Consider the following 57,671-nt stretch of genomic DNA (forward strand, 5'->3'; position numbering starts at 1 on the left):
TACGGTTTACCCGCAGGTTATGGAGCAGGTTGCCAACAATACAATTGATTATGTGTGGAAAGACATCGCAAACGTTGAGGCCATGGGTAAGACTAGAATGGGTGCCATGCAAATATTCTTAAACGACTATGAGCACGGTAAAAAATCCGGCCGTTATGTAAATTCTGCACTACCCATGTTGCCTTTTAAAGATCATGCGTTTGAGCTGGCCTTATGTTCGCATTATTTATTTTTATACAGTGAGCATGTCGATCGAGCGCAGCACCTTCTATCGATGAAGGAGCTTTGTCGTATAGCCACCGAGGTTCGGGTTTATCCATTACTTTCATTAGGCGATAATCAAGTTTCACCACATTTAAAACCAGTAATGACTGCTTTAAAAGAATCTGGTTTTGAGGTTTCTCTTAGTGCCGTGCCGTATGAGTTTCAAAAAGGCGCTAGCGAAATGCTGGTAGTTAAACATGTCTAACAAAGAAACCTTTACCATGACTAAAGCGGTCACTTAACTCGACCGTTAAGCCTCATGGACTATTTTTCAGAACTCGGACATCTTGGCCTTTTCATTGCTGCATTTTTAGCCGCCACAGTTTTACCGTTAAGCTCAGAAATTGTTTTAAATGCTTTATTACTGAGCGGTTTATCACCCACTACGCTAGTTATCACTGCGACAATAGGCAATGTGCTCGGATCACTGACAAACTATGCCCTAGGCTACTGGGCTAGCTTGCTTGTAATAAAAAAATGGTTACGAATGTCGGAAGCTGATTTTGTTCGAGCAGAACAGCGTTTTACTAAATACGGTTTGTTTTCCTTATGTTTTGCATGGGTTCCAATCATTGGCGACCCGTTAACCGTTATTGCCGGTGTTTTAAGGGTTCACTTACTCTGGTTTCTTATATTGGTTACGGCAGGTAAACTCCTGCGTTATATCGCCGTTAGTTATATGTTATTACAAGTAAATTGAGCTGATACAATGCTTAACAATCGATTCAATCAAGCGTTATAAAGGCAAAATAAAGGTACCTTAAGTGATCTACTACATAACAAAAATTGTTATCACAACAGTTCTTATTGTAGCTGTCTCAGAGCTAGCAAAGCGAAGCTCTTTAATGGGCGCTTTACTGGCATCTATGCCTCTCATTTCGGTACTAGCAATGATTTGGCTATACATTGACACAAAAGATGTGGATAAGGTCAGCGCATTATCAAGCAGTGTTTTTTGGCTTATTTTGCCATCTTTTGTTTTATTTATAACCCTCCCCTTTTTGTTAAGGTATGGCTTACATTTTTACACCAGCCTCAGCCTTTCTATTGCGCTTACAATTGGCAGTTATTGGCTTATGATGGTGGCTCTAAACCATTATGGCGTTAAGTTATAAATGACCATAAGGGTTGTTAGCTAGGCTCGGCGTGCGAACTCCTCACCATTTAGCTCGCCATTAGACTCACGATATGAATCAGGAGATAACTGTGACTGATGTAACAGAGAAAAAACTATCCATTTTTGAACGTTATTTAAGTCTCTGGGTCGCTCTTTGCATTGGCGGTGGCATATTCTTAGGTAAAGCTGCGCCAGGCGTTGCAACGGTACTTAATGACTTTTCTATTTACCAAGTCTCCATCCCCATTGCTGTGTGCTTGTTTTTTATGATGTACCCCATCATGGTTAAAATAGATTTTGCTCAGGTGCTTAAGTCTGCAAAAACACCAAAACCCGTTTTATTAACCCTATTTATAAACTGGGCTATTAAACCGTTCACGATGTTTGCCATTTCCTATTTCTTTTTAGGCTACTTATTTAGAGATTTTTTACCGGGTACAGAAGTCCTCGTAAATGGTGAGGAGGTGGAGTTATGGCGAAGTTATATCGCTGGGACGATTTTACTGGGGATTGCACCATGTACTGCCATGGTTTTAATGTGGAGCCACTTAGCCAAAGGAAACGGCGGCTTAACATTAGTGATGGTCGCTATCAATTCACTCATGATGCTTTTCCTTTATGGGCCATTAGGCACGGTACTACTGAATGTAAACGCAATGCCAGTCCCTTGGGAAACGATGCTTTTTTCTGTTTCTATCTATGTCGCCTTGCCATTGATCAGTGGTTATTTTTCAAGGCAATTAATCATCAAACATAAGGGCATGGATTGGTTTAATGAAAAGTTTTTACATTGGCTGACACCGGTGAGCATCTTAGCGTTGTTAATGACCCTTGTTTTGCTGTTTTCATTCAAAGGCGAGGTTATTGTTTCAAACCCTTTAACTATTTTATGGATAGCCATCCCCTTATTAGTACAGACGGTATTCATATTTACGTTAGGTTATTTTGTCTTGTCTCGATTGTTTAAACTCTCTTATCAAGATGCGGCACCGGTATCACTGATTGGTGCCTCTAACCACTTTGAAGTGGCGATTGCTACCGCAGTTATACTGTTTGGTCTTTCATCTGGAGCAGCCTTAGCCACTGTTGTGGGTGTTTTAATTGAAGTGCCTTTAATGTTAATGTTAGTTGCCTTATGCAAAAGAACGTCTTATTTATTTCAACGTTAAACGGTAATAACCGAATAACAAGTTGATAAGTAACACCTGTTATAATCGCCTATTAATAAAACTTGCCTCAAACTAATCATTGAACTCATCTTCGTTAACGACTCCTTTTAAATCGCCTGTTTTCAGGATGATGTGGATCGCTATGACCATCTCAAATGTTGGTACCTGGATGACAGAAATTGGCACCACCTGGCTGATGGCTTCCATGCCAACATCCGACTTTTATATCGCTTTAATCCAAACGGCCATCACCCTACCATTTTTATTTTTAGCCTACCCATCCGGCACGTTGGCTGACCTAATTGACCACCGTCGAATGTTGCTGGCCCTACATATCGCGCTGTTTCTAACAGCAAGCGGCCTTGCGATCAGTACTTATTTTGATGCCGTTACGCCCTTAAGTTTGTTGCTATTTACTTTTGCCTTAGGTGCTGGCAATGCGATGATGAGGCCCGCTTGGGCAGCCAGCGTGCCCGATTTTGCGCCCAGAGCACAGTTGCCAAACGCGATTACTTTAAACACCTTAAGTACCAATGTTACCCGCGCCATTGGTCCGGCCATTGGTGGCTTTATTATTTTTCAATCTGGCCCAACTGGGGTTTTTATCTTTAACGCAGTTTCGTTTACCGGCTTAATTGTGGCCTTAGCTATTTGGAAACCCAAAAAACCAGATAATCAGTCTGCCTTGCCCGTTGAACGATTTATGGGTGCTTTTAAAGCTGGTTTACGCTACACACGAAATGTCCGTTCATTACGTATCGTATTATTCCGTAGTGCGATGTTTTTCTTTTTCGCCAGTGTTTCTTGGGCTTTATTACCCATTATTGTTATTCGTGAAATGAACATGGGCGCTCAAAGTTTCGGTATTTCAATGACTGTCGTGGGCTTGGGAACAATTTTGGGTGCGTTCTTATTACCGCGGTTTCATCGTTTACTCACACGTAACCAAATTATTTCATTATCCACCGTCATTTTATCTTTACCCTTGGTACTGCTCGCTTATAAACCTAATTTGTATACCTTAGGCTTAACCTTAGTTGCTTTGGGTTGCGCGTGGATTTCTAGTTTTTCATCTTTTATTTTATCTGCTCAAATGGTCGTACCTAACTGGGTACGTGCACGCACCATTTCTCTTGTCATGCTTACCTTTGGCGGCAGCATGGGGTTTGGCAGCTTGGTATGGGGGAGCTTATCTGACCATTATGGCTCTAGCATTTCAATATTCATCGCCTCCACTGGGCTACTACTCACTTTATTGTTAAGCCGCCGTTTTGCCATCGCAAATGATAGTTTAGACCCCTCTCCCACAACTCAATGGCCCATCGCTATTGATGAAGACTCAGTTCCCGGTGATAGAGGCCCCGTTTTGGTGTCTATTCAATACTGTATTCCTCAGGACAAAACAGATGAGTTTCTCTCTCTAATGAAAAAATTACGGGTTATTCGCAAAAGGAATGGCGCGTATTTCTGGCAAATATTTCATGATGCGAATGACCACCAGCTTTTTTCTGAAGTGTATATGTCTGAGTCCTGGTTTGAGGTCTTGCGTCAACGAGACCGAATGACCTATTCGGAAATGTCTATTCGTGATCAAGTTATGGCCATGCACGTTGGTGAAAAAGCACCGGCCACTTCCATTCAAATTGCAGGAAAAGCATAACCTCAATGAGTAGCTTAATACCCATGGTTTTAATCCTCGCCACCGGCGTGGCTTGGCATAAATTTGAACCCGGCGGTGTTACAACACAACAACTAAGAAGCACCCTAAGTGCCTTGGTGGTTAACCTGTTAGCACCTACCCTGATTTTATATATCATTCTTACAACGCCATTAAAAGAAGAGCTTTATCAGGTACCCATGACCGGCATTATCACCATCAGCCTGTGCTTGGGTCTAAGCCTAATCCTATTTTCTGGACTGCTTCGTGCAGGGTATATTTCCCGCCCTCAAGCCGGTGCTTTAGTTTTAGCGGCTAGTTTTGGCAATGGCATGGGGATTTCCTTGCCTGCCGTTGAGGCCTTATTTGGTGCTGAAATGGCCAGCATTCCATTAATTTATGACCTGCTCGCCACCGTCCCTTTTGTTTGGATAATTGCCGTGCTGGTTGCAGCGCACTTTGGAACGCGCATTGCCGGTGGTCATTTAGGTCGTGAATTACTGCTGATGCCGCCCGTTTGGGCAATCGTTATAGCGTTAACCCTTCGGTATTTTCAATGGATCCCGCACGAAAGCATTATTCAGGCATTTAAAATGATGGGGCTGGCAACTGTGCCTATGTTACTTTTAATGGTGGGCGTAAACTTTAAAATAAGCAGCTTTAAATATGTTCTTTTGACAATACCAGCTATGTTCATTAAGCTGATTGTTAGCCCAGCCATCGCGTTTAGTAGTGGGGTTCCTGTTGGCTTAAGCGGTGAGGTGTTAATTATCACCAGCATTACAGCCGCTGCCCCCCCCGTTATCGTTGGTATTGCTTTAGCTGATCGATTTAAACTAGATTCTGCACTTTTTTGTACCGCATTAACCTTAGGCACAGCGGCTTACCTTTTAATAGCCCCTAGCCTTTCAGATTATTTAACACAATTAATATGAACACAGTTACAAAAACCCAATGGGGTGGTGTTTGCTTAAGCTTCCTAACCGGTATAGCGTCGGCCATTACTGTTACCAAAGCTAGCCCTGCTTTATTAGAGATAAAAAAAGAGTTACCGTTGAGTGTTATCCAAATTGGTTGGATTATGTCTTCGGCTGCCTTAGCCAGTGTCCTACTGGGCATATTTGTTGGCGCCTTATCGCATCGCTACGGCCCCAAAAAAGTGTTACAAATCGCATTAAGCCTGATTATTATTACCGCCGGCTTTAGCATCATTATCAATTCTGCTAACGAATTAATATTAAGCCGTATCATTGAAGGCATCGCAGTTATCTTTGTGTCTGTTGCTGCACCAACTTTAATTTCACATTTATCGAAACCTTCCGATATGGGCTTAACAATGGGTGTTTGGGCACTTTGGATGCCCGCGGGAAGTGTGCTAACCTTTTTATTAGCCCCTGTGATTTTAGAGTTTTTTAACTGGCGTTGGCTGTGGGGCGCGGCGTTTTTTCTTGCCCTACCCTTACTTATACTATCAATAAAACTTGTTGACCCAACACGTACCGCCTCTGACACCGTTCATAAGAAACTCTCTCGGTCCGTTGTCTATAAGGCTATTATTATGGGGCTCATTTTTACCTGTTTCACTGGCACCTTCTTTAGCATGCTCACCTATCTTCCCACATACCTCATTGAAACCTATCAAGTTAGCTTGAGCAACGCACTTTTTACTACGACTATTTTGCCCGCTTTTATTATCCCTGGAAATTTAGTCAGCGGCTTTCTCATTCATCGGGGTATCCCTTGGTTTAAAATGCTGACGTTCCCCGCCGTCGCGCTCACTATCGTAATCACTCTACTGCTACATACAAGCTATCCAGACCAATTGGGTTTAATACTATTGGCTTTACTGGGGTTTTTCTTAGGCATGATACCCACTGCTATTTTTGCCCAAAGCCCTCGTTTAGCCGATAAGCCGATTGATACAGGCCGTGTTATAGGCATTGTTATTACTGGCCAAGGCCCAGGGATATTATTTGGCCCTCCACTGGCCGGGTTTTTAATCGGCAATCATCACCATTGGCAAAACCTGTATCCTTTTTACATACTGTTAACGATCAGTATTATTCTCTTCACTCAGCGCTTAAAGACACATCAGCCTGCGCATTAATTACTCTTCATGAAGTGCGTTAATCGGGTTTAAGTTTGCCGCTTGCCCAGCTGGGACAACACCGGCTATTAGGCCAATTACTGCTGACATCACTAATGCCAGCCCTAAGAAAAGTAAATTAAACGTTATCGGTAAGCCCGGTAAAAAAAGCTGTAACAAGCCGGTTAGCATAAACAGCAATACTAAGCCTAACAGGCCGCCTATTAACGCTAACACGGCAGCCTCACCCAAGAATAATATTAATATCGTTTTTTTATCCGCACCAAGCGCTCGGAGCAACCCCACTTCGGCTGTTCTTTCTCTTACCGTTGTTGTCATAATCGCCAAAATACCAACTGCACCAACGAGCAATGAAATAGCGCCTAGCCCACCCACCGATAATTTTAAAATAGAGAGTATTTTGCCCATTGACTCCAACATATCATTTTGTGTGGTTAGCGTGACATCTTCTCGCCCGTGACGCTTAATCATAAGATCCTTAATACGCGTTTCAATGCGCTTTAATGTTACATTTGCTGAAAACACTACATTAATTTCCATCAACGACTCTCTGTTAAACATCTGCAAACCATTTTGCGCTGGAATATAGATCGTATCGTCCATATCGACCCCAAGCATCTGGCCTTTTTTTTCAATAGTGCCAATGACCCGAAACCGCTGACCACCCACACGAATATGCTGGCCGAGTGGGTTTGAGTCACCAAACAATTCTTTTTTCATGGTGTAACCCAATACCGCTGTCGAGCGCGCATCTTCCAAATTACCGGAGAAAAAATTCCCTTGAGCCACTTTAAAGTCCCAGGCATCACTCATATCCGGCCCGACACCCAAAATAACCCCACTGCGCTGCAGATTATTAAACTCTACAACGCCCGAGCCTTGAACCACAGGCACCACCTTTTCAACACCCGTTAACTGCTTTAGCGCTTGTGCATCTCGCAATGTTAACGGTCGCACTGAAGACAGCAGGCCACCAGCGCCATGCGTTTCTTTTAAACCAGGGTTAATGGCAATAATTCGAGCGCCAAACTGTGAAAAACTGTCTAATACATACTGTTGAACCCCTTCGCCGATAGCCGTTAACAAGGTCACCGAGACAATGCCAACGGCCATTCCTAAAGCCGTTAATAAACTTCTCGACCGATAGCTCAATACCGAGCTAAAGATCCAGCGTCCACTATCGACCCAATTCAAGACACTTCCTTTTGCTGCTTACCTTGCAGCGCTTCAACGGGCGAAAGCATTGATGCTCGCTGAGCTGGCAACCATGCAAATATAAGCGCCAGTAATATCGCCAATAATATAGAACCCACTTGCGCCCACCAAGGTGAGTGAAATTGGAGCTCTATAAAATATATATTCGCCAGTAAAACAATCAGCTGACTCAACGCTAAACCCGACATAGAGGCCACTGCTGCTATCAGCCCAGCCTCAGATAAAAACAACACCCGTACTGTTGATGAGGTTGCCCCCAATGCTTTGAGTAAGCCAATTTCCTTAACCCGCTGAGAAACCGTTATCATCATCATATTCATAATCAAAATACCGGCGACTAACATGCTGATAGAGGCAATGCCTGCCACCGCTATTGTTAATATATCCAATATTTCTTGAACCGAGGTCAACATAGCATCTTGAGAAATCACCGTAACGTCTTCTTCACCTTCATGTCGCTCTTTTAACAGCTCTATAATGGCTTGCTTTATATTATCGAGCTGTTGATAAACCCGCACCTCTGCAAATAAACGAAACAGCCCTTCTACATTAAACACAGACTGTGCATTTGCGACCGGAATAATAATCACATCATCCATATCAAAACCAAAACTAGTACCGCCTTGGTTTAATACCCCTATTACTCGAAATCGACTGTCTGCCAGCCGTATCCGTTCGCCAAGCGCAGGCTTATTTTGAAATAGCTCTTGTCGTAATTTATTGCCGATAACGCACACTGCTTCGCCTTTATCGAGGTCTAAAGTCGGTAGTATTTGACCTTGAGATACCTTTAGTTGGCGAATAAGGAAAAAATCTCGGCTCGTGCCAATCGTTAATACTTCACGAATTTTACCGTCATACGAGGCTTCAATATTACCGACCACTATGGGCGCCACTGCTTTTACACCTGATAGCCGAGAGACTGATATGGCATCTTTCAATGTCAACGGTCTTGGTGATTCACCTGTCAGAGGCGGCATACCACCGGTGGTTTCTTTTTTCCCGGGTAAAACAATTAACGTATTACGGCCGAGTACATTAAACTCTTTAAGGACAAATGATTTGGCCCCTTCGCCCAATGCTGTTAACAGGTTAACTGCAACAACACCAATGGCGATGGCAAGCCATAACGTTATCGTACGAAACCGGTGTCGACTTAAGACATGCGTTATAAACCCCACAATGTCTGTCCAAAACATCGCTAAACTATACGCCCATCTAACATATTCAACTGCCTTTTCGCTCGTGCACCCAGTGTGGCGTCATGAGTTACTACCATTAAAGTAATGCCTTCTGCGTTTAGTGATTCGAGCAACTGCGTCACACCCTCTCCAGATGTTGAGTCCAAATTACCCGTCGGCTCATCTGCTAATAAAATGCTCGGCTTCATCACTATTGCTCGGCCTATCGCAACACGTTGTCGTTGCCCTCCTGATAATTGATTCGGGCTATGATGCGCTCGATCCATTAGGTGCAATTTATCAAGAATATCATCCACCGCCTGCTTACGTTGCTGCGCTGGGATGCCCGATAACATCATCGGCAACTCAATATTTTCTCGTGCCGATAGTCGGGGTACTAAATGATAAGACTGAAAAACAAAACCAATTTTTTGACTTCTTAACGTTGTCCGCTCGGCTTCCTCTAAGGTCGATACATTAATACCATCGAGCATATAATCACCCGAATTAGCCCTATCAAGCAGGCCCAAAATATTCATTAAGGTTGATTTACCTGAGCCTGACGGCCCCATCACAGCTATATACTCGCCTTGTTCAATCTTTAAAGAAACATCGTCCAGAGCATGAACAACTTGATCACCGATTTGAAACTTTTTTTCTAAATGATCTAATTCAATCATCGTCTATGGTCACTAAGGCTCCATCCACAGCGCCTTCTACATCAAGCGATATCAGCACTTGCTCAGTATCCGTTAAGCCCGCCTTAATTTCTGTATAACGCCAGTTACTCAAGCCCGGGGTAAACTCCGTTAAGACCAACTGTTTATTAGATGCCTGATATACCAATACTTTATTGCCATCAATAATCGTTTCTGTCGGTAACCTAAGGGTGTTTTTCTGCTGCTCAATAACCACATCTACATCGGCACTATAGCCGATAAGCATTTTTTGATAATGTTCTTTATCTACTAAATTAACATCTATATCTACCGTACGCGCTTGTTTTTCAAGCTCTTTTACATACGGCGCAATTCGCGAAACCTTTCCCTCAAACCGTTCCCCACGAAACGCATCTAATGTCAGGTGCACAAGCATACCCGGTTGAATTGAGGAGGCATCCACTTCATCGACAGGGGCTTGGACATACAAACAACCTTCGCCAATTAAATCAATGGCCGGCGGCGTTGCCACACCTGATGGAGATGGCGTAATGTACTCGCCCACTTCACCGTTAATTTCAGCAATCACACCCGAAAAGGGCGCTATTAATTCGGTTTTCTCTATCATCGCCTGTTGTAATTTCATACCGGCAATAGCACTGTCCTTACTAGCTTGAGCCTTCTTACAACTTGCCGCTGAGATAGTCTCTTTCGTCTCGGCAGCATCCAAACGTTCCACAGACACCAATTTTTTAGCCGCTAACCCTGTTAATCGCTTATGTTCACGTTTATTAAGGCTCGCCATACGGCAGCTTTCAATTACCGTGAGTTTGGCCGCCTCCACTCTGGCAATCGCCTCTTCAAAACGAGCTTGATGATCTTTATTCCATAGTCGAATAAGCACTTGATCTTTCTTAACGTGGTCACCCTCGTTAACAAACAACTCTGCAATTTGCCCACCGGTGGGTAATGATAAATGTGATCGGTTACAAGCTTTAATGGTACCTGCCCGAGTATTAGAAACCGTTAAATCTACTGGCCCTTTACTAACGGACACTAAGCGTACCGGCACTGGCTCTTCAGCACTGAAATAAAACCATGCCGATATCAGCAACAGCAATAAAATTAAACCCGTTATAACCTTAAGGATTGTCATACAACCCCTCGTAGATAACCATTAAACTTATGTTAACAGCGACGAAACGTAAGTCGCACCAGAGCACTAAGCAAGCCCCGGAAATTGCTCAGGCAGTGCTTTAAGAAAAGAGGACCGGGCGGCACAACGTGCATACCAATCATGCAAGTTTTGGAATGACTCATCGATTGCTAAGCCATGTGTGATGGCCAAACAAAAGCGCGGTATTAAGGCGCATTCTGCCACTGAGAAATGCCCAGCAAAAAACTCACTCTGACCCAATTGCTCCGATAAGATGAGCTGCTCATCAAACCAGGCTAACCGAGTCGATTCCTTAACCTCGGCACTGGCTTCGTGTGTTGGGCTATCTCGTTTTTGCTTGATATAGGGAAATAGAACTTTTCCTAATTTGCTATCACTGTAGTGATGTAGCTGTCTGGCCTTCGCACGTGCTTTAGGCGAGCTAGGCATCAGCTGTATTTCTGGACACTGGTCAAGCAGGTATTCAATAATCTGTGCTGACTCAGTTATCACCAAATCACCGTCTACCAAAACGGGCACTGTCGCATTTGGGTTTAAAGACACGACATCAGGGTGTTTTTTATCCAATTGAACAACAATTTCTCTAATGGTCAGCTTGGTTTCAAAAGCAACTAACCGTACCTTCCAACAAAAGGGGCAATCTGGCCGTTGATAAAGTGTTATTGACGATTCTGTTGTTACCATTAGATGTTTCTCAATCTCAGGTCATGCAAATGATCTTTCAACGAATCAATCCGATCATTTCCCCAAAAGATTTGATCGTCAACTGTAAACGATGGCACACCAATAACCCCTTTTGATTGTGCTTCTTGCCAATTCTCATCCATTTTAACAAGATAAGACTCATCACTACTGGCTGCTTCAACACATTCATGTGATAAACCTATTACTTCTGCCACTTCAAACAAAGTATCTATTTCACCGATATTACTGCCTTCTGCCCACTCTTGCCTCATCACTTCAATGATATAAGGCTTCAACAGGCCTTCTTTTTCCGCTGCAAACGAGACTGCGCCTGCCAATGTTGGGTCCGTTTCAATCGGTGGTGGAGAAAATGGAATACCCATTTTCTTGCAACTACGTGCTACGTCTTGGCGTACTAAATGTATTTTCTTCTTTACTCGCTCAGGCGATGATCGACCGGCCCATCCGCCAAAAGGTTTCCATAAAAACTTTACGCGGTATTGATCAACGACAGAAAACATACTTTTAGACGCTAAATAACAATATGGACTTCTAAAATTAAAATAGACATTAACCTTGGTCACTGCCTGCGCATTACTTGCTGTGTTATCGTTCATCCCCTCACCCCTCCATACTTACATTTTTTTTATTAGTATAGACCACTATTGTGCTATTAACATCCCTAAAAATACTGCTCAGGCATGCAGTATTGCAGATATAACGACATTAACCGTTTGTTTTATAGTGCATCGCTATCGCATACATACACTAGCCTAAATGCTAATGCTCGTCTTTATAGTTCAAACGATTCATGCAGCGTTGGTATTCTCACATCTGTTGCTTGAATTTTTGCAGCAAAGCTTTTCATGCTTTTCTCTTCACCATGAACAAGGTACGTCGTTTTAGGGTTCCCTGTTTTTGCATGCCATGCGATTAATTCAGTTTGGTCAGCATGCGCAGAAAAACCACCAATCGTATGAATACTGGCTTGAACAGGCATCTCTTCACCAAATATTTTTACTGTTTTTGCACCATCAATAATACGTCTTGCTAACGTTCCCTGAGCTGCAAAACCAACAAATACAATACTACTGCGCCGATTCCATAGATTATGTTTCAAATGATGCCGCACACGTCCGCCCGTACACATACCCGATCCTGCCATAATAACAGCACCACCACCCACCTGATTGATTGCCATTGACTCGGTCGTTTCACGCGTAAAATGTAGCCCTGGAAACCCAAAAGGGTCTTTGCCTTCATTAAACAGGTTTAGAGCTTCTGTGTTATAGCATTCAGGATGCCGCGCAAAAATTTGCGTTGCAGAAATTGCCATGGGTGAATCAAGAAACACATTAATAAAATGTTTTATCTTTTTACTAAGAATACCTTCTCGTAAAAAATAGAGCACTTCTTGCGCTCTTTCCATCGCAAACGTCGGAATGATGACATTTCCGCCACGGCCTATCGTTTCATTAATCACCCCATAAAGCTCTTTAATAGAGGGTTGTAATTGCTTATGCACCCTATCACCATAGGTTGTTTCCATAATAACCGTGTCTACTTTTGGCGGCCTGTCTGGTGCGTTCAAAATGGCCCGTCCACCGTAACCAAGATCACCTGAAAAGAGCACTCGTCGAACCTCGCCCTTCTCTTCAAGCTGCAGAAGAATAGACGCTGACCCCAGAATATGCCCTGCCTCAAAAAAGGTTGCTTGTATCCCCGCTGCTAGCTGTTCAGATTGCCCGTAAATGGCTTGTCTGCCAAAAAACTCTAAACTATTGAGCGCATCTAAAATACTATATAGCGGCTCAATGTCCTTATCACTATTTTGCTGTCGTTTTGCTTTACGCTGTTGGTAGCGCGCCTCTTCTTCTTGTAGGCCAGCAGAATCCAGCATAACCAACCGAGCCAACTCCAATGAGGCTGCCGTGGTGATAACAACCCCTTTAAAACCGCGTTTCACCAACAGCGGGATTCGCCCGCAATGGTCTAAATGAGCATGCGTCAGTAATAAAAAATCAATCGAAGCAGGGTCAAAGCCAAACGGTTCAGCATTTTCTTCAATAATTTCTCGACTGCCTTGATACAGCCCACAATCAATGAGAATGCGCTGACCGGCACATTCAATAAGATGACAGGAGCCGGTTACTCCCTTTGCAGCACCGTGGAATGTAATATTCAACTTGTCTCCTTTAACTTCAAATTTTTCTGAGCACGCCGATAAAAATAAAGTCCTATGCACTTCATCATATCATCTAAAAATACATCGCGTTACGTACCAACTTTCTAAACGATTGGCGAGCTCAGACAGGCTTGAATGCTTATATCATGCGCCATCATCGAGCAACCCCATTGCCTTGTTTTATCACAAACTTGGGTGCGTAAATATCAGCAAATCGCACCTACTTTAATTGATATAACGTTAACTTGATCCGCATCAGATCTGACTTCATTTCATCATATCAACCCATATTGAAGTGCTATAGTGCCTTGAACATTTGCACATCACTATAGCCTTGGAACAAACCGTAACTTTCGACCTCGACCTTATTCAGCGTTATAACAAAGCTGGGCCACGCTACACCTCGTATCCAACAGCTGTTGAATTTAATGAAAATTTCACAGCTGAAAGTTATCAGCAGCAAGTTGACCTATCCAATCAACGAGGTGGGCCGCTATCTCTATATTTTCACCTGCCTTTTTGTGACACGGTCTGCTTTTATTGTGCCTGCAATAAAATCATTACCAAAAATCGTCAGCATGCTGTTCCCTACTTGAAGAATTTACACAAAGAAATCGCCCTACAAGCAGCCTTATTTGATTCTAAACGCATCGTCGAACAACTACATTGGGGTGGTGGCACGCCCACTTTTATTAATCATCAACAAATGCGCGAACTGATGGCTGTTACACGCCAACATTTCACATTAGCAGATGATGATAACGGCGAGTTTTCCATTGAAATAGACCCTCGTGAAGCCGATGAAAAAACCATCGCTTTATTACGAGAGATTGGCTTCAATCGAATCAGTTTAGGGGTTCAAGATTTCAACCCCGTTGTTCAAAAGGCCGTTAATCGCATTCAAAGTGAAACCGAAACATTGGCGGTTGTTGATGCCGCCCGTGCAAATAATTTTCGTTCTATTAGCCTCGACCTGATTTATGGTTTACCCCATCAAACGCCTCGTAGCTTTTCACAAACGCTCGATAAAGTCATCCATAGCGCGAACCCTGACCGGCTGTCTATTTTTAATTATGCACATATGCCTGAGCGCTTTAAAGCTCAACGCCAAATGAACAAGGACGAGTTACCCACGCCCGAAGTAAAACTAGAAATACTGCACCAATCTATTGATCAATTGACCGGCGCTGGGTATGTATACATTGGCATGGATCATTTCGCAAAGCCTGACGATGAGCTGGCTGTTGCCCAACACAATGGCAAACTCTACCGAAATTTTCAAGGCTACTCCACACGTTCAGATTGTGACCTGATTGGCCTTGGCGTTACTTCTATTGGGCGTATTGCAGATTCCTACTCCCAAAACCAACGCACATTAGACGACTATGCAAACAGCTTGAAGCATAATGAACTAGCTATTTATCAGGGCATTAATCTGAATGCCGACGATAAAATTCGCCGTGCTGTGATCACTCAGCTTATTTGCCATTTCACGCTAGATATTAGGACTATTGAAGAAGAACTTAATATTAATTTTGCCACTTACTTTGCTGACGCCTACCCACAGCTCGATCAATTTTCGCGTGATGGGTTGATACGCTACGATACTAATGAAATTAAGGTCTTAGCCTCTGGGCAGTTGTTGATTAGAAATATTTGCATGGCATTAGATTTTTATAGCCAACAAAAAGCTAAACATCTTTTTTCGAGCGTGATTTAGCCCCCTTAAATCCCCTACTAACAAGTCTTATTAAACACTAATTTTTGGCTGATTACCCAGTGGCCTGAAACGAATAATAAGTAATGGCAAGAGCGTCATATTCGCCAGTAAGGCTGCAATCATTGAAAACCCCGTTAAAAGACCAAAATATATAGTGGGTATAAAATTAGAAAATACTAAAATTGAAAAGCCTATCGTAATCGTCAACGATGTGTAATACATTGCTCGACCAATCGAACTATGGCTTCGCTGAGCCGCTAACCAATAATCTTGATGTTGGCTATATTCATCTATAAAACGGTGTACATAGTGAATCGTGTCATCGACGGCTATGCCTATACAAATAGCGGCGATGGTGATTGTCATCATATCCAGTGGAATTGCTAACCAGCCCATTAGCGCAAGCACCATTCCCGCGGCCATTATATTGGGGATGATGGCGATGGCTGCTAAGCGTATGTTTTGAAAAAGTATTGCCAGCATTATCAAAATAGCAACAAACACAACGCCTAAGGTTAAAATTTGTGAGCGAAATAAGCTTTGAAGCATATTATTATAGAGAACGACCATGCCGGTAACTTTAATTTGCTCCTCATCTATCCCAAGGTCACGGTTTAGACCCTGTTTAATTTCTGCCAATAACTCTCCGCGTTGTAGTGATGGGTCTGATTCAAAAATTCTGATGCTAAAACGTAATTGATTGCCATCGGCAGACATGTAAGGCTCAATTAACGATTCCTTAATAACAGGGGGCAACTTTTTATAAAGAATCGCCAGCTCAAAATCATTATTTAGAATCTCCTCATTGAGCGTTTTTAGCAAACTTACTGCTGTTGCTATGGAGATTACCTTCCCTGTTTCATCAAAGGCATCAAGGTAATTATGTATCTCCTCAATCTTCCCTAGCATCTGACTGTTAAACCAATAACTTGAGCCGGTTATTCCAACAGCAGCATCACCATACTCATCATCAAAGAACTCATCGTCCTCCTCATATATTTCTTCTTCAGCCTCTTCTTCGTAAAAATAAGCCGGTGCATCAATAACCACATCCATGGGGGTTGTACCGCCTAGCTTTTGGTCTATCAGCTCCATACCCTGATAAATTTCTGTCGACTCTTTATAGTAATCTATAAAACGGTTTTCAACGGTCAGTTGAGCAAGCCCCCAAACACTTAACACCGCCAAGAGAACAAAAGACAACATAATTCCACGACCATATTGCTTATTCTTATCTGCCAAAAACTGTGTCAGCTTCTCGGTAATATCATGTTCTTGCGTCGGCTTTTCCTTATTTAATAACACCACTGCCGCAGGAAATAATGTAAACGTCATCAACTGCGCGATGCCAATACCTATTACCATCATCCAACCAAAATCAATCACTGGGCGAATACCGCTAACCAGTAGCGAACCGAAGGCCACCATCGTGGTGATCGATGTATACAAGCAGGGAATAAATTTACTTTTTACCGTCTCAAGCACTAATTCTCGCTGATCATAATTTGCCAGTGTTCGATGTAATTCTCTATACCGGACAATTAAATGAACCAATAACGATAACGTTAAAATAAGAAGCAATGAAACAAAGTTTGATGAAACAACCGTCACCGGCCAATTTAAAAGACCCAAGATACCAATCACACTCATTGCTGATGCTGAACAGGTCATCATGGCCAGAATAACCCAGTGTAAGCGTCTAAAAATAACACTTAAAATAATGATGAGAATCACAAAAACAGCAATACCAAACGTTAATAAATCATGCCGAATAAAGTCTATTGAGTCGCTGGCAATCATCGGCACGCCCCCTAAAAACAAGTGCGCGGACTTTCGGTGTTGATCCATGATATTACGTACTGTCTCAATATCTTTACTTTGTTGGACCTGTAACAATGCGTTATAAGCATCAAACTCATCTGAAATTTTTTGCAGTAAGTTAGCCTCTTTTACAGAAAGCTTATTTTCTAACTGCTTGGTACGCAAAGCATCACGACTTTTTAGCAAACTCTCCCACTTTTCATCAAATTTAAACGTTATTTGCAGGGCAGTCGTTTCGCCATCAGGGCTGATTAATAGATTACGGTAAAGCGGACTAGAAATTATCTCTTGCTTAGCTAGCTCACGATCAACCTTAGGGCTTTCTAACGTAATAACCTCCTCGCTTAACTCATACAACGTCATCGGAGGGCTATTAATTAAAGGCACATCTAATAAAGTAGTTACTGACTCAACTCGATCAATCTTTTTTAATTTTGACCGTAACTGATTTATGTCTTGTAGCACCTCATCTGAAAACATATCCAACTGAGGTGTATAGGTAAGAATTAAACTATCATCTGAGCCATAGCGCGCCTTTATTGACCGATAAAGCTCTAATGATTCATCATTTTCTAGGACTAACGAATCAGCAGAGGCATCTAGTCTAAATTTAGTAGCATGAGTCCCCAGAAAAATGACTAAAAGCACCATCACGACCATTGTAAAAATAGGTCGACCTAAAACGGTCCGGTTATAAATGGCTAATAATGTTGTCGACATATTATTTATAGATTCATTAATGAATTGTCTATAAGCATACGGGTAAACAGCATATTACTAAATTTAATTTGTGATTTTTTTCACTTAAAGATTTTTTAAAAGGCCAGCAACACCTTCTTTTTATCACCCACCCGCTATAGGCTTTATACGGTTACCGAATAAAGTAAATCTAGCGCATTGAAAAACCTTATTTAAATAAAAAAGCCTCAACTCCCTAAACGGGAATTGAGGCTTTTTATATGGTGGGCCTACAAGGACTTGAACCTTGGACAAATGGATTATGAGTCCACTGCTCTAACCAACTGAGCTATAGGCCCATTGTTCTATTCTGACGTATCTATAAAGCTACGTAAATGCTCTGTTCGTGAAGGGTGACGTAATTTACGTAATGCTTTTGCTTCAATTTGGCGTATTCTCTCACGAGTCACATCAAATTGCTTGCCCACTTCTTCCAATGTGTGATCAGTATTCATATTAATACCAAATCGCATTCTAATCACTTTTGCTTCGCGAGCGGTTAAGCCAGCAAGTACGTCTTGTGTTGACTCTCTCAAGCTTTCAATTGTTGCTGAGTCTACTGGTGACACTGCGTTAGCATCTTCAATAAAGTCACCTAGGCTTGAATCCTCATCATCACCGATCGGTGTACCCATAGAGATAGGCTCTTTTGCAATTTTAAGTACTTTGCGGACCTTGTCTTCTGGCATTTCCATTTCTATCGCCAACTCTTCTGGTAATGCTTCTCGACCTTTTTCTTGCAAAATTTGACGTGAAATACGATTCAATTTATTAATCGTTTCTATCATATGCACTGGTATACGAATCGTTCTTGCTTGGTCGGCTATGGAACGCGTAATGGCCTGACGAATCCACCATGTTGCATAGGTAGAGAACTTATAACCACGACGATATTCAAACTTATCAACCGCTTTCATTAAGCCGATATTGCCTTCTTGAATAAGGTCTAGGAATTGCAGCCCTCGGTTTGTGTATTTTTTAGCAATGGAGATCACCAATCGTAAATTGGCTTCAACCATTTCTTTTTTAGCACGGCGCATTTTGGCTTCGCCAATCGATAAGCGACGGTTAATGTCTTTGATTTCTGTCGTGACTAAAGAGCTTTCGCTTTCTACATTAGCCAGCCTAACTTGTGCTTTTTTAATTTCATGGAAATTTTCTTTAATAACAGCAACAAATGGCTCGTCTGTTTTTAAGTGCTCTTCTAACCATGTTATGTCACTTTCATTTTTAACAAAGCCTGCGATAAATAACTTACGCGGCATTTTTGCTTGTTTAACGCAGATGTCAATAATGGTTTTTTCTTGAGCTCTAACCAACTCAACACATTGTTTCATTTCATTTGAAAGCAATGTAAAGAAACGCGGTGTAAATTTAAGTGCCATAAACAATAAGGCCAACTCATCAAACTCTTTTTGAGTTTTTTCTGAGGCATAACCTTCTTTTTTAATCACCTTAGTACATTCTTTGTACTTAGCCGCAATTTCGTTAATACGAACTTCGACATCTTCAATGGTTAATGCTGGGATTTCAGGTGCACTTTCATCTTTCGCCGCCGCAGGCTGCGTGTAATCATAGTCGTCTTCTAAATCAACAAAATCTGGAATATAGTCTGCTAAGCGAAGTTCATCACTCTTAATTTTTTCGAACACATCAAAAAAGCGATCCACAACAGCTGGGTAACGAACAATCGCCGCCAACATTTCGTTTTGCCCTTCTTCAATACGCTTAGCTATATCAAGCTCACCTTGGCGAGTTAATAAGCCAACCGTGCCCATTTCACGCATGTACATACGGACAGGGTCTGTCGTTCGGCCTAACTCTTTATCAACGGTTGCTAAAGCAACAGCCGCTACTTCAGCCGCAGCAGATTCATCAACCGTTTGAGCAACGGTGCCATCGGATACAGTATCTGACTCTGGCGCCTCTTCGCTGACACTAATGCCCATATCTGAAATCATTGTAATGATTTCTTCAATACGCTCTGGCTCCACGTCTTGTGGTAGGTGATCGTTCACCTCCGCATACGTCAAGTAACCTTGCTCATGCCCTTTACTAATCAATGCTTTGATTTTAGAGGTTTGTTCTTTCTGTTGTTCTTTATCCATTATGTTCCCGTGAACTAAGTACAAATTTTCGCCAACTGAACCGAGTATTCTAGCAGATATTCTTAATTTATCTACGAATGTTCTTTTATTTCATTAATTCTCTAAGCTCATCTCTTTCTTCTTCACTTAAATCTTCTGCTTTTGCCAATAATATTTCATAACGACTCTTTTTTGCCTGCTCTTTCAAGCGCTCAATCGCGCCTAAAAACTCCTGCTCAGTCGACTCCCCTTCGATTAATCGCTCTTCGGCAAACAATGCTCTAATAATTTTTTCATGTTCGTGCCCACGAAACCGTTCTAGCAGCATTGCTGGCGATACCTCTATATGACCATTTAACACCGAAATAATTTCATTTAATACCGGCATTCCTGGCACATTTAATTGTAACCAAGCGTCTTGTGTATTAATTTTTTGCACCAACGCAGGCTCATGAAGAATCAGCATTATTAAATGCCTCATAGCCGAAAGGGGGGCGGCCCCAGTTTTTTTAACAACTTGTCGCGCACCGAATCGAGGTTTGAAGGAAGCGGCCGCACCTTGCTTTTCCATTTTAGTTAGCTGCGCTAATTGTTTCTTCATTAATTCTGCAAAAGCACCCGCAGGTAATGTATCTAGCAATGGTTTCGCTTGCTCCATAAAACCAGCCCGCCCTTCAATTGTCGTCAACGGGTGCTGTTTACCTAAGTAATCAAAAAAATAACTGGACAACGGCGTCGCCTGCTCTACCAACTGCTCAAAGTGTGAGGCCCCTTTTTCACGAATTAAACTATCAGGATCTTCACCCTCAGCTAACAGTAATACTTTTATTTGCCGTCCAGTGCGCAAAGCTGGCAAAGCATTCGTCACAGCACGCCATGCTGCTTTTTGTCCCGCTGTGTCACCATCCATACATATCACCAAGGTGGACACAGAGCGAAATAATAAATCAACGTGCTCGCGAGTGATTGCGGTACCCAAGGCAGCAACAGCATTTGTAACGCCCTGCTGATAAAGCGAAATAACGTCTAAGTAGCCTTCAACCACAATAATTTGCTGTATTTTAGTAGACGATTTTAGCGCTTCATATAAACCATATACTTCACGGCCTTTATGGTAGAGCGGCGTTTCTGGAGAATTTAAATACTTTGGCTCGCCGCCATCTAGGACTCGACCACCAAACCCGATAGTTTGCCCACGTTTATTACGGATAGGGAAAATAATTCGCTCTCTAAAGCGGTCATACGTTTTATTATTTTCATTCGTCACCACAAGCCCTAATTCACCTAACTGATGGAGCGAATCGTTATCTTGGCCCAACGACGACAGCAAATTACTCCAACCTGGTGGTGCAAAACCTAATTGGAAGGTTTTAGCCACTTCGCCTGTCAGCCCTCTATTTTTCAAGTACTCCGCCGCAATATGACTGGCCCCATGCTGTCGCAGTTGCTGCTGGTAAAAGTCACTCACCTTCTCATTCATACGCAGCAGTGGCGATAAATCCCGTTTCGGTTTCTCCGTTTCAAACCCTTGCTCGCGTACAACCTCCACGCCAGCGCGGCTTGCTAATTCTTCGATTGCTTCTACAAAACTAAAGTGGCTGTAATCCATTAAAAAGCCAATCACCGAACCACTCTGGCCACAACCAAAACAATGATAAAACTGCTTGTCTTGGCTGACAGTAAAACTGGGGGTTTTCTCGTTATGAAATGGGCAGCAAGCAGAGTAGTTCGCACCTTTTTTTTTCAACGGTAGCAAGCTATCAATCACCTCGACAATATCGGTTCTTGCCAATAAGTCATCAATAAAATGCTGGGGGATTCGACCTGCCATGATTATGGTATTTTATTTACCCTATGATTCTTGCTTGAAGCATAGACGACATTAACAAGCGTTAATACTTTTCTATACGAGCCGGAAGTGCTCAGTGAAATTGATGCGCTTCTCCATGCCTACCAATTTGTCATACAGTGATCATGCGGACCACTAAATAAAAACAAATTAAGAAAGCTTGGCTTTTATTTTACCGCTTGCCGCACCAACGTCTGCACGACCTTGTAATTTAGGACGAAGAATACCCATCACTTTACCCATATCTTTCATGCCTTGCGCACCAGATTCGGTAATCGCCTGATCGATCAGTTGATCGACCTCTGATTCAGTTAATTGTTGGGGCAAGTACTGCTGGATAATACTTGTTTCTTTTTGCTCTATCAGTGATAGGTCGTCACGACCTGCTTTGTCAAACGCCTCTATTGAATCACGACGCTGTTTGACCATCTTATCGAGCAATTGAAGGACTTGCGTATCATCTAATTCGATACGCTCATCGACTTCTTTTTGCTTAATAGCAGCGAGTATTAAACGAATAACACTCAGCTTTTCTTTTTCTTTAGCCTTCATTGCTAACTTCATATCCTCACGGATACGGTGCAATAAAGGCGTGGCTTGTTCGCTCATTATGTTAACGACGCGAGTAGCAAATATTAGCTACGACCACGACGAAGGTTGTTCAATGCGCGACGTGTGCGAGACAACCCTTTCAAATGACGTTTAACCGCTGCAGCTGCTTTACGCTTGCGCTCAGCAGTTGGCTTTTCATAAAACTCACGTTTACGTGATTCAGCCAAAACGCCGGCTCTTTCACATGTACGCTTAAAACGACGTAGAGCAAAGTCAAATGGTTCGTTATCTTTAACGCGAACTGAAGGCATGTATTTCTCTCTTCTTAAAAGTTAAATGGTGTAAAAGGATGGCGGATTATACACGCAGCAAAGCCATATGCCAACACCCATACTCTCCTAATAACAACACCTTTAACGAAAATCTATTGTTAATGATTAACGTGAGCTTCATATCGTTTAGGCAGAAAGCGCCTTGTTTGCGTATAATAGCCTGCTTTAAAACCTTGCTAAACCATCGCCATCAATGACTACCCAGCCACCACTTGTTCTTGGTATTGAAACATCCTGTGACGAAACAGGCGTTGCCTTGTATGGCAAACGCGGCTTACTCGCTGATGCGCTGTATAGCCAAATTGACATGCATGCGGAGTACGGAGGCGTTGTGCCTGAACTGGCTTCACGAGACCACGTCCGTAAACTAATTCCACTTATTAAACAATGCTTTGCTAATGCCAGCGTAACTAGTCGTGAGTTGTCCGGCGTTGCCTACACATCTGGGCCGGGACTTGTTGGCGCTCTGTTTGCTGGAGCTAGCGTTGCTCGAAGCTTGGCTTATGCATGGGACATCCCCTCTATCGGCATTCACCATATGGAGGGTCATTTATTAGCCCCCATGCTTGAAACAACACCACCTAGCTTTCCTTTTGTTGCCTTATTGGTCTCAGGTGGGCACACACAATTAATTAAGGTCAATCAAATAGGCGACTATCAACTGCTCGGCGAATCCTTAGATGATGCTGCCGGCGAAGCCTTTGATAAAACAGCAAAATTACTCAATTTAGGCTACCCAGGGGGACCTGCCTTGGCCGCTTGCGCCAAAAATGGCAATCCGGAAAGGTTTAATTTTCCACGCCCTATGACCAATCGGCCAGGGCTTGATTTTAGCTTTAGCGGGCTCAAAACTTTTGCCTTAACAACCAGCCAGCAACATGCTTTAGACGAGCAAACCTGTGCTGATATCGCCAGAGCCTTCGAAGATGCCGTGGCTGACACATTGGCGATGAAATGCAAACGCGCTTTAACTCAAACCGGGCTCTCTACCTTAGTGGTTGCTGGTGGCGTCAGCGCCAACCAACGTTTACGTAAAACACTGGACCAAATGGCCAAAGAAATCAGCGCCAAGGTATTTTATCCCCGCCATGAATTTTGTACTGACAATGGCGCCATGATCGCTTACGCTGGTTATCAACGTCTATTAGCTGGGGAATTCGACGAGCTCAGCATTAAAGCTCGACCTCGCTGGCTCTTATCTGCACTTAATACGCCTCAACCTAAGTAAACAAAGACCTTATGGATATTATTTTTCTACGAAACTTACGAATTGAAGCCATCATTGGCATTTTTGACTGGGAACGCAAAGTAAAACAGCCCGTTTTCTTTGATATCGAAATGGCCGCGGACATAAAAAAAGCTGCTGCTAGTGATCATATTGACGACACTTTAGACTATAAATCTCTATCGAAAGCAGTGATTGATTTTGTCGAAAAAAGTGAGTTTCAGTTAGTTGAAACATTAGCCGAAAAAGTTGCCGAACTGATTATTCATGATTTCAATGTCCCTTGGCTAAAGCTAACCTTGAACAAGAAAGGAGCATTACGCCATGCCGATGACGTTGGCATTATTATTGAGCGTGGATCAAAACCCCAATGACCACTGTTTACCTAAGCATTGGCAGCAACATTGAGCGCGAAAAACATATCCGTGCCGGTATAAATGCCTTAAAAAAACAATTCGGCAACCTCACCTTATCCAGCGTTTATGAGTCCGACGCGGTTGGTTTTGATGGTCAACCCTTTCTAAATTTAATTGCTGCTTTTGAAACAGATCTGTCCGCAATACAAGTAGATACCATTCTTGATACGATTGAAAAAGACAATGGTCGCACCCTTGATCAGAAAAAATTTAACCCGCGAACACTGGATTTAGATTTAATCCTGTATGGCAACTTCATCAGCAAAGACCCTCTTCTCGATATTCCGCGTGGCGAAATAACTCAGTATGCATTCGTCTTAGAGCCACTGGCTGAAATTGCTGGCAACCTACAACATCCTGTTTTACAGACCTCTTACCAGCAGCTCTGGCAACATTTCGACAAATCTAACATCGTACAAAAACGCATTGATTTTAGTTGGGATTAGACGAGGCTTTTACCGCCATCAACCGCAATCACCTGACCGGTAATATAAGCCGCATTTTGGGCTAAAAATAACACTGTTTCGGCAATATCGCTGGGTGCACCTTGTCGCTGCAAAGGAATTTTTTCAACAATGCTGTCAGTCAATTCAGTTGCCTGACTTTCTGGCCATAAAATTGCCCCTGGCGATACGCCATTCACCCGCACATCTGGCGCCAACTCCTTAGCTAACGATTCTGTTAACGCATATAACCCCGCTTTTGCGGTGCTATAAATCGGGTAATCTACCAATGAACGTTTAGCATAAATATCAACAATATTAACAATACAACCTTTGGTTTTTTTTAATGCCTTGAACGCCACTTTACTGACAAAAAATGGGGCTTTTAAATTACTCCCCATCAAATCATTCCACTCACTCTCATTAGCATCGCCAACTGGCGTTGGGTAAAATGTAGACGCATTATTAATCAACACGTCCAAACGCCCATGTCTAGTAATCACCTGATCGACCATCTGCTCAATTTTCTGCACCGACTGTAAATCCGCTTTTATAGCCCACGCAGAGTGCTCTCTTTTATTATTTAATAGCTGAACAAGCTCATCCGCTTCGCTGCGTGAATGACGATAGTGAACCACAACACCGTACCCTGCCGCATGAAACGTTTTCGTCATTTGCGCGCCAATTCGCCTTGCCGCACCAGTAATTAACACTATTTTCTGCAATTTGGACACACCACCCTCGAATTAAACTAGACTTTCAATAAGAACATACTACTGAATAACATATGCAAAACCGATTCTTTTTGTTGCTATTTTTGGCCCTTCTATTAAGTGCTTGCGCTCAAGTCCCTGACCAAAAAGGCTACCATTACGAATACTTTAATCTTAACGCCATGGCCAAGACTGATATCGACATGGTCGCTGACACCCACGTAAAACAAACTATCAAACACCTGAGGCTACTAGCAATAAAGCTCTACAAACGTAACCCACGAGAATGGAAGAAAACCAATTTAAAATCAAGAGAAGCCGCTGTAGCACGTATTTTTAAACAACCCTTTCCAACCGTAAATGGCAAAAGTAGCGTGGACAGTATTCGACTCGCTTTTAACGAACAATATCAAGGTGACCGTGTACTTGCTTATGTATCGGGCTTAGCTAGCATGCTTACTTTGTCATATAACGGTAAAAGCCAGTTTTATTTATTCGATAGCTTAGATGCTCAAAAAGTGTATAACGGCGCACGCAATATTGAAGTCGCTTCGTGGTTACTGCAAACCAAAAGAAAACAAAATGGAGAACTTTTTTTACTCAGTTCTGGTAAAGGCCTCTCCGCAACAAACCGAAGTTATGATCGGTTATTTGGCAAGCTCATTGGTCAACAGGATCTGCTCGCGCTGGTTATTGCGACTAAAAACCATCGCACTATAAAAAATGTTTTTCAGTCGGCTGCCCGGTTTGTCTTTTTGCCCGTTTAAGCCTCTAAATATGCATGCTCAGTATTATAAAATACACACAACAACATCATTGGCAGACTTTATGCCCAACGACTTTAGTCTGCTCTTGCATGCTTTAATTGTTGAATGACTTCAAGCCGCCGTTTATGAATGGCATCACCAATTTTCTTACCCACTAAACCCCGTTTAACAAACTCTTTAGGGTCAACTTCATTCGCTGCAAAGTAAGCCTGTTTAATCCAATCAGCCTGTGGATAGTCCTTGTTTTCAAAACCCTTTCGACCTCTGGCGTCTGCCTCACAAGCCAATAAAAATGAGGTTAATTTTTGCGGTTGGCGAAAAGCCCCTAATGCCTCCAACACTTTCAATAAGGTCGCTGCTTTTAACTCAAATGCCCGATGACAATGCGTATGATATTTCATCACTTTTTCTGCCAGATCAACAAATTCATTGGGAATTCGCAAACGTGTTGCCACCGTCTTTAAAGCCGTTAACCCCATCTCCTCATGACCATGATGAGACGGCCAGTTATCCGCTTTCGTCAGCCCTTTCCCAAGGTCATGCACCAATGCCGCAAAACGCACGACAGCACTGTCCGATAACTTAGCGGCTTGACGTAGCACCATCATTGTATGAATACCGGTGTCAATTTCAGGATGGTGCTTTGCTGGCTGAGGGACACCGAATAATACGTCCAACTCCGGCAAAATAACCGCTAAGGCGTCACATTGCCTTAATACTTCAAAAAATATATCTGGTGATTGCTCACCCAATGAGCGACTAATTTCTTGCCAAACACGCTCCGCTGTTAACAAGGCAAGCTCACCACTACTAACCATTTCTTGCATCAGTTTCATGGTCTCTGGCGCCACGCTAAAACCCAGATGCGCATAACGTGCAGCAAATCGTGCCACGCGCAAGATGCGTAACGGGTCTTCTGTAAAGTGTGGAGACACGTGACGCAATATTCGAGCTTCTAAATCAACTTTGCCACCATATGGGTCAATCAATTCGTCGGCACGTTGTGCCATCGCATTGATCGTCAAATCACGCCGTAGCAAATCTTCCTCTAATGTCACTTCCGGTGACGCATGCACTTCAAACCCTTTGTAACCACCGCCAATTTTGCGTTCTGTTCTTGCTAAGGCATATTCCGCTTTTGTATCTGGGTGAAGAAAAACAGGAAAATCCTTACCTACTTGCTCAAAGCCTTGTTGTAGCATTTCATCTACCGATGAGCCAACAACAACATAATCCCTATCCTTTGACGGATAGTTAAGCAGCTTATCCCTGACGGCACCGCCTACCAGATATATCTCCATTACCATAGTCTAATATATGTTATGATTTTAAGCTTTTTTTCAACCCAAGGTTTTATTGTGTTAGAGATTTTCATGTACTGTTTGCTGTTTGGATCCTTCACAGGACTGATTTCAGGCCTCTTAGGTATCGGCGGCGGTATTGCTATTGTGCCATTTTTAGCTTGGCTATTACCCCTCCATGGTATGCCAGTAGAAACCAGCATGCAAACTGCGATTGCTACTTCTTTAGCCACTATTATTATCACCTCCCTTTCCGCCATTTATGCGCAAAACAAGCGTGGCGCCATTGACTGGAAAGTTGTTAAATATTTCACCCCAGGTATTGCTATTGGCGCTTATTTTGGTGCCCACTTAGTGCATTACCTGACGACTGAGCTACTCTCTATGGTGTTTGGTGGGTTTTTATTACTGAATGGCCTTCGTATGGCACTAAAGTTAACACCGAATCCTGAGCGCAAACTGCCTTCGCCACTACCCTTGAGTCTCGCCGGTAGTGTTTTAGGCATACTTTCCACGCTGATTGGTATTGGTGGCGGTACTTTTACTGTTCCGTACATGTTATTGCACAACGTACCGATGAAAAAAGCTATTGCGTTTGGAAGCACCTTTGGCCTACCTATTGCCATTTTTGGTGCCATTAGTTTTATTATTCTCGGCCTAAAAAACACTATCCCCATGGAAGGCAATATTGGCTATATTAATATACCTGCCTTTCTGGGCATTAGTGTAGCCAGCTTATTCGCCGCACCGATTGGTGTGCATCTAGCACACACAATCCCTACCGGTGCAATGAAGAAAACGTTTGCCGTCATCATGCTTTTTGTTGGCTTAAAAATGTTTATCAGCGCAATTTTTTAATTATTTAACAGCTGCCTTATAGAGCAACATACCCACCAACATGGATACCACGACCAGCAACGGTTCTTGAAAACCAAACCCTAAACTTGCAACCGCAGGACCTGGGCAATAACCAATAACGCCCCAACCAATACCAAATAACGCCGCGCCTATAATTAACGGACGATCTATTTGTAATAAGGTTGGTAATTGAAAGTCGTCAGCCAAAAGAGGTTTACCTCTTGAAAAAATAAAACGGTAAGCAAGCGTTGTTGTTAAAACAGCGCCCCCTAAAACAAACATTAAACTGGGGTCCCATTGACCGGTGATATCTAAAAAATTGATCACTTTATTGGGGTTTACCATTTGCGATAACGCCAAACCGACGCCAAAAATAACACCGGCAACTAACGCACTGAGTATTTTAAGCATTATTAACCCCCCGTAATTTGTTTGAAAACATACACTGTTACAATGCCACTTAACAAAAACGTCGCTGTTGCCACTAATGAGCGCAGAGAAAAACGTGAAATACCACAAATTCCATGCCCACTAGTACAACCACTACCCATTGCTGTGCCTATTCCAACCACCAATCCCCCGGCAATCAATAATATTGTAGACATCGATTCCCTAGCCGCTATTGTGATTGGGAAAAAGTGCATATAAACCGCACCTCCTAAAACAAGACCAACAACAAAGGCTAAGCGCCAAGCCTTTTCTTCAAACGAAGGCGCATTAAAGACACCGGCGACAATGCCACTGATGCCTGCAATACGACCATTTAAGTACATTAAAATACTCGCACTGATACCAATTAATACACCGCCTGCTAACGATAAATAGGGGGTAAAGTTCTCCATAGTGTCACTCTCTTATGTCATGAATAAATTTATATTATTAAATATTATAAGCATATTATCAAAAACATATTAACCCCCTAGACCCTGCTGAGAAGATAAATCTTGTGTAAAATACACGCCATGAAAAACAAAACCGACCAATGGCATACCTTACATGCCGAAACAGCCAGCATTGAGTGGAAAGACTTAGAGCGTTTTTTTGCTCGCGGTAATTTATTACGTGTTTCCAGTGAGCTTGATCTTGTGGATGCCGCTGTGGAAATGGCTAATGACAATAAACCAGTTATTGAACAATGGATCGCTGAGAACCGTTTATCAGCCGTTTCAAATGAAGAAGCATTATTGTGGTCCAAAGGCGAAAGTAATCTTTGGTCAGTGATTGTATTACCTTGGATACTAGTCCAGCAGCGCCAATGAATCTGCCCGCTAATAAACTACCGTTATTGTGCAACTTTAAAACGGTTAATAATTTATTAGGCTCACTAAGTAGTCAAGAAGCAATGTTGGTAAGCAGGCTAAACTTGCTGTTTAAGCACGCCCAAGCGGTTTAGAATAACTCTACGCTACCATTTTAGCCTTATCAAACACAACTTACGCTTTAACGTTTACCTCAGCTTCAAAATGTAATTCAGAAGACAGTGAATGACTGATAAAACAGGTTGCCTCAGCTTTTCTTAATAACCGCTCAGCTTTCTCAACAACATTACTATCGGCCACTGACAACGTTGCTTTTGTGTTTATTTTAGTAAAAAGCACCGCCCCATCGACCTTATCTAAAGTTCCGACCGAGTCGCATTGTAAGTCATCCCACTCTAGTTTTGAGGCACGCGCAATGGCTTTGAATGACAAAATAAGGCAACTTGATAAAGACGCCATTAACAATTCTTCAGGCGACCATTGATCGCCTGGGCCACCATACTCTTTCGGTGCTGCCACCTTTATAACCGGCAAATCATTAGAGAACACACTTAATGACGTATCCGGAGCACTGATCACGTTAACGGTGTATCTGTGAGGTAATTGTTCCATTCTCTTTCCTTATTTATTCAACTATTTGCTCATAAATAGCGCCAAAAACGCCAGCTAGACAAAGCTTCAATACCGTAAAAAGGGTATTTATAACGTGATTAGCACAACTCGTCATTAGAGCTTAATAGCTATCGCCTTTGATTTTGATCTAGGTCAACATAGCCGCCCACGCTTTTTCAAGCCGCTTTTCTGAAATAGGCTGCCTCGTTTTAATCTGCTGGGCAAACAGCGATATTCTGAATTCTTCTAACATCCAGCGGAAAGCTTCATTTTCCGGGTTTGCGTCTGTTGAAGACACCCACAGCCAAAACTTCTTTTCAAAATACTGCGCCTGTTTTGTTTTTTCTTGGTCTTTATGTAATTGCCCGCCTGCTTTTTCCAACCTAAGCTGAATTGCTTTTAAATAACGTGTGTAAAACCTTAACTGGTCTGCCGAAACGTGCCTAACAAACCCGTTGAAACATAAACAAGACAATTGCTTAGAAATATCCTCATACATAACTTTTTCATTACGCCACTGTTCAAGCTCTTTTACTAGCTTTTGATATTGAGACAAAAGCTGCGAAATAACCTCCGAAAGTTCATAGCCTTTTGCATACAATGAAATATCATTTTTCTGCGCCGCTGCATCAAACTCAGCTTCAGTACGAATATCTTGGTCAGCAAAAAAACTAGCAATCAATTGATAAGCCAAATCATCGAAAACATCCTCCCCATGGCTCCGTTTGCAATGGGGATGCAATGGCAATTGTTGATAACTAAACGCCTGTGCGGTGGTGATGGCTGACTGCCGGCTTAGTTTTTTTAGCTCTTTTGAAAACTTCAAACGAAATAACCGTATCAAGCCATTTCGGTGAGTTTTTTGCGCCTGTTCAGCTGAATCCATTAGCGTGAGCCCCACACTCCCTTGCTCATCAACTAAGGCGGGAAAGCCCTTCAGCTCTTGCCCATCATGTTGAATCGTTTGATGTTCGGGGATATCATCAAATTGCCAGTTTTTTGAACCCGATGACGATAACGCACTGGTTAACGCCGTTTGAAATTGCATACCTGCCTTCTCAGCATACTGCCGCTTTAAGGCATTAAAATCTTTAGATACAGCAATAATTTTAGATTTTTTACCCAAAATATGAAAATTCATTCGCAGGTGGGGTGATAATTTATCTAATTCAAAATCTGCTGCTTTTAAGGTTGAGCCAAATTGTTTATTTAAAAAAGCAGCCAATTTGTCTAACAAACGCCCATTTGCATAATCCATTTCCTCTAAGCAGGCTTCAACAGAATTTGAAATAGGCACAAACTGTTTACGTAAATTTTTTGGCAACCCCTTTATCAATGCCTGTATTTTTTCCGCATACAAGCCCGGCACCAACCACTCAAACCCATCATCTGTGAGCTGGTTCAACTGCGCCAATGGGATCTGCGCCGTTACACCATCTTCATTATGGCCTGGTTCAAAACGGTAACTCAATTTTATCGGCACACCATTTATCAGGCGCATATCGGGAAACTTATTCGCATCAACCGCTGTTTCATCTTGCGAAGAAACATCCTCTGGCGTTAATTCAAGAATCGCCTGATTTTCATCCTTTTTTATCCACTTATTTAAAGCGGCCAAACTGTTGATTTGCGCTGGCAATTTTTGATCATAAAACTCAAACAAGGCTTGCTCATCTACAAGCAGGTCTACACGGCGGCCTTTTTGCTGTTCATACTCAATCTCCTGCAACAGTTTTTCATTTTTTCTAAAGAAAGCTGCATGACAAACCATATCTCTATCAACCAGCCCATGGCGTATAAACATCTCTCGCGCCTGCTCTGGTTCTATTCGAGCCAACGGTACTTTCCGCCCTTTGCTAATCGTTAAACCAAACAATAAAAGTTGTTCATGCACCATCCCTTGCGCCGATTTTTTTGACCAATGCGGTTCATAATAATGGTGCTTAATCAAATGCCCAGCGGCTTTTTCAATCCACTCGGGTTTTATTGACGCAACCGTTCGACCATAAACACGCGTTGTTTCTACTTGCTCTGCGGCCATCAACCATTTTGGCGGCTTCTTGAATAACGTAGAGGCGGGATGAATGTAAAATTTTAAATTCCGTGCACCTAAATATTCAGCTTGTTCGTGTTTAAAACCAATCCGAGTCACTAAGCCTGCCAATAAAGACTGATGAATTGCATCATCGTCGGCCTGCGTGTTGTTTATCTTCAACGCCAAGTTTTTTTTCACTAAATCTAATAGCTGACGACGAATATCTTCCCAATCCTTTATTCGCATATACGCAAGAAAGTTTTCTCGACAATATTTACGGAACTGATTATTCGATAGTGTCTTTTTCTGGCGTTGTATTTCACGCCATAACACTAAAAAGGATAGAAAATCCGAGCTCTCATTTTGATACGCCTTATGTTTTTCATCGGCATATTTCGCCTTATTGCTCGGCCGCTCCCTTGGGTCTTGGATCGACAAGGCCGACACTATGGTTAAGACCTCGTCTAAGCATTGAAATTGCTCAGCGGCTAATAACATCCTGCCAAATTGAGGATCGAGCGGGAAATGCGTTAACCGCCGGCCAATTTGAGTTAATTTTTCATTTTTATCTAGCGCACCTAGTTCATGCAAACTACGCACGCCACTACGAATCATTTTGTCGGCAGGCGGCTCTAAAAATGGGAACTGATTAATATCTGCCAGCCTCAACGATTTCATTTGCAAAATAACCGATGCCAGATTGGTACGTAAAATTTCAGGTTCAGTGAATTGAGGCCGTTGGTTAAAATCATCTTCGCTAAACAAGCGAATACAAATTCCCGCCGCTTCTCGCCCACAGCGACCACTTCGTTGATTCGCACTTGCTTGTGAAATAGCTTCTATTGGTAGCTGCTGTATTTTGCTCCGCTGACTAAAGCGACTGATCCGTGCCAAGCCGGTATCTATCACGCAACGGATACCCGGTACTGTTAATGAAGTTTCGGCGACGTTTGTCGCCAGCACAATACGTGGTTTTTTATGCGGCTTAAAAATAGCAGCCTGCTCTTTGCTGCTAAGCCGTGAATACAAGGGCAAAATATCATAGCCTGCTGGGTGATGTTTCCTAAGCGCTTCTGCCGCCTCTCTAATTTCCCGCTCACCACTTAAAAACACCAACATATCACCCGCTCTCTCGCGATGTAATTCATCAGCAGCATTAACAATCCCCTGGACGATATCCTCGTCGCCTTGCTGCGAATCGACACCGACGGGCCGATAACGCATTTCAACCGGATAGGTTCTACCGGAAACATTGATAATAGGTGCGCCATCAAAGTGCCTAGAGAAACGCTCGGGGTCAATCGTTGCCGAGGTAACAATTAATTTTAAATCTGGTCGCTTTGACAATAGCCATTTCATATAACCTAAGAGAAAATCAATATTTAAACTACGTTCGTGCGCCTCATCTAATATCAAGGTATCGTACTGGCTTAAAAATGGATCAGACTTAATCTCTGCCAACAAAATACCGTCTGTCATTAACTTAACAAGGGTTTGTTGATTCTCCTTACCCTGAAAACGGATCTTATAGCCAACAGTATTACCCAGATCTGTATTAAGTTCGTCTGCGATTCGTTGCGCCACACTAATGGCGGCTAATCGGCGCGGTTGTGTATGGCCAATTTGTCCCTTAAACCCACGACCCAGTTCCAAGCAAATTTTAGGTAATTGGGTGGTTTTCCCTGACCCCGTTTCACCACAAAGAATAATAACTTGGTGCTTATCAATCAGCTTGGAAATTTCCTCCCGTCTCTCACTAATCGGTAAATCAGGAAAGTTCACTGTTGGGCAACTTCCCTCACGCAGCTCTACCTGACTAATAGACACTGCTACTTTTTCAGCCAGCGTGTCTAGCAGCGCTTGCTGTTCTAGCGAGCGTTTTAAACTCGCTCTTTTTAACTGCGTACGAAAGGCATGCCGGTCTTTGGTTAAACAATTAGGGATTAATGCGCGAATCTCGCGAATGGATGAAGGCATGTAAATAAAAACTATCGCTAGGCAAAGTGGCATTATACCTAAAGGGCCTCTAACACGTTTACGTGAGCCCTGTGGTTTTAAAAAAGTTTACTCAACTAGCCACCTTTTTCAGGCCCAGCAGTCGTGCAACATCACTCTCTCAACGTTACGCGCTAACTTTAGTCCGCTTTAAATACAAGGTTAAACGAGACGGGAACGGCTGTTGCAATAGAGGGAAGGCTTGCAATCTCCATTAACGCCTTAACCCCTTCCGTTAGGCCAAAATCCATAGCATTCAACATGATTGGCTTAATTGTACTCACCGATATTCCGCCATTCACAGCGATCACTTGTAGCTGTGTTTGCACCGCCACTGACTGCCCATGCAGATTAAGTGTCAACGCCACTGGCATGACAAGCCTTTCACCGATATTTAGGGATGTTATCGCGCCCACCTCTATATTCGTAGACACTTCAGCTATCGGAAAAGCTGCCGTTTCAAATAATAACGACTTCATACGCTCATCACGAATCTCGATATTCGTTTTAACACTGGCCAAATTAATCGTAACGCTTGCAGCGCCATTGTTATCAACATAACCACTCAAAGAGTCGAAGCTATGCACTTCGCCAATAGTATTTTTCTTAATGGAAACGAAATAAAGTGATGAGGCGGTATTATCTAGTTGATAACCTGCTTGCGCGGCTAGCGACAAACACAATAATGAAATAAGTAAAATAAGCTGTTTTATTCTCATAACAATATCCACTTGGCATTAAATGTACGACCGATGATAACAAACTTTTAACCCTTTAATGAACCTCATACAGTGGTATTGAAAATACCCGCCCAAACAAGCTATCCAGCTCATAGACACTATTTTTCATAAAGTGCGACGCTTGGTAGACTAAATTTTATTTCACGCATAAAAAAGCCCCAGCTACATAGTAGCTGGGGCTTTATAACAAATGGTGCCCAGAGACGGATTCGAACCATCGACACGAGGATTTTCAGTCCACTGCTCTACCGACTGAGCTATCTGGGCATCTAAGATGTGGTCGCGTATTAAACAGCGGCAGGCAACTTTAGTCAAGAAAGATGTTAGAAATGACCTTATTTATCGACCGGAACGTACCCTTCTGGTGCTTGAGCGTCATCACTAAATAAAAATTTCTCCATTTCTGCCTTTAATAAAGCACGCGCTTCAGGCTCAAAAGGCGTTAGTCTATTTTCGTTAATCAGCATCGTTTGTTGCGCTAGCCACATCTGCCAGGCTTCTTTTGAGATATTTTGTACGATTTTTTCACCAAGCTCACCCGGAAAAGGCGGCTTTTCTAGCGCATCGGCTTCGCGTTTTAATTTTTGGCAGTACATAGTATTAACCTTCTTATAATTGATTCGTTAGCTGGGAAATTAATTCACTCACCGGCTTTGGGAGACCTATTTTCACACGGCTGTTTATTTCATACCAGCTAGATCTATTATCTTCTGCAACTTTCGAGCTAACCGCTGGCGTCGAGCAAACAATAGGCGTGTAATCCAAATGATAATGAGAAAATGTATGACGTTTTTCCGCTATTGTTTTCGCCCCAGTTATGTCAGTGTCATTTTTTTCACACCACTCAACCAGTTGGTCATACGTTTCAAATTCTGGAAAAGCCCATAGCCCACCCCATAATCCTGTTGGCGGTCGTTGATTGAGTAAAACCGCCTGAGCATTTTTAAAGACTAACCAGTACCGCTTTTTAACCGGCAAACTCATTCGTTTTTTTGGTGTCGGTAATTCTGAAACTAAGTTTTTCTTTAGTGCCAAACAGTCGTCCTTTAATGGGCACTGCGGGCAGTCGGGGTTTGAACGCTTACAAACCGTTGCGCCCAAATCCATCATGGCCTGATTATAGTTACCAGCCTTATGCTTAGGTGTTAACTGCTCTGAAATAGCCCATAGACGCTTTAAAATGGCACTATTCCCAGACCAGCCCTCTATCGCAAAAAAACGACAGAGCACGCGTTTCACATTGCCATCAAGTATCGCTTCTGACTGCCCCATTGATAAGCTTGCTATCGCCCCAGCCGTAGAGCGCCCGATACCCGGCAACTCAACAAGCTCAGCGAGCGTTTGAGGAAAACGCCCCCCATACTGATTAGCAATGATGCCTGCTGTTTTGTGAAGGTTTCTTGCCCGTGCATAATACCCAAGACCTGACCAATAATGCAGCACATCATCTAATGGCGCTTTTGCTAACGCTTCAACGCTTGGGAAGTGCTGAATAAATCGCTCAAAATACGGTATAACCGTTGTTACCTGAGTTTGTTGCAACATGATCTCAGACAACCAAACATGGTAAGGCTCTGGCGGTAATTGCCAAGGCAAACTCTTTCTGCCGTGCAACTCAAACCAACTAAAAACAAGGGCCTGAAAATATTCAGGCCCTACGGACAGTTGCTGAGGCTGCTTTATTAAAATAGGCTTTTTAATAAGTCACCCGCTGGGCCTTTTAATTTCTCGCCAATTTTCTCATCGAGCTTTTCTTTTAGCTCTGTTTTCTTTTCTTCAATTTTTTCTTTTTGCGTCTCGAGTACGATCGCTTTGGTGTCAACCTTAATACTTGGTTTTGCAAATGTTCCAGACACATTCACCGGAATTAACATGTTTTTAAGGTCTTCAGCATCGGCTTGCTCGGCCTCACTAAGTGCCTTTGTCCGCTGTAATGTTAGTCGATAATCCAACACCTCATTGACTAAATTTGCTGTCCCTGCCCCTTTGATATTAATCAAAGGTGAGGCCATCAAGAGGTCTTGGTTGTTAACCAAGCCATTAGTTATTTGCGCAGTACCAGACATATTTGCAAAGGCTGTTTCACCCGTGCCTTGAGCTGCCAGCGCAGATACATCACCTTTCAGCACAGCCTCACCTTGTTTAATTAATATAGCAACATCAATGCCTTTTACCGTGCCGTCTTCGAAACTAAACTGCGCAGTACCATTTAATGCCGACTTAAACGCAGCAACCGTATTCCCGCGCGTGGTTAACGCTGCTTTAATATTCGCCACGCCAGACACCTTAGACTCTCCCATCAGGTCTACCATCAACGGTTCAATATCAACCCCCGTTACCTGTTCTTTAACGCTAATACGTGGTGTATTTTGGCGCGCATCAACTGTTGTTTTACCCTCATAACTACCATTATAAAACTTTTTGACGCTCTGCTGTGAATTTAAAACACCATTTTTAGCGACAACTTTTACACTCGCCTCCTGTGCTGTTAAACCATTAACAATGAGCGATTGCACTGCAAACAAACCATTGATATTTAAATCTCGGACTGTTTGAACAGGAATTAACGCAACTGCTGCTGGCGGAGGAACAGAGGCGCTATTACCCGCGCTGCTTTGGCTTCCCTCTGTGGCTGTTTTTGGCAGATAACGATCAATATTTATTGTATCTACCGCTAAATCAAAAGTGACTGCTGGTTTATCAAAATTATTAACAGATGCCTTACCCGATAACGTTGAATCATCGAATTTAATCGTCATAGGATCTAGCGTTAAGCTCCCTGATTTTGCTAAGTCAGCCACCAAGTGAGTGGCTATATCAACTTTCATTGCACCATTTGGAACAGGTTCTCCGGCCGCATCAATCGCTAACGCTAAGTCTTGAAAATCAAATTTATTTAACCCTTCGTTAATCACCACATCACCATCAAGCTTCAAACGTATTGTCGCTTTTGGTTTACTACTTTCTACGGTAAAGGCTAACTCAACACCCATTGGCGACCCTAAAGATAACGCATCTGTACTCAAACCTAAATCAGTCAGGTTGTAGCTTTCACCCTTGCTGGCATCATCCCATGAGATGCTTGCATCAACAATTTGCACACCACCAATTGCTATCACACCTAAGGCAGCCCCTGATGCTTGATCAGCATTCGTATCGCTTGGTTTTTTATCGCCCTCAGCCGATGACTGGATCATATCTTCCCAGTTAGTTTTGCCGCGTTTATCCTTTGCTAGGTTTAACCGCATGCCTTTTAGAACAACTGTGCTCACTTCTACCTGCCGACTTAACAACGGTAGCAGCTTAACTTTAACGTTTGCCTCTTGAATCTCTGCAAAGTATTCGGCGTTAAAACCTGTTGCATTGCTTAAACTCACCTCGTTAATACCCACGCCCACCCAAGGGAAAATAGATAAATTAAGGTCACCATTGATGGACAAATCACGGCCGGTCTTATCTTTAACAACCGCCTGAATCTCTTCTCGGTAATCATTTGGGTCAATCAGCATTGGCGCAACTATAATAGTCACAACCAATAACAATACTAAACCACCCAAAATTTTAAATAATGTTCTCATAACTTTTACTCCCCCTTGAGTATTCGTTTTATATCCTTAGATGATATCAGCCTTTTATTAAAACTGTATGAATGATCGATTTAAGCTAAGCGGCCAACAAGCGTTCTATTTCAGCCAATTCATTTTTTGATTCACTGAGTATTTGCAATGTGTTATCGGGGCCAAGCTCCCCTAGTTGAAGCTTTTGAAACGCAGGTATTTCAAGTAACGTTGGGCACGCCCTAAACTCAGGTGTGCCAATTGTTGCATGCACACGTGCAATCAACACCAACTCCGCCAAACCAAGCTGTTCCTTATCTAACCACCAATTTTTCCGACTTTCTACAACACCCAGCATTTCGTCTAAGCCCCATTTCTTTATGATCAGCGCACCTACCCTAGGCGCCAATACATCAATACACTTTGTTCTGTTCAGGTCATTTTGCAAAATATTCGGATATTCATCCAATGTCGCTAAAATAGAGGGCACACCAATATCTTGAAACAGGCCCGCCAACATTGCATCGCCCGGCGCTAAGTTTTGTGTTTTACCGGCTAAAAAATACGATATCACAGCCACCTTTGTAGAAAACCGATAAGCCTTTTTGATATACCCTTCAATTTGCTTATTTGACGAATGAAAAATAGATTTTGACAAGAAACTAAGTGAGAGATGATAGGTTTCACGCAGCCCCATTCGGGCCACTGCTTGCTCAACACGTTTCGGCGGGACGCGAGTTAAATACCTTAAGCTGCGAGAAGTTTTAAGAATAAACCCAGACAAGCTCATATCACTTTCGATAACCTTCGCAAACATCTTAGCGTTACCCTTAGGGTGATTTAACGCTGATAAAATTTTCAGGCCAGCATCTGGTATTACGGGCAATAAAGACTTATTCGCAAGAATTTTTTCAAAAACCTCATCATATTCTTCATATCCCTCTTCCATCGTTAAGTTTCCCTGTAAATTTGAAAGTATTTGACCTATTTTTGGTCAAGGGGCAGGCAAATTCAACCGATTAGATGTATTATTTCCAGTCTTTTATTAATTTGCTGATTTAGGCTATCACTAGCGTCAGCATAGAACGGACTGATCATGAACTCAATTCAAACAGACGACACAAGAATTCTTGGTATGCAGGAAATTATTTCTCCTGAACAATTACACAAAGACTTGCCTATTACAGATACGGCTGCTGAAACTACCGCCTCAACCCGGAACGCTATTCATAAAGTATTGCATGGCGAAGATGATCGTTTACTGGTTGTTATTGGCCCATGCTCAATTCATGATACGAAAGCAGCACTCGAATATGCCGCCCGTTTAAAGCCTTACATTGATAATTTATCTGACGATCTGATCATCGTGATGCGAGTATATTTTGAAAAACCACGCACCACGGTTGGCTGGAAAGGACTAATTAACGACCCCAACCTTGATAATAGCTTTGACATCAACAAAGGTGTGTATACCGCACGCGAATTATTACTAAACCTTAATTCTCAAGGTGTCTCTGCTGCCACGGAGTATTTAGACCTAATCACGCCACAATACGTATCCGACCTGATCGCTTGGGGCGCTATCGGTGCGAGAACCACTGAAAGCCAGACGCATCGCGAGTTATCATCCGGCCTATCCTGCCCAGTCGGCTTTAAAAATGGCACTGATGGCACTGTTAAAGTAGCGATTGATGCAATTGGAGCAGCCATTCGCCCACATCACTTTTTATCGGTTACCAAAAAAGGCCAGTCGGCCATTTTTCAAACTGCTGGCAACGACGACTGTCACTTAATTTTACGCGGTGGCAAAACGCCGAATTATGATGCCGACAGTGTTGATGCTGCCGCTAAAGAGCTTGGGAAAGCCGGCGTTAACCTACACATGATGATTGACTTTAGCCATGCCAATAGCAGTAAACAACACGAACGCCAAATGCTTGTAGGTAAGGATGTGGCGAAACAAATAGCCGGTGGTGACATGCGTATTAGCGGCGTTATGATTGAAAGCCACTTAGTTGCTGGCCGCCAGGATCAAGTTGACGGCCAAGAACTAGTTTATGGCCAAAGCATTACCGATGCTTGTATTGACTGGGATAGCAGCGTGCAGTTGCTAGAAGAATTAGCGGCCGCTGTGCGTTCAAGACGCAAAAGCAAACTAGATAGTGCAAACGATTAATCATTGATAACTGCTGATGAATATTCAACTTAACGGCGAAAGTTTTAGCTGTGACGATAAAACAACCTTAGAGCAACTGATCCAACAAATGGGCCTGTTCGGCAAGCGTATTGCTATTGAACTGAATGAAGAAATAAAGCCCGCCGACCAGTTTAATACCATTCAACTTAAAGAAGGAGATACTGTGGAAGTCGTACAAGCCATTGGTGGCGGTCAACCCGATGACCTTGTTATTGCTGGCCAATCTTTTTCCTCTAGATTACTAGTGGGCACGGGCAAATATAAAGATATGGCAGAAACCCAGGCGGCTATCGAAATGAGCGGCGCTGAGATCGTCACGGTAGCCATTCGCCGGACGAATATTGGTCAAAACCCTGGCGAGCCTAATTTACTCGATGTTATTTCCCCTGATAAATACACTATTTTACCCAATACAGCCGGTTGTTATACCGCTAAAGATGCTCTTAGAACATGCCGCCTTGCACGTGAACTATTAGGTGGGCATAAACTGGTCAAATTAGAAGTATTAGGCGACGAAAAAACCCTATTTCCTGATATTACTGCCACCTTAGAGTCTGCTGACATTCTCGTTAAGGAAGGTTTCGACGTAATGGTTTATACCAACGACGACCCTATTATTGCTAAACGGCTAGAGGAGATGGGCTGTGTAGCCGTTATGCCACTTGCCGCTCCAATCGGTTCAGGCTTGGGTATTCGTAACCCATACAATATTCTCACCATCATCGAAAATGCTAAGGTACCCATTATTGTTGATGCTGGCGTCGGTACCGCGTCTGATGCTGCCATTGGTATGGAATTGGGCTGCGATGGCATTCTAATGAACACAGCTATTGCCCACGCAAATAACCCTGTACTAATGGCATCGTCTATGAAAAAAGCCGTGCAGGCCGGACGTGAAGCCTTCTTGGCTGGTCGTATGCCTCGCCGCCGATATGCGTCGGCCTCCTCACCGTTGGATGGTTTAATTTAACCGAGCTTTATTCATGAGCAACGAAACCAACCCCAACTTCTTACGACGCATTCGCAGTTTTGTAAAACGTGAAGGCCGTTTGACGCCCGGACAAGACAGCGCCATTAAAACAGGCTGGCCATTATATGGCTTGGATCCGGCCCTTCTTATTGAGCCAAATTCACTGTTTGCTAATAACCACCCTGTAACACTAGAGATAGGCTTTGGTAATGGTGAAAGCTTAGCCACCATGGCTGAGAATAACCCAGACAGAAACTTTATCGGTATTGAAGTGCATAGGCCTGGTGTTGGGCATTTATTGCGCATCGTTTTAGAGAAGAAGCTGACTAATATTCGTCTTTTTGATACCGATGCTATTGAGGTACTTCAGCACGCTATTCCTGACCATAGTCTCGACTGCGTGCAGCTTTTTTTCCCCGACCCTTGGCACAAAAAAAGGCATCATAAACGCCGCATTGTTCAAACAAGTTTTTTAACCCTGATTCACTCTAAACTGAAAACAGGCGGGCGATTTCATGCTGCAACAGACTGGGAAAACTATGCCGAACACATGATGGAAACGTTAAACGCTCATCCAGGATTTATTAATTCAACTGAGCCAAATTATGCTGAACGTCCGGACTCTCGGCCATTAACGAAATTTGAAAACCGAGGCTTACGTTTAGGCCATGGCGTGTGGGATATGATTTTTATCACAAAGACCCTTAAATAGCCTCCTGACGTACACTTTTTTCTACCTCCAAGCTCTCTGCCGATATATTAATTTGATCCATCATATGCAAAAGCTGCGCTTGTCGTTCCTTTATCTCCGTTTCTAATGCTCTGTTGTTAGCAATCTTGTCGTCTAGCTCATTTTTTCCTGCCGATACACTTCGCAAGCTATCCAACTTACTTTCCATCAGTTTTTTTTGCTCACTTACTTCCCTAATTAAATTAGCCAGCGCCATCGATTTCCAGCGATTAATATCAGCTTGCGCTTGTTCAAAGATTGATATCGCCTGCGCTCCAACGGTATTAACGAAACGTTTTGTAAGTGTATTTTGTTCGGTTAACGCAGCCTCCGAACTACTACTAAACTCTAAGCCATCTCGAAGCAGTTTATCCAATCGCTGTTGATAGACCTTAATATCAAATCGCGCTGCTTGCTCCACATCGAGGTTATGCTCATCTTTAAAGCGCTTATAGATAGCATCCAGTAATTTAATACTCGCTTGTGTGGTACTCAGTGTTTCGTTCAACAGCGAATTTAACCCTTCAAAACTACTTTTCATACCTTGACGAATACCAACACTGGTCCAGCTTTTACTCATTTGCTCGCGTCCTTCATCAATAAGATACGACACACGTTTTGGGTTAACCACTTCTAATAAGTCCGCTATTTGCGTATAAAAAATATGCCGGCTGGTTTTTAGGTGCGCTAAGTTTTGCTTATAAGCCGTTTGCTCTTTTCGCGTTTCTAATAATAATTCCGCCGTTGCTTCTTCACTCTTACTATAAAACCCGTTCAGCTCATTGGTATGGTTCACAACATGCTGTAATCGGCTGGTGAGTACACTGTTAGCTAACTTCATGCTGTCGACAACATCACTAATGACCTTATGCTGAAGAATCTCTTTTTGTGAGCTGAGTATTCTATCTGACAGAAAGCTTTCCAAGCCTTGTATGCCGCTTGCTGAAATCATCTGTTGGTTTTTTTTAATATTGCCTATCAGCCCTTGTTTGGCTGATAGGGGAAAAACAACTTGCTCATCTAGATTTAATAAACCTGCCGTTTCCAATGTTTGCTTATGAATCGACTGAGTCCATTCATCATCGCTCATTAATTCATCGCTTAACGTATCAATTTTATTCAGCACCACCGCCAAACTATGTGGATGCTTATTACTATACCCTTGCACATATTGTTTCCACATCGCCATATCACTTTGTGTCACACCCGTGTCCGCAGCTAAAACAAAAATCATTGCTTGAGCATTCGGTAACATACTTAAGGTTAGCTCTGGCTCGCTGCCTAATGCATTTAGACCGGGGGTATCGAGCACGGTTAACCCTTTTTCTAATAACGGATGCGGAAAACTCACCAACGCATGACGCCAAGCAGGAATCGTCACCTCACCTTCAACCTCTTCAGTCGCCAGTCCTAGCTCTTTTGCATGTGCTGCTGACACCGTTTTTGTTTTTAATAACTGCAAAAAACTATCTTGCATTTTTTCAGGTGAATCGTCGTCAAGCTCAATATGCACCCAGTGTTTTGGGTCTCTTTTGTAATCTTCTATCGAGGTGTCGTTGGCACGCGTTTCAATATCTAACAACCTAAGATAAGGCGCCGCTTTGCGGTCATAAAAAAGCTCCGTCGGGCACATTGTTGTCCGGCCTGGACTCGATGGTAATAAACGTATCCCCGCAGACGAGAAAAATAATGCATTAATTAACTCTGTTTTGCCTCGCGAGAACTCAGCTGCAAAAGCGATAGTAATCGTATCTTTTTCTATCAATCGCAAATTTTTAATCAACATCAACTCTGTCTCTGTATCCGTAAGACTCATCTCATCTAACCAATGCTGATAAACCTTTATAGAGTCAGTCATTGACTGCTTCCATAGGTCATAACTGCGAAGTTGTGCATCAAGGTTCATTTGTTAACCACCCTTTATTTAGCCGGCTTATTCCATAAAGCTTTCTTAAAAGTATAGATGATTATTTGAAAAGTTCTGACAGCACGATGGCTGCCGATGCACACTAGGGCGTTTGCGCTAATAATCTTTTATACCTTGAGGGAAAACTGCCAAGATAATCGATACATTAGCGGCAAGCACGTACCAACTCGGCAGTAGCACTAGCCGCGCGTATTCTCCCAAGTGCGTCCCTTGCTATATCAAAGCAAAAAGCGGTGGTAGTAGTAACATTTTTAATACCTGCAGCGCTAACAAGGCCGCTATCGGGCTAAAATCTATACCGCCCATTGGTGGAATCAAGCGCTGAAAAGGCGTCAATACGGGCTCTGTTATTTTATATAACAAGCTGACCACCGGATTATGGGCACCCGGGTTTATCCAACTTAAAATAACGGTTGCGAAAATACTATAAATAAAAACATTAATAATGGTGCTAATGAGTTCTGTCAAACTCCAAATAAAAACCACCCAAACATCCGGTTGCCCTCTCATGGCTAAAAAACCTATTAGCATCTGCAAAACCAACATCAACACAATAGCCGATAGGTTAAGCCCTTTAACGGTAGGGAAAATCGGCTTTAGTACTGTCAGCGGTACCTGTGTTGCTTTAATAATAAAGCTCGACACCGGGTTTCTTGAGTCCGCATTTGTATATTGCAGTAGCACCCTAAGTACTAACACGAAAATATACGCACCTACCAACGAATTTATAATCAGCATCAATGGGTTTGACAAATATCCTTCTGGCATCAGTTATTTCCCAATTCGTCAGATAACTCGATTGAGCGTTCTTTTGCTCCCAACAGCGCAGCCTGCAAAATATCCCTTAGCCCCTGCTCTTCCAAAATACCTATAGCACGCTCCGTTGTGCCTCCAGGTGAGGTCACGCGTTGACGCAATACACTTGCTGGCTCACTCGACTCTAGCGCCATTTTTGCCGCACCTAGAGCTGTTTCTTGTGTTAATAATTGCGCTGTTTTTTGGCTCAAACCCGCCTTTATTCCTGCCGCCTCCAACGCTTCCATGATCATAAAAAAGTAGGCTGGCCCACTACCTGACAAGGCTGTCACCGCATCCAGCTCATGCTCCTCTTCCACCCACACAGTCACTCCAACTGCACGTAACAGGGATTCCACTAAGTCTTTTTGGTTTTCCGTCACTTGAGCATTTGCATAAAGCCCTGTCGCCCCTGTTTTAACCAGCGCTGGCGTATTAGGCATACAACGAACAATCGGTACATGACCACCTAACCAACGATCAAGGGCCTCCACTCGGATACCGGCTGCAATAGATACCACAACAGGGGATTTATCCTGTATCGCCTGCCCTAAATCTTGTGCAACCGATTGCATATGTTGGGGTTTTATTGCTAATACCAAAACATCTGCTTTAGTGGCTAGCTCTTTGCTGTCTTGTAAGGTATTAACCCCAAATGTTTGGTTTAAATAGCTCAGTTTTTCACTATCTAGGTCAACAACGGTTAGCTTATCGGCTGGGTAACCATTACTAACAAGCCCACCAATTAAGCTGCTGGCCATATTGCCACCGCCAATAAATCCAATCTGTTTTGTATTCATACTCTCACTTAATCTTAAATTTTATAAACGCCATTAAACCGTATTTTTTAGTCTTTCGCCAAAAATAGCGGTGCCTACTCTCACCATTGTTGCTCCTTCTGCAACGGCCACCTGTAAATCGCCGCTCATTCCCATCGAAAGCGTATCCAAGCTAATATCAAATGTTTGCTCAATTTCTTTTTTTACCTGTGCCATTTTCCTAAACGATGCGTGCTGCTCAGCTATCGGCTTATCTACTTTGGGAATAGCCATAAGCCCTCGTAACCGAATGTTTTCCAATGATAATATTGGTTCAATAACGCCTAACAACTCATCTAAATAAAAGCCTGACTTGGTTTCTTCTTCATCAACATTCACTTGCAAACAAATATTAAGCGGCGGCAGATAAGCCGGTCGCTGCTGATTTAAACGAGTCGCTATTTTTAACCGGTCTACACTGTGTACCCAGCTAAAATAGCGCGCAATGTCGCGGGTTTTATTTGACTGAATAGGCCCAATAAAGTGCCATGAAATATCTAAATGCGCTAATACCTGTTGTTTTTTCAGCGCATCCTGTAAATAGTTTTCACCAAAATCACGCTGCCCTGCACTGTACAGCACTGCCACATCACACGCAGGGCGAGTTTTACTAACTGCTAATAATTTAACCGATGAACAATGCGTTTGCTCTAAATCTGCAATCAGCGCCTGTTGTGTATAGTATCGTTGTAATAAAGGAAGCATTATTTAAGATTCGTGCCTATACTTAGAATACGTACTAGATTTACTTGCACTAATGATAGTAGTATTTTCTAGACGTTTCATTATACAAATAACTGAGCTCTCTGGGGCAAACGGATTTAACACATGGATATTTCAGATTTATTAGCCTTTAGCACCAAAAATAACGCCTCTGACTTACACCTTTCAGCTGGTTTACCTCCTATGATTCGAGTGGATGGCGACATTCGACGAATCAATATGCCTGAGCTTGAGCATAAAGAAGTTCATGCAATGATTTATGACATCATGAACGATAAACAGCGCCGTGACTTTGAAGAGTTTCTTGAAGTCGATTTTTCCTTCGAATTGCCCGGCACTGCTCGCTTCCGTGTTAATGCCTTTAATCAAGACCGTGGAGCTGCTGCTGTATTTAGAACTATTCCCGTTGATATTCTTACCCTAGAAGACTTAAATTGCCCCCAATCTTTTAAAGAAATCATTAATGTTCCTCGTGGCATTGTGCTGGTAACAGGGCCAACAGGGTCAGGAAAATCGACCACACTAGCGGCTTTGATGGATTATAAAAACGATAATGTATACGAACACATTCTCACCATTGAAGACCCTATCGAATTCGTACATAAAAGTAAAAAATGCCTTATTAATCAACGTGAGGTACACAAGCATACACATGGGTTTAGTGAAGCCTTACGTGTTGCGCTTCGTGAAGACCCCGACATTATTCTAGTCGGCGAAATGCGAGATCTTGAAACCATTCGCCTTGCGTTAACCGCGGCAGAAACAGGCCACTTGGTCTTCGGTACTTTACACACCAGCTCTGCTGCCAAAACCATTGACCTTATTATTGATGTATTCCCCGAGGGTGAAAAAGGCATGGTTCGCTCCATGTTATCCGAGTCACTTCGTGCTGTTATTGCACAAACCTTAATGAAAAAAATTGGTGGTGGACGAATTGCCGCATGGGAAATCATGACCGGCACTGCGGCTATCCGAAACCTCATTCGAGAAGATAAAATTGCACAAATGTATTCCACCATACAAACCAGTCGTAAAGATGGTATGCAAACCCTCGATCAACACTTAACAGAGCTTGTTCAAGCCGGTGTCATTACAAGACAAGATGCCCGAATGAAAGCCGCCGACAAAAAAGCATTTAGCTAGATAGTATATAAAGGAGAATTTAATATGGATTTTGATGCACTTTTACAACTCGTTGTTCATAAAAAAGCATCTGACTTATTTATTACATCTGGTTGGGCTCCCACCATTAAGGTCAATGGAGCGCTACAGCAAGTATCAAAAACACGCTTAAGCGCTAGCCAGTCTTTAGACATCGTAAAAAGCATCATGACCGATGATCAGAAAAAAGAGTTTGAAGAGACCAAAGAGTGCCAATTTGCCATTCAACGCCCAGATATTGGCCGTTTTCGTGTCAGCGCATTTATACAAAAAGACGATGCTGGCATGGTCTTACGTCGAATCGAAACCACCATCCCAACCTCTGAAGAACTCAACCTTCCACCAATTTTAGACGAATTGGCAATGACAAAACGCGGGCTCATTATCTTCGTGGGCGCAACCGGCACCGGTAAATCAACGTCCTTAGCTGCGATGGTTGGCTACCGTAATAGAAACAGTTCCGGCCATATCATCACCATTGAAGACCCTGTTGAGTATGTGCATGAACACGCGGGGTGTGTCATTACGCAACGCGAAGTAGGCATAGATACCGAATCGTATGAAGTTGCGCTTAAAAACACGTTGCGTCAAGCACCCGATGTCATCCTAATTGGTGAGATTCGTAGTCGCGAAACCATGGAGCACGCTATGACCTTCGCTGAAACGGGGCATTTATGCCTGTCCACTTTGCACGCTAATAACGCCAACCAAGCACTTGATCGTATTATTCATTTCTTCCCTGAAGAAGCGCACAAGCAATTATTTATGGATTTATCGCTCAACCTAAAGGCCATGATCGCGCAGCAACTTGTACCCACCATCGATGGCAAAGGCAGAAAAGCAGTGATTGAAATTATGCTTAACACACCGTTAGCCTCTGACTTCATCAGAAAAGGTGATATTCATAAACTAAAAGAGCTGATGAAAAACTCTACCGAACAAGGCATGCAAACGTTTGACCAGGCACTGTACGGCTTCTATGCCAGCGGCGACATCAGCTACGAAAATGCCATTAATTACGCCGACTCCAGCAACGAGGTGCGCTTAATGATCAAGCTGGGTGATGCAAAAGCTAAAAACCCCGATGATGATAACGACAGTGGTATGGAGTTGATTGATAATTATGATGGGTGAGCAAGCTTTCTCCACCAAACAACTTATATCGTAGGTTGGCGCTGACAACTGCATGAATGCAGAAGCAGTTGCCGACAAAGGAAGCCCAACATATAACTAGAAAACTCTTTGCTAACGAACAACAAAAACCCCGTCAATTGACGGGGGGGTTTATTTAAATCAAATAGTTATCGGTCCCAGCAATTCTCACCTGCATAACTGCCAGTGTAATCTTCCCCATTCACGTCAATAGCAAACGTACCGCAATCATCACCGTCTTGAAACCCACCGGAAACTGGCGTCGCGGTTATCGAGTATTGAGTTACTGTAGCCGATTGCACCTCAATGTCATAATGATCATCTAGGCTCTTGCCAACGTTTCCTACTACATCTTTACTCCAAACGCTGACGGTAGTTGACGCATAACTAGAGTTATTAGCACGCCATTTTTCTTGATTTAAACGCGCATCCAACAAAGCTTGCTTTGCATCCGCACGTCGCGCACGCTTCCCATAGTCTTGATAAGCAGGTACCGCTATCGCTGCCAATACGCCAATAATTACCACTACAATCATCAACTCTATTAAGGTGAATCCGTACAAAGGTTTTTTAATCATTGCGCAGCTCCCGTGCATTTAATTATGTAATTAGAAAGTCAAATTATCTGATTTTTCTTAAAAAATAGCACACAACACGACAAACGGCTATTTTATCAAGACAAGCGGTATATCATAACCCTTGCCAACCTAAGCATCACTACTATAATTAACCGTAACTAGGAGAGCTTTGTAGATGGATCAAAACAGACAAAAGGGTTTTACGCTAATTGAACTACTTATCACTGTTGTGATATTGGGAATTCTTCTTGCTTTGGCCGCGCCATCTTTTTTTGAAATCCTTGAACGTAGAAAAATAGTAGGTGCTACAGATTTATTACACAGCGACTTGTTATTTGCTAAAACTGAGACCATTAAACGCAATAAAGTTATACGTATTTCCTTTAAAAACAAAGGAACTACAAATTGGTGCTACGGCATGAAAGAGGAAGTAACTTGCGATTGCACTACTGCTAATGATTGCGACATAGACGGAGTAGAGCGCGTTGTTAAAGCCAGTGATTTTCCTAATGTTTCAAGCACATGGACGTTTGGAAGTGACACAGCCGAATTTGACCCTATTAGAGGATTCGTAAACCTGAATGATGCAGGGACAGCAACCTTTTCAATCGGTTCAGCTGATACAAATGTGGTTCTTTCAATAACTGGTCGCTCTAGAATTTGTTCTGATACAGGGATTGGAGGATACCCATCATGCTAACTAACCATCACCAGGACTCCAATCAAACAGGGCTTACTTTAATTGAAATGCTAATTGCTTTGGTATTAGGTCTTTTCATTACTGCCGTAATAATTAGCGTTTTTTCAACTAATGTACGTAGTAGCAATGAAAACATTCGCATGATTCGTCTTAACCAAGAATTAAGGGGAGTTATGACCTTAATGGTAGATGAAATAAAAAGGCATGGCTATTCTTTTAATTCGACTGATAAGAATTATATGGATAAGCTAGACTTTGACTTTGCGAACAACTGCTTAAATTATTCGTACGACTCTGACACAACAGATGGTTCTTTTGACGCATCTAAGGATTTATTTGCCTTCCAACTAAGGTCGGATAATATTATCTACTGGAATACAACTCTTTGCGCACCATCCATCGGTGGACAACCTTTAACGGAAACCAATATAGCCAATATTACAACCCTAGATTTTGATTTTTCAGGAAGCGCAAACACAAACAACGTGAGTGGTTTAACGGCCCTAACAACTACACAAGGCGTTAGCGTTTATGACGTCACCATTACTTTAACAGGCACAACAGACTTGCCCCACAGTTCCGATGCAAATGACCCAAGAAGAACGATTACAGAAACCATTCGCATTAGAAACGAAGACCCTAAAGACTGAGGCTTATGATGAAACTCAACAAGATCCAGCCCTCATTAAATAACCAAAAAGGCGTTGCCACACTTCTGGTTTCTATTATTCTCCTTATTGGCGTGACACTCATTACAGTATTTGCAGCACGAGTTGGCGTAATGGATCAACGTATATCAGCAAATGAATATAGACATAAAGAGGCACAGGCTGCTGCTGATGCCGCTTTAGAGCAAGCTGCAGCCTTTATAAATGAGAATACAGGGCTATATGACGGTACTGTTGGCGGCACTTACCCTTGGGTTGAGTGCGTAGGTGGATATACCAGCCTTTTCCCTTGCACAAATGGCAGTGACACTTATAATTTAGCCTACGATAACGACTTAACAACGCTAACAACCATTGAGCCTTTACAACTCGGGGCCACACCAACGGCTGTCGATTTGAGTAGCGGCGTTGTTTCAAACACGTATTTAACCTACACCAATTCAGGCAATGTTATGACCGCCATTGGAACAGGTGAGAGCCTAGACGGCACAGGTAATGCCTACGCCCAAATCTCTTATACTCAAATAACACTGCTAACCTCAGAAGAGGTTCCCCCGGTTATGACCCCAATTATTGAGCTGGGCGGTACTTTCACTATTGTTGCTGACCCCAACGGAGGTGGAAAAGGCGTTCCTGTTTCAGCATGGGTCGCTACCTTTGACACTTCGGGCGGCCTAGGCTCGTGGCAGACTTGCCAATTGGACGCATTCTTAGACAACAGCGGTGATATTTGCTCAGAAACTTTAGATGACACCGATTCATGGAAGTTTTGTGATTGCGATGGCGATAAACTAAGCGAACCTGGCAATGTTAACTACGATATTGTCCAAGCAGACCCTGGTGACTTCCCAGCATCTGTTCTCAGCTACCTGTTCCCCAACTTCGATTCATTTCAAGACGTTGTAAATATAGCCGACGTAGAACTGACAAACTGCTCTGGACTCCAAGCACTTGCCAGCGGTTGGAGCACATCGAAAATTGTAACCGTCGATGGTGACTGCACTATGCCATCGAACTCTATCATTGGTAGCCGAGACGGACCTCTTATTCTTGTTGTCAGTGGTCATTTAAAAATAAACGCTAACTCAGATTTTTACGGCATTGCTCTTGGCCTTAGTGACGTTACACTAAATGGTGGTGTTAAGGTCCACGGCTCCTTATTAGCTGAAGACTCCACAAAGCTTACGACTGGTGGATATGCACAAGTCTACGATGAGTTTGTTCTCGGCTCTATAGTAGAGGACCTCTCTAACCTTGGGCTAGCTAAACAAAAATACAGTTGGACAGATATACAACCATAATTAAAAGTACCTGATTAGGAATTACATTATGACTTTACACACATCAAAAAGCCGTGGCTTTAGCCTAATTGAAGTAATGATTGCCGTACTTGTACTTGCCATTGGTATTTTAGCCGTATCAAAGCTACAGACTAGCTTACTCAGAAGTGGTAGCGATGCCAATAAACGCTCTATAGCTGCCAACATTGCGCAAAAAAAGATTGACGACTTGCGCCGCTTTGTAGAAATAAGCACCTTAGACGACTGGAATGACTTAGCTGTGAACTCAGTCACTAGCTTAAAATACCCACTATCATTAGCATTTAACAACATTGCAGATAATGAGGGGGGCCGAATACAACCAGGCCCCATTAATAGTGGAAACGATGTTTTTAATTTGAGCTGGACAACAGATAACTATTATTACAATGGCGTAAATCAAATTGCCACAACAAATGCTGTCGCACCTGATGTTGCATTTAAATTAGCCCATGTCGTAGTAAGCTGGGATGGAGTAGGTGATGATACTAATAATGTAGTGTCATTTGATACATTCATCCATGCGTATGACTTATCACATACATCATTAGGTGGCTCACCATCCTCTGTGGGCACCCCAGGCCCTGTTGCTAAATACAACCCCCTAGGCGCACCTGATGTTATTAATATTGATGTTGACTCAGGAAAACTGCGTCAAACAAGTAAACCCTTGCCTGACGTGGTATCCGACGAAAATACGCTTGTACAGTTTGAAGTAGTGACTTACCACCAAGATGGCAGTGACTTTATTGCAGACCGCAAAGAAGAGTTCATAACTGCTAGCTGCAACTGTGAATTAACATCTAATGACTTAGGCTATACACCAGGCCATGTCCTCTGGGATGGCGTAAATCGTGACGATGAGTTAGGTTATGAGATTAATAAGGCAACAGCAACAGAAACTAATAATGATAGTGATGCTGAAAACATCTGCACCGTTTGCTGCAGAGACCATCACGATGCAACAGCTTCACCTATTAAATATGTAGCCGGTACAACTACTGGTGACCACCCTCATTATAAAGCCGATGGAAGTATAGCGACTGTAGGTGAAGAATACGTCGAGTCCTGCCGGTTAAAGCGTATCGATGGCGTTTTCAGAGCCTTTCAAGATTGGAATTTAAAAGATATCACCGTTATGGATCGAGCAAGCTTGGCTGATGGTAACCAACTTCAAACCGACTACGTTGATTATCAAAAAAACTTTATACTTAACAATGTTGCATCTGTAGGAGGCACTCCAACAAAGCCAGCATTACGATCACCCGTCAGCATGACCCTTGGGGCACAACAACAACTAGAGGCTAGGGGTATTTATATTGATAACGTCTATGATGTAGGCGGCAACCCAAATCCAGCCAGTTATTTAACTTACGTACAAAGCGCCAGTAAAACAGACCGCTTAGAAGTCATCCCTTTTGCTGAAGTTAATTTAACACTATTAGCCGCTTGGGCATCAGATACGCCAACAAATGTTACTGTAACAAACGAAGACGCTGATACAGTAGTAGACCCTGTCAATGATTATTACGGAACATTCAGTCGTGGCTGGGCTTCAGCGTTAAACCAAGCGACACCAGGAGCTGATATTACAACAACTATGCGCGATGATAACCACGGCTTAACACAAGTCGTTGCGACATCACCCTCTCCAAATAACCTTGACGATACTTTAACTGTCAATGTCGGCGCAAGCGCTGGCGCCATTACAGTTTCTGGCACTTATGAAATCACTTACCCACTAGGCAATACAGGCTCGCCTACTATTAGTCCTGCTGGTGATTGTAATTTACAGGGCAACCCAAGCACATACACCTGCTCCTTTAATTCCCCATGGACAGGCACTATCCAAATAGCTGTTAATATCAAAACAGGACAAAAAACCAAGAGGTGTAGCGGGTCTTCTGATGCTTTTGGTGCTTCTGGGTTAACTACAAACACCACTCATAATTTCGCTAGCTTCGCATGTGATCAACCTCCTTTGTAAAGGACAAGAGAATCAAGGGGTCAGATACTGTCTTAAAAAACAAGCCTAAATGGTCTGTTGTTGATAATTAATATCAAACGGTTTACCTGATTTTAACACTCCATAAGCGAGTACCAATAGTTTTCGCATCACCGCCACCAATACCACCTTTTTTGGTTTTCCTTTGGCTTGTAAGCGTTCGTATAAAGCCCTCATGAGCGGGTTATGCCTAACGGCGACTAAAGCAGGCATATAGAGCGACTTTCGTAATCGTGCGCAGCCCATTTTGGATAACCGCGATCGGTTAATACTACTGCCTGATTGTTCTATCGATGGATTTAAGCCGGGGAATCAAGGGGTCAGCCAGCTTGATCCTATGGCTTTTTTCTCAACTAATGGTGGTAATGCATAGGAATAATAACCATCAGCTATACTCAACATCTAGTAATTCTTGAAGAGCCGCTTGAGCTGCTTGTTTATCCCTGCTGCTCAATTGCCCTGCCTTACGAAGAACCAGTCTATCGTCTAATGTGAACAGCTTCATTCGTACTACCGAATCCGATGGTAGGCCTGCTGCATCTAAATCTTGAATATTGGTATCTAGTGGCCAATCTAAGTTTTTAGCGCTAGTTATCATAGCTAACACAGATTGCCCCACCTTGCGATTAAATGTATTTTCATTTGATAGGACTAACGCTGGCCGCCTTTTTGTTGTTGTCCGGTCTGTAAATGGAAACGGTACAACGACGACATCAAATGCCTTAAAGGTCACTATATGCCTCTTCATCATTTTCCGTCATCCACTCGCTCAACGTGTTTTCTAGGCTTTGCGTGAAGGCTATATCTACTGCTCTTGCTCTACGTAAGTGAACACCGTCTTTTTTTATATCAAAGGCAATTTCATCACCCATTTTCAAATGCAGTAGCTTTCTTACTGGTTCTGGTATTGTTGCTTGGTATTTCTTTGTTAGTTTACTCGTCGCTGTTTGCATAATAGCTCCTTTGCCTGCTGGTAATACTAGTATTACCCATTACTATATTGGTTAATTATAATCCATTCATCAAATCTTGCAAGTAATCAAGAGATCAAGGGGTCAGCCAGCTTGATTTAAACCCTCTTATCCGTTAGAGTCAACTTATGGCAAGACTTCCTCGACTCGTTATCCCCAATCAACCATTGCATATTATGCACCGTGGTAATAACCGGCAAGATATTTTTAATTCTGAAGATGATATGTTGAGAGTTAAGGATGATATTGCCCATGGTTTGGAAAAATCAGGTTGTTCTTTGCATGCTTACGTCATTATGAGAAATCATTTACATTTGCTAATTACACCTGATAGCAAGGAGCAATTAGCTGTTTTTATGCAGGCGATGGCTAACCGGTATGTTCGTTATTACAATGCGTTACATAAACGAACTGGCACGTTATGGGAGGGCCGCTATAAGTCTTGCCTAGTAGACAGTGACTCTTATCTTTTTAGTTTATACAAATACATTGAGATGAACCCTGTTAAAGCGGATATTGTGACCAACCCTTGTGACTATAGATGGTCAAGCTACTCACATAATGCATTAGCGGTGGAGGATAAGTTAATTACTGAGCACAGCTTATATAGCGCGTTAGGTTACAACCCCGATATAAGATGCAAGCACTATAAAGAATTATTTAATCGACTCGATATAACCCACCAGGAAGAAAAAATCACAAGAGCAACTATTGCGGGTGAAGCTTATGGCAGCGAAAACTTTCATAAAAAAATCAGACCATTAGTTTCTAGAACAACGAAACTTAGCACGCACGGAGGAGATAGAAAAAGTGAATCTTTTAAAAATCAAGCTGGCTGACCCCTTGATTTCTAAAATGACTAATCCCTTAGCTTCACCGCTTGTGTTATGGAGCATTTGTTGCCTGGTTATTTTTATAGCATATGCGCCTGGCTGGAATGGTCCATTTGTTTTTGATGATCAACTGAATATTCTTGAGAACCCTAATGTTCCTATTCATGATCTCAACGAACAAAATATTATTCGCTCAACGCTATCGAATGAAAGCGGGCCTTTAAAGCGCATCATCCCTGCTCTCTCTTTTGGATTAAATTATTACTTTGCCGATGGTTTCAAGTCTATTCACTTTAAGCTGTTTAACATTGCTATTCACTGCATAAATTCCGGCCTTGTCTTCTGGCTACTCACTTTATTATGGCCAAGTGTTTGCCATACGAGCTGGGCACAACAGTCCCGCTTATCTAACCCTCGCGTGGCCTTTGCCATTAGCGGCACATTGATTTGGGCATTACATGCTTTTTTACTAACCAGTGTTTTATATGTTGTTCAGCGCATGACCAGTATGGCCAGTATGTTTATGTTGATGGGCACCTGTCTTTATGTAGTAGGCCGTCTCTCGCTCGAGAAACAACCTGCACAGGGCCTATCCCTGATGTGTCTGGGTTTAATTGCTGGTACGGTGCTAGGCGTAGCATGTAAAGAAAATGCTGCGTTACTGCCTGTTTATATTGGGGCTTTAGAGTTCACGCTACTGACTCAATTACATTCTAGCCAACAAACAATTAAAAAAGTCCGTTGGTTTTTTATTATTTTCCTTGGCTTACCAATCTTAGCCGGACTTTTATATTGGTTTCAACATCCCAGTTTTATTACAGGCGGTTATGGAGGACGCCCTTTCACTTTTTATGAACGGGTATTAACCGAACCACGTGTTTTATGGTTTTACCTGTCAATGATTATTGTTCCAGATATACAAACCATGGGCTTATTTCATGATGATTTTAAGCTCAGCTCAGATTTATTTTCAATTTGGACCACCTTGCCTAGCATTATTGGCATTATTATTTTATTGATACTATCCATTGCTTGGCGAAAACGCTTCCCTGTGTTTGCCTTTGCTGTACTTTGGTTTTTAGTAGGTCATAGTCTCGAGTCTAGCGTTTTTCCACTAGAGATTATCCATGAACACCGAAATTATTTGCCTGCTCTAGGGCCTTTGTTAGCCATTAGCTATTTATTGTTATTTGCGTTACCAAGCAAAATACCGAACGGTTTAAGGATCTGCATGATTTTTCTTGTTATTTTTTGCCTTGGTTTTGGTACCTTCCAGCGTGCACATTATTGGAGTAGTGAATCTACCTTAATTGAAAGCCTTGCGGTCAATCACCCCGACTCACCAAGTAGCCAATATTTGCGTGGCGAAATTTTACGTAAACGCGAAAAAAACTTTGAGGGTGCTTATGCCTATTACTTACGCGCTGCTGAGTTATCGCCTGAAGAAGCTGGGTTTTTAATCAGTTTAAGCATGGTAACACCCGACTCATTTACTCAACTTGAAACCCAACTAGACTCTCTACAACTTGCCCGCTCAGATTATATTGTTAACATTATCCATCAAAAACCAATGGGTGCATGGGGCATTCGAGCCTTAGACGTGGCCATTAAGTGTGTGATGTCTGGTAATGAACGTTGTTTATCTAAAGCAAATGATGTGGCCAGCTGGCTACAAGCTTTAATTGACAA

The 57,671-nt window shown here is 42.7% G+C and carries 56 protein-coding genes and 2 tRNA genes (2 of these 58 cut by a window edge); 25 read left to right on the plus strand and 33 right to left on the minus strand.

The window, feature by feature from the left end:
• From CPC19_RS00920 to CPC19_RS00950, 7 genes are all read left to right on the plus strand, one after another.
• Window positions 1-469, plus strand: the 3' portion of a protein-coding gene (locus tag CPC19_RS00920; RefSeq protein WP_016390325.1) for a hypothetical protein. It extends 212 nt beyond the left edge of the window; 469 of the gene's 681 nt are visible here — the last part of the coding sequence; its start codon lies off the left edge, out of view; its stop codon occupies window positions 467-469.
• 54 nt (window positions 470-523) lie between these two features.
• Window positions 524-964 (plus strand): YqaA family protein, encoded by a 441-nt coding sequence (locus tag CPC19_RS00925; protein WP_016390324.1) that lies wholly within the window; start codon window positions 524-526, stop codon window positions 962-964.
• A 64-nt stretch (window positions 965-1,028) separates the two neighbouring features.
• On the plus strand, window positions 1,029-1,379 hold the full coding sequence (locus CPC19_RS00930) for a DUF3147 family protein (protein WP_016390323.1): 351 nt from the start codon (window positions 1,029-1,031) through the stop codon (window positions 1,377-1,379).
• A gap of 91 nt (window positions 1,380-1,470) precedes the next feature.
• Window positions 1,471-2,550 (plus strand): ACR3 family arsenite efflux transporter, encoded by a 1,080-nt coding sequence (gene arsB / locus CPC19_RS00935; protein WP_016390322.1) that lies wholly within the window; start codon window positions 1,471-1,473, stop codon window positions 2,548-2,550.
• A gap of 142 nt (window positions 2,551-2,692) precedes the next feature.
• Entirely contained in the window at window positions 2,693-4,210 is a 1,518-nt protein-coding gene (locus CPC19_RS00940) for an MFS transporter (protein ID WP_016390321.1), read from the plus strand.
• Between the two features lie 5 nt (window positions 4,211-4,215).
• Window positions 4,216-5,142: an AEC family transporter gene (locus CPC19_RS00945; RefSeq protein ID WP_016390320.1), complete on the plus strand. Its 927-nt coding sequence runs from the start codon at window positions 4,216-4,218 to the stop codon at window positions 5,140-5,142.
• Window positions 5,139-6,314, plus strand: a complete 1,176-nt coding sequence (locus CPC19_RS00950; protein ID WP_016390319.1) for an MFS transporter — start codon at window positions 5,139-5,141, stop codon at window positions 6,312-6,314. Before CPC19_RS00945 ends, CPC19_RS00950 begins: the two co-directional genes overlap by 4 nt.
• On the opposite strand, the gene CPC19_RS00955 is transcribed toward CPC19_RS00950, so the two are convergent.
• The 7 genes from CPC19_RS00955 to CPC19_RS00985 all read right to left on the minus strand — a co-directional run bounded on the left by CPC19_RS00955 (window position 6,315) and on the right by CPC19_RS00985 (window position 13,415).
• A complete protein-coding gene (locus CPC19_RS00955; protein ID WP_016390318.1) occupies window positions 6,315-7,508 on the minus strand; it encodes an ABC transporter permease in 1,194 nt (397 codons plus the stop codon).
• On the minus strand, window positions 7,505-8,728 hold the full coding sequence (locus tag CPC19_RS00960) for an ABC transporter permease (RefSeq protein ID WP_016390317.1): 1,224 nt from the start codon (window positions 8,726-8,728) through the stop codon (window positions 7,505-7,507). Before CPC19_RS00960 ends, CPC19_RS00955 begins: the two co-directional genes overlap by 4 nt.
• A 2-nt stretch (window positions 8,729-8,730) precedes the next feature.
• On the minus strand, window positions 8,731-9,390 hold the full coding sequence (locus CPC19_RS00965) for an ABC transporter ATP-binding protein (RefSeq protein ID WP_015004922.1): 660 nt from the start codon (window positions 9,388-9,390) through the stop codon (window positions 8,731-8,733).
• Window positions 9,383-10,525, minus strand: a complete 1,143-nt coding sequence (locus CPC19_RS00970) for an efflux RND transporter periplasmic adaptor subunit (RefSeq protein ID WP_016390316.1) — start codon at window positions 10,523-10,525, stop codon at window positions 9,383-9,385. Before CPC19_RS00970 ends, CPC19_RS00965 begins: the two co-directional genes overlap by 8 nt.
• Before the next feature lie 66 nt (window positions 10,526-10,591).
• Window positions 10,592-11,230, minus strand: coding sequence for a glutathione S-transferase family protein (locus CPC19_RS00975; RefSeq protein ID WP_016390315.1), 639 nt, complete (start codon window positions 11,228-11,230; stop codon window positions 10,592-10,594).
• Window positions 11,230-11,847, minus strand: coding sequence for a 2-hydroxychromene-2-carboxylate isomerase (locus CPC19_RS00980; RefSeq protein ID WP_015004919.1), 618 nt, complete (start codon window positions 11,845-11,847; stop codon window positions 11,230-11,232). Before CPC19_RS00980 ends, CPC19_RS00975 begins: the two co-directional genes overlap by 1 nt.
• Window positions 11,848-12,023: 176 nt before the next feature.
• On the minus strand, window positions 12,024-13,415 hold the full coding sequence (locus CPC19_RS00985) for an MBL fold metallo-hydrolase RNA specificity domain-containing protein (protein WP_016390314.1): 1,392 nt from the start codon (window positions 13,413-13,415) through the stop codon (window positions 12,024-12,026).
• Window positions 13,416-13,749: 334 nt separating this feature from the next.
• Between CPC19_RS00985 and hemN the strand changes: the two genes are divergently transcribed.
• Window positions 13,750-15,135 (plus strand): oxygen-independent coproporphyrinogen III oxidase, encoded by a 1,386-nt coding sequence (gene hemN, locus CPC19_RS00990; protein WP_016390313.1) that lies wholly within the window; start codon window positions 13,750-13,752, stop codon window positions 15,133-15,135.
• 30 nt (window positions 15,136-15,165) lie between these two features.
• On the opposite strand, the gene CPC19_RS00995 is transcribed toward hemN, so the two are convergent.
• From CPC19_RS00995 to rpsU, 6 genes are all read right to left on the minus strand, one after another.
• A complete protein-coding gene (locus CPC19_RS00995; protein ID WP_016390312.1) occupies window positions 15,166-17,676 on the minus strand; it encodes an RND family transporter in 2,511 nt (836 codons plus the stop codon).
• 240 nt (window positions 17,677-17,916) lie between these two features.
• Window positions 17,917-17,993 (minus strand) — tRNA-Ile (locus CPC19_RS01000).
• 6 nt (window positions 17,994-17,999) lie between these two features.
• Window positions 18,000-19,802: an RNA polymerase sigma factor RpoD gene (gene rpoD / locus CPC19_RS01005; protein WP_015004915.1), complete on the minus strand. Its 1,803-nt coding sequence runs from the start codon at window positions 19,800-19,802 to the stop codon at window positions 18,000-18,002.
• A gap of 85 nt (window positions 19,803-19,887) precedes the next feature.
• The gene (dnaG, locus tag CPC19_RS01010) at window positions 19,888-21,612 is read right to left on the minus strand and encodes a DNA primase (RefSeq protein ID WP_016390311.1); all 1,725 of its coding nucleotides are present in this window, start codon (window positions 21,610-21,612) and stop codon (window positions 19,888-19,890) included.
• A gap of 168 nt (window positions 21,613-21,780) precedes the next feature.
• Window positions 21,781-22,239 (minus strand): GatB/YqeY domain-containing protein, encoded by a 459-nt coding sequence (locus CPC19_RS01015; protein ID WP_015004913.1) that lies wholly within the window; start codon window positions 22,237-22,239, stop codon window positions 21,781-21,783.
• A 26-nt stretch (window positions 22,240-22,265) separates the two neighbouring features.
• Window positions 22,266-22,493: a 30S ribosomal protein S21 gene (gene rpsU / locus CPC19_RS01020; RefSeq protein WP_015004912.1), complete on the minus strand. Its 228-nt coding sequence runs from the start codon at window positions 22,491-22,493 to the stop codon at window positions 22,266-22,268.
• Window positions 22,494-22,707: 214 nt separating this feature from the next.
• On the opposite strand from rpsU, the gene tsaD reads away from it, so the two are divergent.
• Genes tsaD through folK form a run of 3 tightly spaced genes read left to right on the plus strand, consistent with a single transcriptional unit; the run spans window position 22,708 to window position 24,601 of the window.
• Window positions 22,708-23,742 carry a tRNA (adenosine(37)-N6)-threonylcarbamoyltransferase complex transferase subunit TsaD gene (gene tsaD, locus CPC19_RS01025; RefSeq protein ID WP_016390310.1) on the plus strand — a complete coding sequence of 345 codons (1,035 nt, stop codon included), beginning with the start codon at window positions 22,708-22,710 and terminating at the stop codon, window positions 23,740-23,742.
• Between the two features lie 11 nt (window positions 23,743-23,753).
• On the plus strand, window positions 23,754-24,113 hold the full coding sequence (gene folB, locus CPC19_RS01030) for a dihydroneopterin aldolase (protein WP_015004910.1): 360 nt from the start codon (window positions 23,754-23,756) through the stop codon (window positions 24,111-24,113).
• Window positions 24,110-24,601 carry a 2-amino-4-hydroxy-6-hydroxymethyldihydropteridine diphosphokinase gene (gene folK, locus CPC19_RS01035; RefSeq protein WP_015004909.1) on the plus strand — a complete coding sequence of 164 codons (492 nt, stop codon included), beginning with the start codon at window positions 24,110-24,112 and terminating at the stop codon, window positions 24,599-24,601. The genes folB and folK overlap by 4 nt, the downstream gene beginning before the upstream one ends.
• Here folK and CPC19_RS01040 read toward each other — a convergent pair.
• Window positions 24,598-25,332, minus strand: a complete 735-nt coding sequence (locus CPC19_RS01040; protein ID WP_223253203.1) for a pteridine reductase — start codon at window positions 25,330-25,332, stop codon at window positions 24,598-24,600. The two genes, folK and CPC19_RS01040, sit on opposite strands and share 4 nt — an antisense overlap.
• A 53-nt stretch (window positions 25,333-25,385) precedes the next feature.
• Between CPC19_RS01040 and CPC19_RS01045 the strand changes: the two genes are divergently transcribed.
• Window positions 25,386-26,078 (plus strand): hypothetical protein, encoded by a 693-nt coding sequence (locus tag CPC19_RS01045; protein WP_016390308.1) that lies wholly within the window; start codon window positions 25,386-25,388, stop codon window positions 26,076-26,078.
• Between the two features lie 74 nt (window positions 26,079-26,152).
• Here CPC19_RS01045 and CPC19_RS01050 read toward each other — a convergent pair whose 3' ends face one another.
• The gene (locus CPC19_RS01050) at window positions 26,153-27,379 is read right to left on the minus strand and encodes a multifunctional CCA addition/repair protein (protein WP_016390307.1); all 1,227 of its coding nucleotides are present in this window, start codon (window positions 27,377-27,379) and stop codon (window positions 26,153-26,155) included.
• A gap of 57 nt (window positions 27,380-27,436) precedes the next feature.
• Between CPC19_RS01050 and CPC19_RS01055 the strand changes: the two genes are divergently transcribed.
• Entirely contained in the window at window positions 27,437-28,237 is an 801-nt protein-coding gene (locus CPC19_RS01055) for a sulfite exporter TauE/SafE family protein (RefSeq protein ID WP_236610528.1), read from the plus strand.
• On the opposite strand, the gene CPC19_RS01060 is transcribed toward CPC19_RS01055, so the two are convergent.
• Window positions 28,238-28,648, minus strand: a complete 411-nt coding sequence (locus tag CPC19_RS01060; protein ID WP_016390305.1) for a YeeE/YedE family protein — start codon at window positions 28,646-28,648, stop codon at window positions 28,238-28,240.
• A gap of 2 nt (window positions 28,649-28,650) precedes the next feature.
• The gene (locus CPC19_RS01065; RefSeq protein ID WP_016390304.1) at window positions 28,651-29,079 is read right to left on the minus strand and encodes a YeeE/YedE family protein; all 429 of its coding nucleotides are present in this window, start codon (window positions 29,077-29,079) and stop codon (window positions 28,651-28,653) included.
• 120 nt (window positions 29,080-29,199) lie between these two features.
• Here CPC19_RS01065 and CPC19_RS01070 point away from each other — a divergent pair, with 120 nt between their 5' ends.
• Window positions 29,200-29,496: a DUF2288 domain-containing protein gene (locus tag CPC19_RS01070; RefSeq protein ID WP_016390303.1), complete on the plus strand. Its 297-nt coding sequence runs from the start codon at window positions 29,200-29,202 to the stop codon at window positions 29,494-29,496.
• A gap of 174 nt (window positions 29,497-29,670) precedes the next feature.
• Here CPC19_RS01070 and CPC19_RS01075 read toward each other — a convergent pair whose 3' ends face one another.
• The 8 genes from CPC19_RS01075 to CPC19_RS01110 all read right to left on the minus strand — a co-directional run bounded on the left by CPC19_RS01075 (window position 29,671) and on the right by CPC19_RS01110 (window position 39,384).
• Window positions 29,671-30,108, minus strand: a complete 438-nt coding sequence (locus tag CPC19_RS01075) for an OsmC family protein (RefSeq protein WP_016390302.1) — start codon at window positions 30,106-30,108, stop codon at window positions 29,671-29,673.
• Window positions 30,109-30,256: 148 nt separating this feature from the next.
• Window positions 30,257-34,120 (minus strand): ATP-dependent RNA helicase HrpA, encoded by a 3,864-nt coding sequence (gene hrpA / locus CPC19_RS01080; RefSeq protein ID WP_051176842.1) that lies wholly within the window; start codon window positions 34,118-34,120, stop codon window positions 30,257-30,259.
• Between the two features lie 158 nt (window positions 34,121-34,278).
• Entirely contained in the window at window positions 34,279-34,857 is a 579-nt protein-coding gene (locus tag CPC19_RS01085) for a YceI family protein (RefSeq protein ID WP_016390300.1), read from the minus strand.
• Between the two features lie 212 nt (window positions 34,858-35,069).
• Window positions 35,070-35,145, minus strand: a tRNA-Phe gene (locus CPC19_RS01090).
• Window positions 35,146-35,213: 68 nt separating this feature from the next.
• Window positions 35,214-35,474, minus strand: coding sequence for an oxidative damage protection protein (locus CPC19_RS01095; RefSeq protein WP_015004898.1), 261 nt, complete (start codon window positions 35,472-35,474; stop codon window positions 35,214-35,216).
• A gap of 13 nt (window positions 35,475-35,487) precedes the next feature.
• A complete protein-coding gene (gene mutY / locus CPC19_RS01100) occupies window positions 35,488-36,474 on the minus strand; it encodes an A/G-specific adenine glycosylase (RefSeq protein ID WP_016390299.1) in 987 nt (328 codons plus the stop codon).
• Between the two features lie 86 nt (window positions 36,475-36,560).
• Complete coding sequence (locus CPC19_RS01105; protein ID WP_016390298.1) at window positions 36,561-38,456, minus strand: AsmA family protein; 1,896 nt, start codon at window positions 38,454-38,456, stop codon at window positions 36,561-36,563.
• 85 nt (window positions 38,457-38,541) lie between these two features.
• Window positions 38,542-39,384 carry an HDOD domain-containing protein gene (locus CPC19_RS01110; RefSeq protein ID WP_016390297.1) on the minus strand — a complete coding sequence of 281 codons (843 nt, stop codon included), beginning with the start codon at window positions 39,382-39,384 and terminating at the stop codon, window positions 38,542-38,544.
• 147 nt (window positions 39,385-39,531) lie between these two features.
• On the opposite strand from CPC19_RS01110, the gene CPC19_RS01115 reads away from it, so the two are divergent.
• From CPC19_RS01115 to trmB, 3 genes are read left to right on the plus strand one after another with little or no spacing between them, the layout of a single operon-like run.
• Complete coding sequence (locus CPC19_RS01115; protein WP_015004894.1) at window positions 39,532-40,611, plus strand: 3-deoxy-7-phosphoheptulonate synthase; 1,080 nt, start codon at window positions 39,532-39,534, stop codon at window positions 40,609-40,611.
• Window positions 40,612-40,627: 16 nt separating this feature from the next.
• Complete coding sequence (thiS, locus tag CPC19_RS01120; RefSeq protein WP_016390296.1) at window positions 40,628-41,602, plus strand: sulfur carrier protein ThiS; 975 nt, start codon at window positions 40,628-40,630, stop codon at window positions 41,600-41,602.
• 13 nt (window positions 41,603-41,615) lie between these two features.
• Window positions 41,616-42,314 carry a tRNA (guanosine(46)-N7)-methyltransferase TrmB gene (gene trmB / locus CPC19_RS01125; protein WP_015004892.1) on the plus strand — a complete coding sequence of 233 codons (699 nt, stop codon included), beginning with the start codon at window positions 41,616-41,618 and terminating at the stop codon, window positions 42,312-42,314.
• On the opposite strand, the gene CPC19_RS01130 is transcribed toward trmB, so the two are convergent.
• The 4 genes from CPC19_RS01130 to CPC19_RS01145 all read right to left on the minus strand — a co-directional run bounded on the left by CPC19_RS01130 (window position 42,307) and on the right by CPC19_RS01145 (window position 46,577).
• Window positions 42,307-44,238: a dynamin family protein gene (locus tag CPC19_RS01130; protein ID WP_016390295.1), complete on the minus strand. Its 1,932-nt coding sequence runs from the start codon at window positions 44,236-44,238 to the stop codon at window positions 42,307-42,309. The two genes, trmB and CPC19_RS01130, sit on opposite strands and share 8 nt — an antisense overlap.
• 234 nt (window positions 44,239-44,472) lie before the next feature.
• The gene (locus CPC19_RS01135) at window positions 44,473-45,027 is read right to left on the minus strand and encodes a YggT family protein (protein ID WP_016390294.1); all 555 of its coding nucleotides are present in this window, start codon (window positions 45,025-45,027) and stop codon (window positions 44,473-44,475) included.
• Complete coding sequence (gene proC / locus CPC19_RS01140) at window positions 45,027-45,854, minus strand: pyrroline-5-carboxylate reductase (RefSeq protein ID WP_016390293.1); 828 nt, start codon at window positions 45,852-45,854, stop codon at window positions 45,027-45,029. Before proC ends, CPC19_RS01135 begins: the two co-directional genes overlap by 1 nt.
• Before the next feature lie 33 nt (window positions 45,855-45,887).
• On the minus strand, window positions 45,888-46,577 hold the full coding sequence (locus tag CPC19_RS01145) for a YggS family pyridoxal phosphate-dependent enzyme (RefSeq protein ID WP_016390292.1): 690 nt from the start codon (window positions 46,575-46,577) through the stop codon (window positions 45,888-45,890).
• 123 nt (window positions 46,578-46,700) lie between these two features.
• Between CPC19_RS01145 and CPC19_RS01150 the strand changes: the two genes are divergently transcribed.
• Together CPC19_RS01150 and CPC19_RS01155 are read left to right on the plus strand one after the other, a co-directional pair.
• Window positions 46,701-47,738, plus strand: coding sequence for a type IV pilus twitching motility protein PilT (locus tag CPC19_RS01150; RefSeq protein WP_096910734.1), 1,038 nt, complete (start codon window positions 46,701-46,703; stop codon window positions 47,736-47,738).
• Window positions 47,739-47,762: 24 nt separating this feature from the next.
• A complete protein-coding gene (locus CPC19_RS01155; RefSeq protein ID WP_015004886.1) occupies window positions 47,763-48,890 on the plus strand; it encodes a PilT/PilU family type 4a pilus ATPase in 1,128 nt (375 codons plus the stop codon).
• Between the two features lie 167 nt (window positions 48,891-49,057).
• Here CPC19_RS01155 and CPC19_RS01160 read toward each other — a convergent pair whose 3' ends face one another.
• Window positions 49,058-49,486: a type IV pilin protein gene (locus tag CPC19_RS01160; RefSeq protein WP_016390291.1), complete on the minus strand. Its 429-nt coding sequence runs from the start codon at window positions 49,484-49,486 to the stop codon at window positions 49,058-49,060.
• Window positions 49,487-49,661: 175 nt separating this feature from the next.
• On the opposite strand from CPC19_RS01160, the gene CPC19_RS01165 reads away from it, so the two are divergent.
• The 4 genes from CPC19_RS01165 to pilV are packed head-to-tail and all read left to right on the plus strand — an operon-like array spanning window position 49,662 to window position 54,160.
• Window positions 49,662-50,186 carry a GspH/FimT family pseudopilin gene (locus tag CPC19_RS01165; protein ID WP_016390290.1) on the plus strand — a complete coding sequence of 175 codons (525 nt, stop codon included), beginning with the start codon at window positions 49,662-49,664 and terminating at the stop codon, window positions 50,184-50,186.
• Window positions 50,180-50,836: a PilW family protein gene (locus CPC19_RS01170; RefSeq protein ID WP_016390289.1), complete on the plus strand. Its 657-nt coding sequence runs from the start codon at window positions 50,180-50,182 to the stop codon at window positions 50,834-50,836. The genes CPC19_RS01165 and CPC19_RS01170 overlap by 7 nt, the downstream gene beginning before the upstream one ends.
• 5 nt (window positions 50,837-50,841) lie before the next feature.
• Window positions 50,842-52,155: a PilX N-terminal domain-containing pilus assembly protein gene (locus CPC19_RS01175; RefSeq protein WP_016390288.1), complete on the plus strand. Its 1,314-nt coding sequence runs from the start codon at window positions 50,842-50,844 to the stop codon at window positions 52,153-52,155.
• A gap of 28 nt (window positions 52,156-52,183) precedes the next feature.
• Window positions 52,184-54,160 (plus strand): type IV pilus modification protein PilV, encoded by a 1,977-nt coding sequence (gene pilV, locus CPC19_RS01180; RefSeq protein WP_016390287.1) that lies wholly within the window; start codon window positions 52,184-52,186, stop codon window positions 54,158-54,160.
• Between the two features lie 45 nt (window positions 54,161-54,205).
• Here pilV and CPC19_RS01185 read toward each other — a convergent pair whose 3' ends face one another.
• From CPC19_RS01185 to CPC19_RS01195, 3 genes are all read right to left on the minus strand, one after another.
• Window positions 54,206-54,391 (minus strand): hypothetical protein, encoded by a 186-nt coding sequence (locus tag CPC19_RS01185; protein WP_016390286.1) that lies wholly within the window; start codon window positions 54,389-54,391, stop codon window positions 54,206-54,208.
• A gap of 172 nt (window positions 54,392-54,563) precedes the next feature.
• Window positions 54,564-54,929: a type II toxin-antitoxin system PemK/MazF family toxin gene (locus tag CPC19_RS01190; protein ID WP_236610527.1), complete on the minus strand. Its 366-nt coding sequence runs from the start codon at window positions 54,927-54,929 to the stop codon at window positions 54,564-54,566.
• Window positions 54,901-55,131, minus strand: coding sequence for a type II toxin-antitoxin system PrlF family antitoxin (locus CPC19_RS01195; protein ID WP_015004879.1), 231 nt, complete (start codon window positions 55,129-55,131; stop codon window positions 54,901-54,903). The genes CPC19_RS01190 and CPC19_RS01195 overlap by 29 nt, the downstream gene beginning before the upstream one ends.
• Window positions 55,132-55,277: 146 nt before the next feature.
• Between CPC19_RS01195 and CPC19_RS01200 the strand changes: the two genes are divergently transcribed.
• Window positions 55,278-55,988 carry a transposase gene (locus CPC19_RS01200; RefSeq protein ID WP_016390284.1) on the plus strand — a complete coding sequence of 237 codons (711 nt, stop codon included), beginning with the start codon at window positions 55,278-55,280 and terminating at the stop codon, window positions 55,986-55,988.
• A protein-coding gene (locus CPC19_RS01205) for a tetratricopeptide repeat protein (protein ID WP_016390283.1) crosses the window boundary here: on the plus strand, window positions 55,960-57,671 show its 5' portion. The gene runs 301 nt beyond the window's last position; only the first 1,712 of its 2,013 coding nucleotides appear in the window; the start codon lies at window positions 55,960-55,962; its stop codon lies beyond the right edge, outside the window. The genes CPC19_RS01200 and CPC19_RS01205 overlap by 29 nt, the downstream gene beginning before the upstream one ends.

Origin of the sequence: Cycloclasticus sp. PY97N (assembly GCF_002443175.1) — a bacterium.
Taxonomy (GTDB): domain Bacteria; phylum Pseudomonadota; class Gammaproteobacteria; order Methylococcales; family Cycloclasticaceae; genus Cycloclasticus; species Cycloclasticus pugetii.

Bases quoted from the DNA above. Each gene is read 5' to 3' on its own strand.
- CPC19_RS01155 (WP_015004886.1), top strand. From the start codon at position 47,763: ATGGATTTTGATGCACTTTTACAACTCGTTGTTCATAAAAAAGCATCT.
- rpsU (WP_015004912.1), bottom strand. From the start codon at position 22,493: ATGCCTTCAGTTCGCGTTAAAGATAACGAACCATTTGACTTTGCTCTA.
- CPC19_RS00965 (WP_015004922.1), bottom strand. From the start codon at position 9,390: ATGATTGAATTAGATCATTTAGAAAAAAAGTTTCAAATCGGTGATCAA.
- CPC19_RS01050 (WP_016390307.1), bottom strand. From the start codon at position 27,379: ATGGAGATATATCTGGTAGGCGGTGCCGTCAGGGATAAGCTGCTTAAC.
- CPC19_RS01135 (WP_016390294.1), bottom strand. From the start codon at position 45,027: ATGCCAGAAGGATATTTGTCAAACCCATTGATGCTGATTATAAATTCG.
- CPC19_RS01130 (WP_016390295.1), bottom strand. From the start codon at position 44,238: ATGAACCTTGATGCACAACTTCGCAGTTATGACCTATGGAAGCAGTCA.
- CPC19_RS00960 (WP_016390317.1), bottom strand. From the start codon at position 8,728: ATGTTTTGGACAGACATTGTGGGGTTTATAACGCATGTCTTAAGTCGA.
- CPC19_RS01045 (WP_016390308.1), top strand. From the start codon at position 25,386: ATGCAAAACCGATTCTTTTTGTTGCTATTTTTGGCCCTTCTATTAAGT.
- folB (WP_015004910.1), top strand. From the start codon at position 23,754: ATGGATATTATTTTTCTACGAAACTTACGAATTGAAGCCATCATTGGC.
- CPC19_RS01150 (WP_096910734.1), top strand. From the start codon at position 46,701: ATGGATATTTCAGATTTATTAGCCTTTAGCACCAAAAATAACGCCTCT.
- proC (WP_016390293.1), bottom strand. From the start codon at position 45,854: ATGAATACAAAACAGATTGGATTTATTGGCGGTGGCAATATGGCCAGC.
- CPC19_RS00995 (WP_016390312.1), bottom strand. From the start codon at position 17,676: ATGTCGACAACATTATTAGCCATTTATAACCGGACCGTTTTAGGTCGA.
- CPC19_RS01190 (WP_236610527.1), bottom strand. From the start codon at position 54,929: ATGATGAAGAGGCATATAGTGACCTTTAAGGCATTTGATGTCGTCGTT.
- CPC19_RS01145 (WP_016390292.1), bottom strand. From the start codon at position 46,577: ATGCTTCCTTTATTACAACGATACTATACACAACAGGCGCTGATTGCA.
- CPC19_RS01160 (WP_016390291.1), bottom strand. From the start codon at position 49,486: ATGATTAAAAAACCTTTGTACGGATTCACCTTAATAGAGTTGATGATT.
- CPC19_RS00945 (WP_016390320.1), top strand. From the start codon at position 4,216: ATGAGTAGCTTAATACCCATGGTTTTAATCCTCGCCACCGGCGTGGCT.
- CPC19_RS01105 (WP_016390298.1), bottom strand. From the start codon at position 38,456: ATGAGAACATTATTTAAAATTTTGGGTGGTTTAGTATTGTTATTGGTT.
- tsaD (WP_016390310.1), top strand. From the start codon at position 22,708: ATGACTACCCAGCCACCACTTGTTCTTGGTATTGAAACATCCTGTGAC.
- CPC19_RS01170 (WP_016390289.1), top strand. From the start codon at position 50,180: ATGCTAACTAACCATCACCAGGACTCCAATCAAACAGGGCTTACTTTA.
- dnaG (WP_016390311.1), bottom strand. From the start codon at position 21,612: ATGGCAGGTCGAATCCCCCAGCATTTTATTGATGACTTATTGGCAAGA.
- CPC19_RS00970 (WP_016390316.1), bottom strand. From the start codon at position 10,525: ATGACAATCCTTAAGGTTATAACGGGTTTAATTTTATTGCTGTTGCTG.
- CPC19_RS01195 (WP_015004879.1), bottom strand. From the start codon at position 55,131: ATGCAAACAGCGACGAGTAAACTAACAAAGAAATACCAAGCAACAATA.
- CPC19_RS01065 (WP_016390304.1), bottom strand. From the start codon at position 29,079: ATGGAGAACTTTACCCCCTATTTATCGTTAGCAGGCGGTGTATTAATT.
- CPC19_RS01060 (WP_016390305.1), bottom strand. From the start codon at position 28,648: ATGCTTAAAATACTCAGTGCGTTAGTTGCCGGTGTTATTTTTGGCGTC.
- CPC19_RS01110 (WP_016390297.1), bottom strand. From the start codon at position 39,384: ATGGAAGAGGGATATGAAGAATATGATGAGGTTTTTGAAAAAATTCTT.
- CPC19_RS01200 (WP_016390284.1), top strand. From the start codon at position 55,278: ATGGCAAGACTTCCTCGACTCGTTATCCCCAATCAACCATTGCATATT.
- CPC19_RS01070 (WP_016390303.1), top strand. From the start codon at position 29,200: ATGAAAAACAAAACCGACCAATGGCATACCTTACATGCCGAAACAGCC.
- thiS (WP_016390296.1), top strand. From the start codon at position 40,628: ATGAATATTCAACTTAACGGCGAAAGTTTTAGCTGTGACGATAAAACA.
- CPC19_RS00940 (WP_016390321.1), top strand. From the start codon at position 2,693: ATGACCATCTCAAATGTTGGTACCTGGATGACAGAAATTGGCACCACC.
- trmB (WP_015004892.1), top strand. From the start codon at position 41,616: ATGAGCAACGAAACCAACCCCAACTTCTTACGACGCATTCGCAGTTTT.
- CPC19_RS01085 (WP_016390300.1), bottom strand. From the start codon at position 34,857: ATGAGAATAAAACAGCTTATTTTACTTATTTCATTATTGTGTTTGTCG.
- CPC19_RS00925 (WP_016390324.1), top strand. From the start codon at position 524: ATGGACTATTTTTCAGAACTCGGACATCTTGGCCTTTTCATTGCTGCA.
- CPC19_RS01175 (WP_016390288.1), top strand. From the start codon at position 50,842: ATGATGAAACTCAACAAGATCCAGCCCTCATTAAATAACCAAAAAGGC.
- CPC19_RS01095 (WP_015004898.1), bottom strand. From the start codon at position 35,474: ATGTACTGCCAAAAATTAAAACGCGAAGCCGATGCGCTAGAAAAGCCG.
- CPC19_RS00980 (WP_015004919.1), bottom strand. From the start codon at position 11,847: ATGAACGATAACACAGCAAGTAATGCGCAGGCAGTGACCAAGGTTAAT.
- hrpA (WP_051176842.1), bottom strand. From the start codon at position 34,120: ATGCCTTCATCCATTCGCGAGATTCGCGCATTAATCCCTAATTGTTTA.
- CPC19_RS01075 (WP_016390302.1), bottom strand. From the start codon at position 30,108: ATGGAACAATTACCTCACAGATACACCGTTAACGTGATCAGTGCTCCG.
- pilV (WP_016390287.1), top strand. From the start codon at position 52,184: ATGACTTTACACACATCAAAAAGCCGTGGCTTTAGCCTAATTGAAGTA.
- CPC19_RS01015 (WP_015004913.1), bottom strand. From the start codon at position 22,239: ATGAGCGAACAAGCCACGCCTTTATTGCACCGTATCCGTGAGGATATG.
- rpoD (WP_015004915.1), bottom strand. From the start codon at position 19,802: ATGGATAAAGAACAACAGAAAGAACAAACCTCTAAAATCAAAGCATTG.
- folK (WP_015004909.1), top strand. From the start codon at position 24,110: ATGACCACTGTTTACCTAAGCATTGGCAGCAACATTGAGCGCGAAAAA.
- CPC19_RS01165 (WP_016390290.1), top strand. From the start codon at position 49,662: ATGGATCAAAACAGACAAAAGGGTTTTACGCTAATTGAACTACTTATC.
- CPC19_RS01115 (WP_015004894.1), top strand. From the start codon at position 39,532: ATGAACTCAATTCAAACAGACGACACAAGAATTCTTGGTATGCAGGAA.
- CPC19_RS00975 (WP_016390315.1), bottom strand. From the start codon at position 11,230: ATGGTAACAACAGAATCGTCAATAACACTTTATCAACGGCCAGATTGC.
- CPC19_RS01185 (WP_016390286.1), bottom strand. From the start codon at position 54,391: ATGCCTGCTTTAGTCGCCGTTAGGCATAACCCGCTCATGAGGGCTTTA.
- CPC19_RS00950 (WP_016390319.1), top strand. From the start codon at position 5,139: ATGAACACAGTTACAAAAACCCAATGGGGTGGTGTTTGCTTAAGCTTC.